Here is a 54,847-nt window from a genome sequence, read left to right as displayed (position 1 = left end):
GCCGCTGCTGCGGAGCGCGCTCGCGGAGCAGCAGCCGTCGGAGCCGGTCGCCCGGCTCGACGAGTTCCTCGGCCACCTCGCCGGCACCGACCGCCGCACCCTGGTCGGCGACTACGTCGAGCTCTTCGACCTCTCCCGGAAGCAGACGCTCTACCTCTCCTACTGGACCGACGGCGACACCCGGCGCCGTGGCGAGACGCTGACCGCCTTCAAGCAGGCCTACCGCCGCAGTGGTTGGCTCGTCGACACCGGCGGCGAGCTACCCGATCACCTTCCGCTGGTGCTGGAGTTCGCCGCCCTGGCCGACCCGAAGGCCGGCGCGCGGCTGCTCCTCGACCACCGCGCGGCGCTCGAGCTGATCCGGCTCGCGCTGGAGGCGCGCGGCACGCCGTACGCCCTCGTCCTGCAGGCGGTCTGCGGGACCCTGCCCGGCCCCTCGCCACAGGACAGGTATGCCGCGATGGCGCTCAGCCGGTCCGGCCCGCCGAGCGAGAGCGTCGGGCTCGAGCCGCTCCCCTACCCGACCGTCCGGCCCGGAGGCAGGTGAGCGATGGACGTCGTGCTCTGGGGCGTGCTGCCGTACCTCGCCCTCGCGGTCCTGGTCCTCGGCACCGTCTGGCGCTACCGCTACGACAAGTTCGGCTGGACGACCCGCTCCTCCCAGCTCTACGAGTCCCGGCTGCTGCGGATCGGCTCGCCGCTGTTCCACTTCGGCATCCTCGTCGTCGTCATCGGCCACGTCGGCGGGCTGGTGGTCCCGAAGAGCTGGACCGAGGCGCTCGGCATCTCCGAGGGGCTCTACCACTTCAACGCGCTGTTCTTCGGCACGATCGCGGGGGTCTGCACCCTCGCGGGCATCGCCATCCTGATCTACCGCCGGCGTACGACGGGCCCGGTGTTCATGGCCACGACGCGCAACGACAAGGTGATGTACGTCGTCCTCGTCGCCGCGCTGGTCCTGGGCCTGTGGACCACGCTCGTCAGCGTCGGGGCCGGCCACGACGCGCACGACTACCGCGAGACGGTCTCGATCTGGTTCCGCTCGCTGTTCCGGCTCCAGCCCGACGTCGACGCGATGGCGGCGGCGCCGGTCTGGTTCCACATTCACGCGCTCGTCGGGCTGCTGCTCTTCGCGGTCTGGCCGTTCACGAGGCTGGTGCACGCGTTCACAGCGCCGGTGCACTACCTCTTCCGTCCCTACATCGTCTACCGGAGCCGTGACACGACGACCGGGACCCGCGCTGCCCGCCCCGGCTGGCAGCCCGTCGGGACCGCCGACCGAGAGCGAGGGGCTCGATGACTCCCCAGATCAAGAACCTGGTCCTCGCGACCTGGGCGTTCGCGATCAGCTTCTGGGCCTGGAACATGATCGGCCCGCTGGCGGTGAGGTACGCCGACGACATCGGCCTCACTCCCGGCCAGAAGTCGATGCTCGTGGCCACGCCGGTCCTCGTCGGCTCGGTGGGCCGGATCCTGTCCGGCGCCCTGACCGACCGTCTCGGCGGTCGGGTGATGTTCCCGGTCCTGCTCCTGCTGTCGGCGCCGTTCGTGCTCCTCGTCGCCCTCGCCGGCAGCCAGGGCTCCTACGCCCTCCTTCTGGTCTTCGGCTTCTTCCTTGGGATCGCGGGCACGACCTTCGCCGTCGGGATACCGTTCGCGAACGCGTGGTTCGAGAAGTCCCGCCGCGGCTTCGCGACCGGCGTCTTCGGGGCCGGCATGGGGGGCACGGCGCTCTCGGCGTTCTTCACGCCGAGGTTCGTGACCTGGTTCGGCTACACCGTCACCCACGTCATCATCGCGGCAGCCCTGGTGGCGACCGCCCTGATCGTGTGGCTCTGGATGCGCGACTCGCCGCAGTGGGCGCCCAACCACGACCCCGTCGTCCCCAAGCTGGTCGCCGCCTGCAAGCTGCCGGTGACCTGGCAGATGGCGTTCCTCTACGCCGTGTGCTTCGGCGGGTTCGTCGCCTTCTCGACCTACCTGCCGACCTATCTCAAGGACGTCTACGAGTTCGGCCTCACCGACGCGGGGACCCGCACGGCCGGGTTCGCCATCGCCGCTGTCGTGTGCCGCCCGCTCGGCGGGACGGTCGCCGACCGGCTGGGCCCGCGGACCGTCGCGGCGGTCTCGTTCGGCGGGGCCGCCGTGCTGGCGGTCGTGATGTCGTTCAAGCCGCCGGTCGAGGTTCCCGCCGGGATCGTCTTCGTGCTCATGGCCGCCTTCCTGGGCCTCGGCACCGGCGCCGTCTTCGCCTGGGTGGCGCTGCGCGCCCCGGCCGCCCGGGTCGGCAGCGTCACCGGCGTGGTGGGTGCCGCCGGCGGCCTCGGCGGCTACTTCCCTCCGTTGGTGATGGGCGCGACGTACGACGAGGCGGCCCACAGCTACACGGTCGGCCTGATGCTGCTCTGCGCCGTCGCGGTGGTCGCGCTGCTCTACACGCTGCTGGGGATGCGGTCGAGGCGCACGCCCGAGCCGGCCGGGATGCAGGCGCCGTCGTCCTGACGGATCAGGCCGTCGCCAGCGCCAGGCCGAGGACGATCAGCGCGGCGACCTTCAGCAGCTCCAGCGCGACGTACGCCACGTGCGCCCGCGAGCGCGGCCCGTCCTCACCGGCGAGGACGGCGTCCGAGCGCCGGGCCAGCCGCGGGCGTACGCCCACGAGCTGTGCCACCAGCGTGAGGACCGCGACGGCGCCGGCCGCGCCGGTCGTGGGGCCGGGTGCCACCGCCAGCAGCAGTGCGACCAGCGCGGTCGCGAGGAGGGCCTCCACGGTGTTGAGCGCCTTGAAGACCAGCCGCCCGATCGCGAGCCCCACCCGCAGGTCGACCCCGGGCGCCTGGAACTTCAGCGGCGCCTCGAGGAACGAGATCGCCAGCACCATGCCGAGCCAGATCCAAGCGATGGCAGCGGCCACGACGGCCGGGAGATCGTTCACGACGCGAGCTCCCGGTCGGGACCGAAGACCTCGTAGTGGATGCGGTCGGCCGCCACACCGCGCTCGACCAGTGCCGCGCGGACGCCGGCCATGAACGGCAGCGGGCCGCACAGGTAGGCGTCGGCGCCGTCGGGCAGCTCGACGTCGGCGAGGTCGATCAGCCCGGAGCGCAGTGTCGGGTCCGCGGCGCGCACTCCGAGGTCCTCGTACCACCGCCGCAGGCTCGCCCCCGGCAGCGCCTCGACGAGGTCGTTGAGCTCGGCCCGGTGGGCGTGCCGCGCCGGCGAGCGGTCTGCGTGCAGGACGAGCACGCGGCGCTCCGAGCCGGTCCGGGAGAGGTGGTGCAGGAAGCCGATCATCGGCGTGATCCCGATGCCTGCGGAGACGAGCACGAGCGGGCTCTCGCCGTCGGTGAGGGTGAGCTCGCCGAAGGGCGCCGAGACGGCCAGCTCGTCGCCCTCGAAGACGTTCGCGTGGAGGAAGGTCGAGACCTCGCCGGCCGGCACGATCCCCTCGTCGGTGCGCCCGGCGGGGACCGCCTTCACCGAGATCCCGACGGCGCCCGGCTCGGGCACGCGGGTGAGGCTGTACTGCCGGATCTGGTGGGCGCCGTCGGGCAGCTCGACCTGCACCGAGACGTACTGTCCCGGCCGCGCGGGCGGGAGGGCGCTGCCGTCCGGGGTCGCGAGGACGAAGGAGACCGTGTCGGGCGACTCCTGCACACGCCGGGTCACCACGAGGGCGCGCCACACGTCGCCGGGGGCGACGCCCGCCTCGGCGTACAGGCCCCTCTCGATCTCGATCAGGTCGTGCGCCATGTGCCAGTAGACCTCGTCCCAGGCCGCGGCGACCTCCGGCGTCACCGCCTCGCCGAGGACCTCGACGATCGCGGCGAAGAGGTGCTCGTGGACGATCGCGTACTGGTCCTCGGTGATGCCCAGCGACGCGTGCTTGTGGGCGATCCGGGCCAGCACGCCTCGGGCGTTCGGGCCGCCCTCGGCGACGAGCAGGGAGGCGTACGCCGCGATGGCACCCGCGAGTGCGCGCTGCTGGTCGCCCTGGGCCTGGTTGCCCCGGTTGAACAGGTCCCGCTCGAGCTCGGGGTGGGCGGCGAACATGCGGCGGTAGAAGACCGGCGTGATGTCTCCGATCGCCGCACCGATCACCGGCAGGGTGGCGCGGACGACCTCGGTCGAGGGGGCTGAGAGCATGAGTGACTCCTTCGTCACGACTGGTTGGTGCGGTGGTTTGCTCAGCCCCGGGTCGGGCCGAGCGAGAGCAGGAGCGAGCGGGTCGGCGGCGCGCTGACGTCGTCGACGGTGAGCGGGTCGAGGGCGGCGAAGAAGGCCTCCTGGGCGTCGCGGAGCGCCGTACGCAGCCGACACCCGCCGCGCAACGGGCACGGGTCGGCGCCCTCGCAGTCGACGACCTCCCGCGAGCCCTCGAGCTCGCGGACCAGCCAGCCGACCGACAGCTCCCCGGCGCCCTCGGCGAGCCGGAGGCCCCCCGTCCGGCCACGCCTCGCCTCCACCACGCCGAGCTTGTGGAGGGCCGTCACCACCTTGGCCGCGTGCGTGGCGCGCACGTGGAGCTGGTCGGCGAGCGAGGCGGTCGTCGCGGTCTCCTCCTCGAGGACCGCGAGCCGCATCACGATGCGGAGCGCGAGGTCGGTGAACCCGGTGAGCTGCACGACCTCAGCCTAGATAATTCGTATCTGAAATGCGCATTTGATCCGTGAGAGGTGCCTCACGGGACGTTGGTCCCGGGCCGGCCGTCACGGCGCCGCCGGTACACCCTCTGGGGGATGGCGCTTCCGGTCGGCGAGTCCTAGATTGACGGAACGCCGCAAAGCAAAGCCCACCACCCAGTAGCGACTGCCTGTCGGCCCGGCGGACCCGAACCACCCTGTCGCCGATTCCCGCCCACCGGACCCCCGGACAGCCACGCGTCAGCGAAGATGCGAGGTTCCCGTGACCGGAGTCCCGGCTCCCTCCCTCGGGCAGCCGGGTGCGCGCACGAGGCGCCGGGTCGCCGTCCACGGCGTCGTCCAGGGGGTCGGCTTCCGCCCGCACGTCCACGCGCTGGCGACCGGGCTCGGTCTGGCCGGCGCGGTGTGGAACGACGCGGACGGCGTCGTCGCCGAGGTCGAGGGCGCGGCCGGGGCGGTCGAGGCGTTCACCGAGCGGGTGGCGGCCGAGGCCCCTCCGCTGGCGCTGGTCGTCGCAGTGGTCGCCACCGAGCTCCCCGTGACGGAGGACGAGGGCTTCGAGATCCGCCCCTCGGAGCGTACGCCGGGCCGGACCTTCGTCTCCCCCGACGTCACGGTCTGCGACGACTGCCTCGCCGACCTCGCGGACCCGGGGAACCGGCGCTTCCGGCACCCGTTCGTGACCTGTACGAACTGCGGCCCCCGCTTCACGATCACCACCGGCCTGCCGTACGACCGGCCGACCACGACGATGGCCGGCTTCCCGATGTGCGAGACCTGCGCGCAGGAGTACGCCGACCCCACCGACCGGCGCTTCCACGCGCAGACGATCTGCTGCCCCGACTGCGGGCCGCGGCTCGCGCTCCTCCGCGAGGGGCGGCCGGCGCTCACCGGCGAGGGGGCGCTCGCCGAGGCCCGCGCCCTCCTCGGGTCGGGCGGGGTCGTCGCGGTCAAGGGGATCGGCGGCTACCACCTCGCCTGCGACGCGGCCGACGGCACCGCGGTGGCCCTGCTGCGGAAGCGGAAACAGCGCGGGGACAAGCCGTTCGCGCTCATGGTGCGCGATGCCGCGGCGGCGGAGACGCTGGTGCGGCTCGACGACGCCTCCCGGATGCTGCTCACCTCGCCCGCGCGCCCGGTCGTGCTCGCACGCCGCCGGCCGGACGCCCCGGTGTCGGCGGCGGTCGCGCCCGGCAGCGACGACGTCGGCGTGATGCTCGCCTACACGCCGCTCCACCACCTGCTGCTCGGGCTGCCGGACGACCCGCCCGGCCCCGACGTACTCGTGATGACGAGCGGCAACCTCGCCGGCGAGCCGATCGTCACCCGCGACGACGAGGCCCGCGAGCGGCTGGCCGGGCTCGCCGATGCCTGGCTCACCCACGACCGCCCCATCCACGTGCCCTGCGACGACTCCGTCACCCGTGCGGTCGCCGGTCGGGAGGCGCCCGTACGCCGCTCGCGCGGGCACGCTCCGCTCCCCCTCCCGCTGCCGTTCGAGGCACCGCCAGCGCTGGCGGCGGGCGGCGACCTGAAGAACGCGTTCTGCCTCGGCGAGGGGCGGCTCGCCTGGATGTCGGGCCACATCGGCGACATGGACGACCTCGCCACCCTCGCCGCCTTCGACGCCGCGGTGGACCAGCTGTCCGCGCTGACCGGCGTCACGCCCGGTGCGGTGGCCGCGGACCGCCACCCGGCGTACCGCTCCCGCGCCCGCGCGCACGCCCTCGCCGACGGCCGCGGGCTGTCCGTCGTCGAGGTGCAGCACCACCACGCCCACGTCGCCTCGACCATGGCCGACAACGGCGTCGAGCCCGGCCGCCGGGTGCTGGGCGTCGCGTTCGACGGCACCGGCTACGGCGAGGACGGCGCGGTCTGGGGAGGCGAGCTGCTGCTCGCCGACTACGCCGGCTTCGAGCGGATCGGCCACCTGGGCTACGTGCCGCTGCCGGGCGGCGACGCCGGCGTACGCAACCCGTGCCGGATGGCGCTCTCGCACCTGCGCGCCGCCGGCATCGCGTGGGACCCGGCCCTGCCCTGCGTCTCGGCCTGTACCGAGGACGAGCTCCGCATCCTCGACCGTCAGCTCGAGACCGGGGTCGCCTGCGCGCCGACCTCCAGCATGGGACGGCTCTTCGACGCCATCGCCTCGATAGCGGGGATCTGCCACCGGGCCGGCTACGACGCCCAGGCCGCGATGGAGCTCGAGGCGCTCGCCCGCCGCGCCGCGGACGCCGGCGGCGGCTACCGCTTCGCGGGCTGGGACGCCCGGCCGGTCGTCGCCGCGGCCGCCCACGACGTGCGCCGTGGCGTGCCGGCCGCGCTGGTCGCGGCGCGCTTCCAGCGCGCGGTCGTCGACCTCGTCGTCACGGCGCTCCTCGCGGCCCGTGAGGCGTACGGCGTCGCCACCGCCACGCTCTCGGGCGGGGTCTTCCTCAACGCCTACCTGACCGAGCACTGCGCCGCCGCGCTCGCCGAGCGCGGCTTCGAGGTGCTCACCCACCACCACGTGCCCGCCAGCGACGCCGGCCTGGCGCTCGGCCAGCTCGCCGTACTGGCCCACCACCCGACAGGTGTCGAGACGGTCGCTGCGCGACCTCCTCGACCACCGGAGGAGAAGGAGGAGACAGCATGTGCCTAGCGGTGCCAGGCAAGGTCCTGGAGATCACCGAGCGCGATGGCACCCGGATCGCGCAGGTGGACTTCGGCGGGGTGACCAAGGAGGTGTGCCTCGAGTACGTCCCGGACCTCCAGGTCGGCGAGTACACCATCGTCCACGTCGGCTTCGCGCTCCAGCGGCTCGACGAGCAGTCGGCGCTGGAGACACTGGAGCTCTTCCGGCAGATGGGCGACCTCGACGCGGAGTTCGGGGACCAGTGGGGCCGGGCGGCCAAGGAGTCCGGCCTCCCCGTACCGGACGGGGTCTCGACAGGCCCGTCCGACGGAGGGGTGGGCGTCCCGGGAGGTGGCCTGTCGTGAAGTACCTCGACGAGTTCCAGGACCCAGAGCTGGCGAAGAGGCTGCTCGACGACATCCATGCGACCGCGACCAGGCCGTGGGCGATGATGGAGGTCTGCGGCGGGCAGACCCACTCGATCATCAGGCACGGGCTCGACCAGCTCCTCCCCGACGGCATCGAGCTGATCCACGGACCCGGCTGCCCGGTCTGCGTCACCCCGCTGGAGCTGATCGACAAGGCGCTCGAGATCGCCTCGCGGCCCGACGTCATCTTCTGCTCGTTCGGCGACATGCTGCGCGTCCCCGGAAGCGACAAGGACCTGTTCCGGGTGAAGAGCGCCGGCGGCGACGTACGCGTCGTCTACTCACCGCTCGACGCGCTGAGGATCGCCCGGGAGAACCCGGACAGGCAGGTCGTCTTCTTCGGCATCGGCTTCGAGACCACCGCACCGCCGAACGCGATGACGGTCTACCAGGCCAGGAAGCTCGGCATCACGAACTTCAGCCTGCTCGTCAGCCACGTCCGGGTGCCGCCCGCGATCGAGGCGATCATGACGTCGCCGACCTGCCGCGTGCAGGCGTTCCTGGCGGCGGGGCACGTGTGCACGGTGATGGGGATCGGCGAGTACCCCGACCTCGCCGAGCGCTTCGGCGTCCCGATCGTCGTCACCGGCTTCGAGCCGCTCGACATCCTCGAGGGCATCCGGCGCACGGTCCACCAGCTCGAGGAGGGACGCCACGAGGTCGAGAACGCCTACCGACGCGCCGTCGCAGACGACGGCAACCCCGTGGCGATCAAGATGCTCGAGGACGTCTTCGAGGTCACCGACCGCACCTGGCGCGGCATCGGGATGATCCCGAAGAGCGGGTGGAGGCTGTCGGAGCGCTATCGGGAGTACGACGCCGAGGACCGCTTCAGCGTCGGTGACATCCACACCGAGGAGTCGACGGTGTGCCGCTCCGGCGAGGTGCTGCAGGGGCTGATCAAGCCGCACGAGTGCGCGGCGTTCGGCAAGGAGTGCACCCCGCGGAACCCGCTCGGCGCGACGATGGTGTCGAGCGAGGGCGCATGTGCGGCGTACTTCCTCTACCGGCGGATGGCGCAGCCGGAGGCGGTGGGCAGCCGTGGCTGAGGTCTCGACAGGCTCGACCACCGGTGTCTTGGACTTCGAGGGCTGGACGTGCCCGCTGCCGCTGCGCGACAGCCCGACGATCGTGATGGGCCACGGCGGTGGCGGCGCGATGTCGGGCGAGCTCATCGAGCACCTGTTCCTGCCCGCCTTCGGGTCCACGGACGCCGCCGACTCGGCGGTCCTGCCGCCGGTCGAGGGTCGGCTGGCGTTCTCGACCGACTCCTTCGTCGTGCGGCCGCTGTTCTTCCCCGGCGGCAGCATCGGCGACCTCGCGGTCAACGGCACCGTCAACGACCTGGCGATGAGCGGGGCGCAGCCGCTCTACCTGTCGGTCGGGTTCGTCCTCGAGGAGGGGACAGACCTCGCCGTCGTCGGCGCCGTGGCGCAGCGGCTCGGCGAGGCGGCCAGGGCCGCCGGCGTACGCGTCGTCACGGGAGACACGAAGGTGGTCGAGTCCGGCCACGGCGACGGGGTGTACGTCAACACGGCCGGGATCGGCGTCGTCCCCGACCGGGTCGACGTCGGGCCGGCCCGCGCGCGGCCCGGGGACGTGGTGATCGTGTCGGGCGACATCGGCGTGCACGGGGTCGCGATCATGAGCGTGCGGGAGGGGCTGGAGTTCGGCACCGAGATCCGCAGCGACACCCAGCCGCTGCACGGACTGGTCGCGGCGATGCTCGCCGCGGCGCCCGGCGTACGCGTCCTGCGGGACCCGACCCGGGGCGGGGTCGCCACCTCGCTCAACGAGATCGCCCGATCCTCCGGGGTCGGGGTCGTGCTCGAGGAGCGCTCGCTGCCGGTGCCCGAGACGGTGGGCAACGCCTGCGCGTTCCTCGGCCTGGACCCGCTGCAGGTCGCCAACGAGGGCAAGCTGCTGGCCTTCGTCGCGCCCGAGGACGCCGACGCGGTCCTGGCCGCGATGCGGGACCACCCGGCCGGCACGGGCGCGGCGGTGATCGGCCGCTGCGTCGAGGAGCACCCGGGGATGGTCTCGGCGCGCACCGGCTTCGGCGCCACCCGGGTCGTCGACCTCCCGCTGGGCGAGCAGCTGCCCCGGATCTGCTGAGGCCGGCCGATGAAGTTTCTCGTTCTGTGGAGGCTCGAGCAGGGCCTGCTGTCGGAGGCCATGGTGCGCTCGATCGCGCGCATGCCGGAGTACGGCGCCGACCTGGAGGCGCGCGGCAAGGTGCTGATGCGCTATCACGTCGTCGGGATGCACGGCGGGGCCTGGGTCTACGACGTCGACTCGCACGAGGAGTTCGAGCGGCTGCTGGCGATGGCGCCCGTGTTCAACTTCGCGCACTACACCGTGCACGCGCTCGCCGACATGAGCCAGGACGGGCTCACGGGCAGGACGGGCTCGGCCACGCCGGGCTCCGTCAGCGAGGGCGGGTCGGCCCACGAGGTCGTCGACAGCATGGGGACGGAGGGCTGAGCGATGTCCGCTGACACCACCGCCCGGCCGGGGCTCGACCCCGGACCGCCTCCCCCGAGCGGCCGCCGGCTGACGTCGTACGACGAGCTCGGTACCCGCCGTCACCACCTGATCAGCGAGCGGCTCCGGCAGCGGCGTCGCGAGCTCGGTCTCACCCAGAAGGAGGTGGTGGCACGGCTGCGGCGGATGGGCGTGGCGACCACCAACAAGGCGCTCTCCGCCCTCGAGCACGGTGCCGGCCTCGACGTCTCGAAGCTGCCGGAGATCGCGCGGGCGCTCGAGTGCTCGCTGACGTACGTCGTCGGGCTCACCGACGACCCGCGCAGCTGGGAGCCGGACTTCGAGCACTGGCCGGGGCGGCGCACCCGGTCGACCCCGGCGCCGGCCCCGACGCCGGCGGTGTCGCCACCTGCCCCCCGGGCGGCTCCGGTCGTACGGCGGGAGCCGGTGGCACGGCCGGAGACCAACGGCCGCCCGGGGCCCGCCGCGGAGTGCCCGCCGATCCTCGGGCCGCTGCGCTGACGGGCCCGCGCCGCGTCGAGCTGTCCTAGATGCCGGCGAGCCCGAGCGCGGCAGCGAGGTCCGCGACCGTGGCGCATACGGCCAGCGGGGCGACCGCCTCCAGCTCGCCCGGCAGCGCGTAGCCCCAGCGGACGCCGAGGCAGTCGATGCCGTGCGCACGGGCGCCGAGCACGTCGTGCGACTTGTCCCCGACCATGACGACGCCGGCCGGGTCGGGCATGCCGAGCCGGTCGAGGACCATCTCGATCACGAGCGCCTTCGTGCGCCGCGTGCCGGCGAGGTCGTCGCCGCCGACGGTCTCGAAGTACGGCGCCAGCCCCTGCGCCTCGACGATCTGTCCGGCCTGTGCCTCGGGCTTGCTCGTGGCCACCGCGAGCCGGCGGCCGTCGGCGACGAGCGCCGCGAGGAGGTCGGCGACGCCGGGGAACGCCGGCGAGTCGAGCATCGCCGCCTTGTAGTGGGCGCGGTACGCCTCGATCATCGGCCACAGCAGCTCCTCGCCGACCAGCGGAGGCAGCGACTCGTAGAGCGGCGGCCCGACCAGGCCGCCCAGCACGTCCGCGGCGGGTGCCGGCAGTCCGTTGGCCTCGAACGCGTAGAGCAGCGAGGCCGTGATGCTCGGCCCGGAATCGGACAGGGTGCCGTCGAGGTCGAAGAGGACGACGGTATGGCTCATGCCGCCGCCTCCGTGGAAGAGCAGAAACGATACGGAGGCGGCGGCCTGAGAAGCTCGATGGTCGCTCGCTGGCGCTCGCTCATGCCGGGAAGCTCTCGGCGATGGCGGTCAGTCTCGCGACGTACGCCGGCCAGTCGACTCCCTCCGGCAGGCTGTCGTTGTCGCCGTGCCAGCCCACCGCGCCGTCGATCCCCTCGCGGAGGATATCGGCCTGGCCGGTGTGCTGGGCGAGGTCGGCGAGGACACGCACGAGCATGTGGTGGAGCGTCACCCGGTTGTCCTCGGGCGGCCCCCACCACGGCGGCGAGCCGACGGCGTCGAGGCCCAGCTCCTCGATCGTGCGGTCGGCGAACGCCCACACCCGCCGGTAGAAGTCGAGGAGCGCGGCGACGGGGACGTCGGCGGGGAGGTACCAGTCCACCTGCGGGTCGGCGTCGAAGTCGTCCACGCTCACGAAGCACGGGTCGTCGGGGTCGGGCCAGTCCCGGCCGAAGGTCTCCCCGAAGTAGCCGATCTCGACGTTCGCGCAGTGCTTGACGATGCCCGCCAGGTTGGTGCCGGTCGGTGTCCGCGGCAGGCGGGCGTCCCGCTCCGAGAGGCCGTCGACCTTCGAGAGCAGCGCCTCGCGGGTCTGGTGCAGGTAGCGCGTCAGGGTCGCCTTCGGCTCATCGCTCACGCCAGCAGCATGCCAGTCCCGTCGCCGACAGGTCAGTATCGGTGTCGCTGTCAGTGGCAGTGCCCGTCGGCGCCGACGTCGAGCCGGCAGAAGCACGACGACTCGACGGGTACGTCGGCCTGCGCGAGCGCGAACCCGAGCTGCTGGCCCACGACGGCAGCCGCCTCGGTCTTCCCGAGCCGGACGAGGCACTCGTGGTAGCCGTGCAGGCTCCAGACGTTGCCGGGATGCTGCTGGCAGCGCGGGATCGAGCCGTCGACGCCGAGGTCGGCCCGGTAGACGGCCTCGGCCTCCTCGACCCGGCCCTGCTCGAGCAGCAGCGCGCCGTACGCGTGCCGGGTGGGCTGCATCCAGCCCCACGGCTCGTCGTACGGCAGCGCGTCGTCGAGCCCGATGGCGCGGCGGAGCGCGGCGAGGCCCTCCTCGACCCGACCGGCCCGGTAGGCCACCTCGCCATCGAGCATCGCCGCGGCGACGCCGAGGATGTCGCGGCAGGTGTTGTTGAACAGCGTCCGCGACTCGGGCACACGCGCGACCGCCTCGGCGAAGAGCGCCCGCTCCCCCTCGGCGCCCGCGACGTCGCCGAGGACGGCGTGGGCGAGCCCGCGGGCGTAGTGCAGCATCGCGGTCGAGGTGGCGTAGAGCTGCGGATCCGCCGGGAACGGCAGCGCGAGGATCTCCTCCCAGCGCCCGAAGCGCACCAGCACGTGGACCCGCATCGCGACGAAGCCCTCGAGCCAGTCGGCCATCGGCGGGGACTGGACCCGCAGCAGGTCCTCGGGGACGGCCTCCTCGAGCGCCTCGGCGATCTCGAGCGCGACCCGGCTCTGCCCGAGGAACATCGCGCCGTAGATCGCGAAGTGCAGGTCGTGACAGCGGTAGAGCGTGTAGAAGCCCGGCGCCCCGCCGCGCTCCGCCGATCTCTCCGCCGATCTCTCCGCCGATCTCTGGGCATACCTCCGGTCTGCGGCGATGGCGTCGAGGTTGGAGGCGACCACCCGTCGGTAGTCGCCGACCAGCACGTCGAGGTGAGTCGGCATGTGGCGTAGGTGGCCGGCGTCCGGGACCAGGTCGCGGAGCCGGTCCGCGACCGGCAGCGCCTCCTCCGGCGCGCCCGACATCTCCATGAGGTGGATGTAGAAGTGGAGTACGCCCGGGTGCGAGTCGCCACCCGGACGCTCGAGCGCGCCGTCGAGGACGGCCCGTGCCTCGACCGCGCGCGAGCCCGGCGCCGGCTCACCGGTCACCACGTCCCACAGCTGCCAGGGGGTGAGGTTCATCAGCGCGTCGGCGTAGAGCGCGGCTACGTCGAGGTCGTCCGGGTGGGCGGCGTAGACCTCGGCCATCGCCGCGGCGTACCCCTCGTTCCACTCCGACAGCGTCTCGGGCGCACCCGGCTCCGCGGCGGGATAGCGGTGGCGCAGCGCCGCCGCGAGCGCCTTCTCGACCGGCGTGGTCGCGTGCTCCTCGGCGGCACGGGCGGCGGCGTACACCTGATCGACGACGGTCCCGAGCTCGAGGTCGTCGAAGAACTCCCACGGCTTGTTGTAGTTGGGCCCGAGCGCGTAGGCGACGCCCCACCAGGCCATCGCGCAGGCCGGGTCGGCGTCGAGGGCGCGGCGGAAGCAGCGCACCGCCTCCTCGTGGTTGAACCCGTAGGTCCACACCAGACCGCGGTCGAACCAGGTCTGTGCGTCGGCCGACCCGGTCGTCACCGGGCGGCTGTAGGTCCCGAGGTCGTAGTAGTCGGTCGCGACCCCGGCCGCCGCAGGGGCCGGCACTGCTGAGACGTCAGGCACGCGGACCATCAGACCAGCCCGGCCGCGGGCGCGCCAGGGTCGTCCGGGTTCACATCTGCCGCATCTTGAGGTAGCGCTGCACGTCCGGGAAGACGGCGTAGCCGACGGCACCGAGGGCACCGAGGACCACCAGCAGGGCCAGGGCCTTCATCCGCTCACCCCCTCCCCTGCACCGCACCGAATCCGTCGGCCAGCTCGCGCCGGAGGACGTCGAGGACGAGGTCGGCCGCCGGTACGACGGCCGCGGCGACCGGGTCGCTCAGCCCGATCCCCTCCTCGAGCGACTCCGGCTGTACGCCGACCACGAGGATCCGGCTCACGTGCCCGCCGAGCACGGGCACCAGCTCGAGCGCCCCACCGGGCGGGAGGTCGTGCGGGTCCAGACTCGGTCCATCAGGGGGAGCGTCGGCCACGTCGGACACGGCCGGCTCGATGACGTAGAGCGACCCCGGCGGGCCCTCCTGGCGTCCGACGGTGTCGACGAGGAGGAGCAGGTCGTAGCCGTCGAGCAGCTCGTAGACCAGGTGCACCGAGCGGATGCCGTAGTCCTCGAGGCGCACCCCGTCCGGCAGCTCGCGCCGTGCGAGCTCCGCCGCGACCGACGACCCGAAGCCGTCGTCGCCGAGGAAGATGTTGCCGACGCAGGCGACCAGGACCCTCATGTCGCCTCCTGCGCGGGCGGTCCCTGAGGAGCCGAGGGACGAGGCGTCTTGAAGGGCTCGACCTCGTCGGGCGCGAAGTAGAGGTAGCGCCCGTGCTCGAGCTTCAGCTCCGAGCCGGGGTCGTCGTCGACGGTGACGGCGAGGTGGTCGCGCCCGTCGTAGTCGTGGTGGACGGCGGCTACGGTGGCGGTCCTGCCGGCGAGGAAGAGGTCGTGCGCGTCGGCGCGGCGTACGCCCGGCCGGAGCAGGACGCGCGACCCGCGCCGGAGCGTCACACCGCCGACCTCGAGCGTGTCCTCCTCGGGATCGGCTGTGCCAGATTCCGGGCCGGATTCCGGGGATGTCATGGAGTCGAGGTAGCGCAGCGTGCCGTGCAGCCGCTCCCAGAGCTCGTCGGACATGGCGTCGACCTCGCCGAGGAGCGCTGCCGCGCGCGGGTCGGTCCCCCGCACCTCGCGGCGCTCGTCCTCGGTCAGCGTCGCCGTGCGCAGCGAGAGCAGCTCGTCGATCTCCAAGGAGTCGAAGAACCCGGTCTCGCTCTCGGGGGCGACCTCGGCGTGGTCGTACAGGATGATCGGCGAGCTCAGCACGACGCTGTCGTCCGGCGCCGCCAGCACGGGGAAGACGCCGTCCTGCTCGCACTCGGCGACGAAGCCGGCCGCCCACTGCGGCGGGTCGAGCAGCGACACGAACCGCGCGCCGGGCGCCTCGAGGAGCAGGTGGCAGGCGACCAGCGCGTGCCGGAGCCACTCCGGGCGTCGAGCCTGCGGGGAGGCCGCGACCGGTGTCTCGTTGCGCACGCGGAGCGTGACCTGCGTGACGGCGTACGGCGAGGACGGATGGCATACGTCGGCGGCGACCGCCACCCGGAGCGGCTCGCGCACCCGGACCAGTTCGCCGCCCTCCACCTCCTCGCGCTCGGTGCCGCCGTCCACCTCGAACACCCGCGTCACGCGTCCGTCCGCCGCGGGGTCGAGGGGCACCTCGAGGGTGAGCTCCTGCTCGCGCGCCTCGTCCCACGGCACGTAGGCGGCCTCACGGGTCTCCAGCCGCTCGACGGGCGCGCCGAACGCGTCCTCGACGGTGCGCCGCTGGACCTGCAGGAACCGGACCGTCACCCGCAGCGACCGGGCAGGTCCGTCGACGAGCAGGTCGGTGCGGTTGCCGGACCGCTCGCTCGGGTCGGCCTCCGCCACCGCGGGCGGCATGAGCACGCCCCACTGCCACCGAACCCGGTTCTTCGCCGCACTGGCGCGGTAGGGGTAGAGCACGTAGCCCTCGTAGAGCACGGTGTCGGCCAGCCGCCGGGCGGCGTCAAGGCTCATCGCTCCTCCAGGAGCCCGCCGAGCAGCGCGTCCCAGCCGACGAGCCCGAGCTCGCTGCGCCGGGCGGCGAGCCGGTCGTAGGTATCTCGCGAGACCCGCAGCCACGCCTGGCCGGGGTAGTGCGCGTCCATCGCCTCCCGCCACACCGCGATCGGCAGCCGGGCGGTGGTCTCGGTGTGCCACGGCAGCGGCTGGACGGCGACGCCGCCAGGCCCCTGCGTGAACGCCTGCCCGCTGAAGAGCAGCAGGAGCGGGGCGGCGCCCTCGCCGAGCGCGGTGAGGTACTTGTGGGCGGCCACCTCGACGTCGTACGACAGCGGGAGGTCGAGGTCGAACGTCGTCCCGCCGGCGAAGCCGGGCAGCACCTGCGACCAGAACGCCAGCTGGAGCGCGTGCATGCTGCTCCCCCACCGCGACCGCTCGCCGAACAGGTCGACGACCCGGCCCGCCTCCTCGTCGGAGTAGCTCCGCTTGAGCGGCTCGACCCGGATCTGGCAGCGCAGCGCCAGTGCGTGGATGCGAACGCCGGCGTGCTCGGTGAGCCGCATCCGCAGGCGTACGACGGGGCCGGCGGCGTACGGCTCGGCGGCGACGCCCTCGCAGGCCACCTCGAGGTCCGGCGCGGCGGACGCGGGCGCCGGGCCGCCCCGTGTCATGCCAGCACCGCCGTACTCATGCGGGCACCGCCCGGGCGTCGAGCCGGTCGAAGAACTCCTCGATCGCCGCCCAGACCGCGGGACCGCCGGCGAGGCCGGTCCAGTGCCGGCGTACGACGCCGACGAGCTCGTAGCAGAGGTCGATCGGCACCAGGTGGCAGCCGAACCCGCTGTCCCGCCGGCGCAGCAGCGCGGCCTCGACGTCCGGCTCGAGGGTGGCGAGGGCGGGGTTGTCGGCGGTGATCGTGGACCAGGCGGCGAGGTCGAGCTCGGACTCGGTGGCGCCAGCGGGACTCGGGTAAAAGGCGTGGGTCGCGCCGTCTTGGGTGAAGAAGAAGGCCAGGTCGACGGGGATCTTCAGCAGGTCCCAGGTGGCCTCGTCGAGCCGCAGGTCGCCGACCCGGCGCACGGCCTCGCCGACGCCGCGGTACCGCCCGCCGCCCGCCCCGCGCGGCGCGAACAGCAGATAACACGGCCGGCAGACGCAGAGCAGCCGGTGGTCGACGACGTCGGCGACGTGGCCGTGCCGCTCGTCGACCGGAGCGCTGCAGAACTCGCAGCGCTCCTCCGTCTCCGCTCCCGCCGCAGGTGAGCGCTGCGGTGGCGACTGGAGCCGCCGCAGCGCGGAGAGGCCGGCCGGGCTGGTCATGACGCCGGGACCGTGTCGACAGGAACAGGGCAGTCCTCGGGCCGGTAGCGCCCGATCTGGAGCAGCTGCGGCTCGCCGGGCGGGGCCGGCTCGACGACACCCTCGGTCTCCACGCGTACGACGTCGGGTGCGGCGGCGAGGATCGCCTCCTCGATCGCGTTCCGTACGGTGACCGCCGAGGAGGGGCACCCGTCGCAGCTGCCCTCGAGCCGCAGGTGGGCCACCCCCGCGGCGTCGACGCCGTCGTACGTCACCCCGCCGGCGTGCGAGCCGAGATAGGGGCGTACGCCGTCGAGCGCCCGCTGGACGCGGGTGTCGACGTCGTCGGGGTGGAGGTCGTGCAGCACCAGCAGCCCGCCGACCACCTCGTCGGCGGCGAGGCTCCGAGCGAGCTCGGGCTCCAGCTCGAGCACACGGCCGAGCCCTTCGCCGTACAGCGCCATCACCGAGCGCAGCAGCTCGCCCACCCGCTCCGTGACCGGCTGCGGCGCAGACTGCTCCAGCTCCTCGAGGAGCGTCCCGATCCGCTCGCTCGCCTCACGCACGGACTGTGTCGACCCTGGCATCGCGCACCTCCCCTCCGTACGCCGAACCCGTCGCGGCGATCCACTCGTACCAGCGGTCCATCCCCTCGCCCGTCCGCACCGACAGCGGCAGGACCTCGACACCCGGGCGCACCGCGCGGGCCTGCGCGCTGAGGCGGTCGAGGTCGAGGTCGACGTAGGGCAGCAGGTCGGTCTTGTTGACGACGACGAGGTCGGCCGCGGCGAACATGTGCGGGTACTTCAGCGGCTTGTCGTCGCCCTCGGTCACCGAGATGACCACCACCTTGGCGTGCTCGCCGACGTCGAAGAGCGCCGGGCAGACCAGGTTGCCGACGTTCTCGACGACGAGGAGCGACCCCGGCAGCGGGTCGAGCTCGTGCAGCGCGTCGTGGACCATCCGGGCGTCGAGGTGGCAGCCGGCGCCGGTGTTGACCTGCACGGCGCGGGCGCCGGCGGCGCGGATCCGGTCGGCGTCGTACGACGTCTCCTGGTCGCCCTCGATCACGCAGACCGACGCGTCCAGCTCGGCGATCGTGCGTTCCAGCAGCGAGGTCTTGCCCGCGCCGGGCGAGCTCATCAGGTTCAGCGCCACGATCCCGCGCTCGTCGAGCGAGGCGCGCACGTGAGCGGCGAGGTCGTCGTTCTTCGCCAGCAGGCGCTCCTCGACGGCGACCGTCTCGACCGTGCCCCCGGTCAGGGTCCCGATCGTGGCGGTGTCGCCGCATCCGCAGGTGTCACACACCGGACTCCTCCTTCAGCAGCTCGACCGAGGCCAGCGCGAGCTCGTCCCCCGCCGTCTCCTCGATCTCGAGCCGCGATCCCGCGAGCGGGGTGGCCGCGGTGACGACGTCCCAGCAGAACGCCATCGCGTCGGCCATCACGCCCGCCTCCCGGCCGACCCGGAGGTGGACGGTGACCACGGTGCGGCCGGCGAGGTCGCCGGCCAGCCGCTCCTCCACCACGTCGACCAGGCTCTCGGTCAGGGACAGCTCGTGCATCAGCGCTCCGGTCCACCTCTCCTGGTCCAATTTCCGGGCCGGCTCAGTACGGCTTCACCGGCACGGACGGCGTGTGCAGGTGCTCGACGATCTTCTTCGCGGTCCTGCCGCCGCCGGTGAACATGTGCACGCCGCACGGCAGGCAGGGATCGAAGCTCCGCACCGCGCGCATGATGTCGATGCCCTTGAACGAGTCGGGCGGGTTCTCCTCGAAGATCGGCGTGTTCTGCACCGCGTCCTCGTACGGCCCGGGCGTGCCGTAGGTGTCGCGGACGCTGCCGTTCCACGGGGTCGGCGGGTAGGGGTGGTAGTTCGCGATCTTCCCGTCCTTGATGACCATGTGGTGCGACAGCACGCCGCGGACGGCCTCGGTGAAGCCGCACGAGACGGCCTCGTCCGGCACCTCGAACTTGGTCCAGGTGTCGCTGTGGCCGGCCCTGACCTCCGCCATCGCCTTCTCGGCGAAGTGGAGCGCCAGCGCGGCGGCGTACGCCTGGAAGTAGGTGCGCGCCCGGTTGCGCTCCAGCGCGTTCGACCAGCTCGGGATCTTCCACTCGAAGGTGACCTCGGGCTTGAGCGCGGTCCGCGGAAGGTTGATCAGCACGCTCTGGCCGGTCGCCTTGACGTAGCCGACGTCGACCAGTCCGGAGAGCGCGGTCGACCAGAGCCGGGCGATCGGCCCGCCCCCGGTGTCGAGCGCGAGGTGGTCCTTGCCGTCGAACCAGCGCGGCGACATCGTCCACGAGTAGGCGTTGTCCCAGTCCCGCTTCGCCGGCTTGGGGATCGTGTGCTGGTTCCACGGATGCCGCTCGTCGACGTCGTTGCCGAGCGGGTCCTTGGTCACGAAGACCTCGCGGCCGGACTTCACCCAGTCCTCGTAGTAGGAGTGGCCGAGCAGGATCCGGATGCCGAGGTTGATGTCGACGAGGTCGTTGGTGACCAGCTTCCCGTCGACCACGACGCCCGGCGTCACGAACATCTTCCGGCCCCAGTCGGACATGGTCTCGTACTTGAAGTCGCAGTACGCCGGGTCGTTCAGGCTCCCCCAGCAGCCGAGCAGGATCCGCCGCTCGCCGACGTGCTCGTAGCCGGGCAGCGCCTCGTAGAAGAAGTCGAACAGGTCGTCGTGGAGCGGCACGACCTTCTTCATGAACTCGACGTACCGCATCAGCCGGGTCAGGTAGTCGGTGAAGAGCTGGATCGTCGCCGTCGTACCGACGCCGCCGGGGTAGAGCGTGGACGGGTGCACGTGCCGCCCCTCCATGAGGCAGAACATCTCGCGGGTGTAGCGGCTGACCGCGAGCGCCTCGCGGTAGAACTCCCCCTCGATCGGGTTGAGCGCCCGCATGATGTCGCCGATCGTCCGGTAGCCGTGGTCGGCGGCGTGGGGCGCCTCGGTCTGGTTCGCCCGGTCGAGTACTCCGGGGTTGGTCTCCTTGACCATCCGCTCGCAGTAGTCCACCCCGACCAGGTTCTCCTGGAAGATGTTGTGATCGAACATGTACTCCGCGGCCTCGCCGAGGTTGATGATCCACTCGCCGAGGTGCGGCGGCGCGACGCCGTACGCCATGTTCTGGTTGTAGACCGAGCAGGTCGCGTGGTTGTCACCGCAGATGCCGCAGATGCGGCTGGTGATGAAGTGCGCGTCGCGCGGGTCCTTGCCCTTCATGAACAGGCTGTAGCCGCGGAAGATCGACGACGTGCTGTGGCACTCACGCACCTCCTTCTGCTTGAAGTCGATGCTCGCGTAGATCCCCAGGCTCCCGACGATCCGGGTGATGGGGTCCCAGGCCATCTCGACAACGTCGGTGTCGAGGTGGGAGGTCGTGCGGGACTCTGTCATCGTCATGGCGTCATCGCTCCGATCACCAGGTCTTCTGGAACCCGGTCTTGAGCGGGCCCTTGCTCCGCCACCTGGGCTCCTTGTCGAGGGTGTCCTCCGTGATGGCACGCAGCCGGCGGATGGCGGTGCCGTAGATCGTGCTGGCCGTGCTGGAGAGCTTGCCGCCGGGCGGCTCGTCCATGAACGGCATGAACTTGTCGGGGAAGCCGGGCATCGTGCAGCCGATGCAGATGCCGCCCACGTTCGGGCAGCCGCCGATCCCGTTGATCCAGCCGCGCTTGGGGACGTTGCACTTCACCACAGGGCCCCAGCAGCCGAGCTTGACGATGCACTTCCTGGAGCCGTACTCCGTCGCGAAGTCGCCCTGCTCGTAGTAGCCGGCCCGGTCGCAGCCCTCGTGGACGGTGTTCTCGAAGAGCCACCGCGGCCGCAGCGCCTCGTCGAGCGGGATCATCGGCGCCTGGCCGGCGACCTGGTAGAGCAGGTAGGTGATCGTCTCCGACAGGTTGTCGGGGTGGATCGGGCAGCCGGGCACGCAGACGATCGGCAGCCCTGCCTTGCTCTTCCAGTCCCAGCCGAGGTAGTCGGGCACGCCCATCGCGCCGGTCGGGTTGCCGGACATGGCGTGGATCCCGCCGTACGTCGCGCAGGTGCCGACCGCGATCACGGCGGTCGCCTTCGGCGCGAGCCGGTCCAGCCACTCCGCGGTCGTCATCGGCTGGCCGGTCATCGGGTCGTTGCCGAACGCCGCCCAGTAGCCCTCGTCCTTGATGGCCTCGTTGGGGATCGACCCTTCGACGACGAGCACGAACGGCTCGAGCTCGCCACGGTCGGCCTTGTGCCACCACTCGATGAAGTTGTCGGCGCCCTGCTCGGGCCCGCACTCGAAGTCGATCAGCGGCCAGTGCACCGCGATCTTCGGCAGCCCCGGGAGCGCCCCGAGGACGATCTCCTCGATGCTGGGCTGCGTCGCCGCCGTGAGGGCGACCGAGTCACCGTCGCACGACAACCCCCCGTTCATCCAGAGGATGTGGACCGGGGCCTCCTCGGCCTCCGCCTGCGTGTCCTCAGCAACCGCACTGCTCATGCGTCCACCGCCTTCGCTCGCTGTCCCCTCATCCTGCGACGCGCGGGCGTGCAGGTCAGCGGCGTAGGGCGGGCCCTTTTCGAAGCGGTCAGGGAGTCGCGGACTCCGCGATCCGGGGATCCGACACCCTCACTCCGGTCGCCAGTCCTCGGCCGGCCAGCTGACCGCGATCCGGGCGCCGCCTCCGGGAGCCTCGTCGATGGTGACGGTGCCTCCGTGCGCCTTGGTGAGGCCGCCCACGATGTAGAGCCCGAGGCCCGAGCCGCCGCGCGCGCCGCCCTTCCAGAACTTCGTGAAGACCCGCTTGCGCAGGTCCGTGGGGATCCCCGCGCCCTGGTCGTCGACGGTGAGCCTCACGTGCGGGACCTCGCCGCCCTCGGGCGACAGCGTGACGGTGACGTCGCCGTCGCCGTGGCGTACGGCGTTCTCGACCAGGTTCGTGACGACCTGGGTGAACTTGTCGGGGTCGGCCCAGACCTCGAGGTGCTCGGCGGGGGCTACGAGCGTGATCGTGCGGGCGGTGGCCGAGCCCACCGAGTCGACGACCCGCGCGACGAGAGTGGTCGCGTCGCTCGGGCGCGGGTAGAGCTGCAACCGACCGGTGTCGATCCGGGCGACGTCGAGGAGCTCGGCGATCAGCCGGCTGAGCCTGTCGGAGTCGGAGCTCACCGTGGTCAGCATCAGCTTCTTCTGCTCGTCGTTGAGCTTGTCCCAGCGGTTGAGCATCGCCTGGACGAAGCCCTTCACCCCGGTCAGCGGGCTGCGCAGCTCGTGGGCGACCGTCGCGACGAGGTCCGAGCGCTCCCGGTCCAGCCGTGCCCGGCCGCGGCCGGAGCGGATCGTGACAGCGACCTGCTCGACCGGCGCCTCGAGCGCGGGGCGGTGGATCCTGGCCGCCACCAGGACCTCCGTGCCGTCGGGCAGCAGCCAGGACTGCTCCGGCACGCCGGTGACGGTCGCCAGGACGTCGTACGGACGGTTGGCGTCGGTCCAGCTGCGCCCCTCGGTGTCCTGGAGGGCGAGTACGCCGGCCAGCGGCTGCCCCACGGACTCGTCGGCGTCCACGTCGAGCATCCGCGCCGCGACCGCGGAGACGAGCCTGACCCGCCCGTCGCCGTCGGCCACGACCACCCCGTCTGGCAGGGCGTCGGCGAGATCACGGGCGTCCACGTCGCTCACCTTAGAGGCCGCACCCCCACGCCACGTCGAGTCGGGGGTTCTGACCCGTCGAGTCGGGGCTTGTGACCCGTTGAGTCGGGGCTTGTGACCCGTCGAGTCGGGGGTCGTGACCTCAGTGTCGGACGCGAGCGCTCGCGTAGAGGCAGACGGCCGCCGCCGTGGACAGGTTGAGCGACTCGGCGCGGCCGAAGATCGGGATGCTGACCACGTGGTCGGCGAGCGCGGTGAGCTCGGCGGGCAGGCCCCAGGCCTCGTTGCCGAACAGCCAGGCGGTGGGCCGGGCGAGCACCTCGTCGGCGTCGAAGAGGTCCACATCGCCGTGCATGTCGGCGGCGAGGACGGTGAGGCCGGCCGACCGGGCGGCGCGTACGGCGAGGGTCGCGTCCCGCTCGACAGCCACCGGCAGGTGGAAGGCCGAGCCGACGCTCGCCCGGACGGTCTTCGGGTTGTAGAGGTCGACCGAGTCACCGGCGAGGACGACGCCGTCGGCGCCGGCCGCGTCCGCGCAGCGGATCACGGTGCCGGCGTTGCCGGGGTCGCGTACGTCGGCGCAGATGGCGAGCAGCCGACCAGAACCCCCGACTCGACCGGTCGCGACCCCCGACTCGACGGGTCCGGACCCCCGACTCAACAGGCTCTGGAGGGGCACGTCGAGAAAGCGGCAGACGGCCACGATGCCGGCCGGGGTGACGGAGTCGGAGAGCGAGGCGAGGGCTCGGTCGTCGACCAGGGTGACCGGGGCCGTGGAGAGCAGGCCGGCGTACTCCGCGGCGGCGGGCGTGGCGAAGACCTCGACCACGCAGTCGGGCACTCCGAGAGCGCCCTCGACGGCCTTCGGGCCGTCGGCAAGGAAGAGCCGCCGCTCGGTGCGGACCGAGCGGCGGCTCAACTTCCGGGCGTCCTTCACGCGAGCGTTGCCCGCGGTCAGGGGTGCGCGCATGCGGTCAGGCGCTGACCGGGGCGTTGACGTCCTCGGGGAGGGCGGCCTTGGCCTGCTCGACGAGCGCGTTGAACGCGGCCACGTCGTTGACGGCCAGGTCGGCGAGGATCTTGCGGTCGACCTCGACGCCGGCCAGGTTGAGACCCTGGATGAAGCGGTTGTAGGTCATGCCCTGCGCACGCGCGGCGGCGTTGATGCGCTGGATCCACAGGCGACGGAAGTTGCCCTTGTTCTTGCGCCGGTCGTTGTAGGCGTAGACGAGCGAGTGGGTGACCTGCTCCTTCGCCTTGCGGTAGAGGCGCGAGCGCTGGCCACGGTAGCCGCTGGCCCGCTCGAGGGTGGTGCGGCGCTTCTTCGCCGCGTTCACTGCGCGCTTGACGCGTGCCATGTCAGAACTCCTTCAGGTCCGGGGTGGGTCTCAGTTGCCGAGCAGCTTCTTGGCGCGCTTCACGTCGGCCTTCTCGAGCTCGACCATGCCCGCGTTGCGGCGGTGCTTCTTGCGGCTGCCGGTGGTCGGCGCGGAGGCGAACGCGGCGCCGGACTTGCGACCCGCCTGCAGGCGCATGATCTTCCCGGACTTCGTCACCTTGAATCGCTTGCTCGCACCGGAGTGCGGCTTGTTCTTCGGCATGTGTCTCTCTCTTTCGTGCTGAAACGCGGGTGTGCTCGGGGCCGGCTCAGAGGTCGATGTCGGCGTCGAGGTTCTCGGAGCGTCGGCGCTCCTTCGGCTGCTGGGTGCTCCGCGCGGCGTTGGCGGCGGTGCGCTCGGCCTTCTCCTCGGCCTCCTCGGCCGCCCTCTCGGCGGCCTTGGTCTCCTTGGCGACCTTGGCCTGCGCCTTGGCGTCCGCCTTCTTCTTGTGCGGGCCGAGGACCATGATCATGTTGCGGCCGTCCTGCTTGGGGGCGGACTCCACGAAGCCGAGGTCGGACACGTCCTCGGCCAGCCTCTGCAGGAGGCGGAAGCCCAGCTCAGGACGGTGCTGCTCACGACCGCGGAACATGATCGTGATCTTCACCTTGTCGCCGGCGTTGAGGAACCGCACGACGTGACCCTTCTTGGTCTCGTAGTCGTGCTGGTCGATCTTGGGACGAAGCTTCATCTCCTTGATGATGACGTTCGTCTGGTTCCGGCGGGCCTCGCGAGCCTTCTGGGCGTTCTCGTACTTGAACTTCCCGTAGTCCATGAGCTTGCAGACCGGGGGCTTGCCCTGAGGGGCGATCTCGACCAGGTCGAGGTCGGCCTCCTGCGCGAGGCGTAGCGCATCGGCCGTCGGCACGATGCCGACGGTCTCTCCATTGGGACCAACGAGGCGGACCTCGGGTACCCGGATCCGGTCGTTGATACGAAGCTCGGTGCTGATGTGTCCTCCAGTGGTTGTGGTCCGGACTCCTCGTCGCCCCGGGGCCCCAGAGGCTCTCGCCCTGGCCCCCGAAACGAAGAAGGCTTCCGCTGTTGCAAGCGGAAGCCAGTCGGGACGCTCGCCCGCAGGGGGCTCGCACCACCGGGACGCGCCGCCCAGCTCACTGGTTGGAACGTCTCGGGACCGGACCCGACGACCTGTGGTGTTGCGCTCTATCTCTGGGCGGTCGATGCGGGTGGGAGAGCGTGTTGCCTGATCTCCGCTTGTCGGATCTGCCGACGCATCCCTCGGAGGAGGGCGTACGCCGACGGATCGGTCAACACCGAAGACTACCCGAACATTCCGGACCGGTCCCAATCCTCATCCAGCATCCGCGGACACCCACGCAGACCGGTCACCCACGAGGGCGAGCCGGTAGCCGGCGGCGGCCGCACGAAGGTCGGCACCCTCGACGACGAACGTCGCCGGCCCGGCGACGTCGAGCACCAGCGCGTCCGCGCCGTCGTGCGTCGCTGCCCTGGCAGCGTCCCGGAACGTCACTGGTACCGGCCTGGCATCAGCCCGCCACGCATGCAGGCCGGTCGTCGAGGTGAAGGCGAGCAGCGCCTGGCGGCCGTCCGCGCCGGTGAGCAGGACGGTCGCCATGTCGGAGGTCTTGTCGTGGGCGAGCCCGTCGGCGTCGTACTCGACCTCGCCGAGCGTCGCCACCACGGGCACGAGCACGCGGGAGTCGAGGAGCGTCGAGAGGGCGTCCACGTAGCCGCGCGTGCCGTCGCGGTGGGCCGTCAGCGCCGCAGCGACTGCCGGGTCGACCGAGCCGTCGTCGCCGGGGAAGCCGGGGCCGAGCAGGCGCCTGTCGTTCGTCGGGTTCTCGTTCACGCCGCCCATTGAACCCGCCCGCTCCCAGCTGACGAGAAATCACGCACAGAGATGCTTTGGTCACTATGTTGAGCGTGTTAGTTGCTTTAATCGATCCGCTCCCGTACACATGGATGCCATGTCCACTGCCACACCGACTCTGACAGCGTTGGAGGAGGCGACCCGACCGCGGCCCCCACGCTTCCGGCGTGCTGACCACGCCCGCGGACTGGGCCGCCACCTCGCCCGCTGGGTGTCCCCTGTCGTCCTCGTCGCCCTCTGGCAGCTCGCCAGCACCACGGGCGTCCTCCCCGAGAAGAAGCTGGCTGCTCCGAGCAAGGTGCTCTCCACGGCCATCGACCTGGCGCGCGACGGCACACTGGGCCACGCGACCCTGGTGTCGACGCAGCGCGCGCTCACCGGTTTCGCAGTCGGCGCCGCCATCGCCGTCGTCCTCGCGGTCCTCGCCGGCCTGAGCAAGCTCGGCGAGCTCGCCGTCGACCCGCCCCTGCAGATGCTGCGCATGCTGCCGCACTTCGGCCTCGTGCCGCTCTTCATCATCTGGATGGGCATCGGGGAGGCGCCCAAGATCACCCTGGTCGCCTTCGGGGCGATCTTCCCGCTGTACCTCAACACCTTCTCCGGGATCCGCAACATCGACCGGAAGATGCTCGAGGCCGCGAAGGCGATGCACCTCACCTGGCCACAGCGGATCCGCCACGTCGTCCTTCCCGGCGCTCTCCCCCACGCGCTCACCGGTCTGCGGCAGAGCATCGGCGTCGCCTGGCTGACGCTGATCGTCGCCGAGCAGATGGCCGCCGACGACGGCATCGGGAAGATGATCAACGACGCCAGGGAGTTCCTGCTGACCGACCGGATCGTCGTCGGACTCGTCGTCTACATGATCCTCGGGCTGGCTACCGACGCCGTCGTCCGCCTGATCGAGAGGAAGGCCCTGGCATGGCGCTCCTGACCACCAGCCCTGCGGACCGGCGCGAGGGGAGCGACGAGTACGTCGCCCGCGTGCGTGGCCACCACCGCGCCTTCGGCGACAACGTCGTCCTGCGCGGCATCGACCTCGACATCCGCGCCGGTGAGTTCATCGCGCTCCTGGGGCGCAGCGGCTGCGGCAAGTCGACGCTGCTGCGCGGGCTCGCCCGACTCGACCCGGTCCCGGCCGGCGAGATCGAGATCGACGGGCGTACCTCCGTCGCGTTCCAGGAGCCGAGGCTCCTCCCCTGGCACCGGGTGCGTGAGAACGTGGCACTCAACCTCCTCAACAGCCCCGAGCGCAAGCAGCGGCACGACCTCGCCGAGCGGGCGCTCGCCGAGGTCGGCCTCACGGAGAAGGCCGACGCCTGGCCGCTACAGCTCTCCGGCGGCCAGGCCCAGCGGGTCTCGCTCGCCCGCGCACTGGTCCGCAACCCGGACCTGCTGCTCCTCGACGAGCCGTTCAGCGCGCTCGACGCGCTGACCCGGATCGAGATGCACCGGCTCGTGATCGACCTATGGCGGCGCCACTCGATGGCGGTGCTGATCGTGACCCACGACGTCGACGAGGCGCTCGCGCTCGCGGACCGGCTCGTCGTCCTCGACGCGGGGAAGGTCGCGGGCTCGTGGCAGGTCGATCTGCCCCGCAGCGACCGGTCGCCCGAGCGGCACGAGATCGCCTCGGTGCGCGAGGAGGTCCTGGCGACCCTCGGCGTACGCCCGCTGGAGCCCAATCCCAACCGCGACCCCGTGACCGGTGAGCTCCACCGCCCGTCCGGGACCGCCTGAGCGCCCGCACGGGCCCTCAATCCCGAGAAACAGGAGATCCATGAAACACCTCTGGGAGCGCGGCCGACGCCGCGCCGGCATCCTCGCGTCCGTCCTCGCCGTGGCCGGCCTGCTCAGCGCCTGCGGCGGCGGCTCGTCCTCGCCGAACGCCGACGCGGTCGTCGACGGCAAGGTCGACCTGAGCAAGGTCACCCTCCGGGTCGGCGACCAGAAGGGCACGAGCGCCCAGGCGCTGCTGAAGGCCGCGGGGCTCGACGACACGCCGTACACGATCAAGTGGTCGGAGTTCACCTCCGGACCGCCGATGCTCGAGGCCCTCGAGGCGGGCTCGATCGACGTCGGCATGGTCGGCAACACCCCGCCGATCTTCGCGGCCGCGTCCGGCAGCAGCTTCAAGGTCGTCGCCGCCGCGAACTACACCGGCTCGGGCGACACGATCATCGTCCCGAAGGGCTCCCCGATCACGTCGGTCTCGCAGCTCAAGGGCAAGACGGTCGGGGTGGCGAACGGCAGCTCGGCGAACTACAACCTGCTCGGCCAGCTCCAGAAGGCAGGCCTGTCACTGTCCGACATCAAGGTCGCGAACCTCCAGCCCGCCGATGCCCTCGCGGCGTTCACCAACGGCCGGCTCGACGCCTGGGCGATCTGGGAGCCCTACACCTCCCAGGCGGAGGTCGAGGACGGCGCAAGGCTTCTCGTCGACGGCAACAACGGCGTCATGAACGGCCTCACCTTCCAGGCGGCCTCGGACGACGCGATCGACGACAAGGCGACCAAGGCTGCGCTCTCCGACTACCTCACCCGGATCCAGAAGGCACAGGTCTGGTCGGGGAAGCCGGCGAACCGCACGGCGTGGTCGAAGGTCTGGTCGGAGGGCACCGGCCTGCCGGTGAAGATCTCGGAGCACGCCACTCGCATCCGGCCGGTCAAGACGGTACCGATCGACTCCTCGGTCATCGCCTCGGAGCAGAAGATGGCCGACGCCTTCGCCGAGGCCAAGGCGATCCCGGAGAAGGTGAAGCTGGACGACTACTTCACCGACGAGTTCAACGACGTGGCCACCGGCTCGGCCGTGGGCAAGTAGCCCGCACCGCCCTCCGGCGTACGGCGCCGGCGTCCTTCCGCTCGGGGGACGCCGGCGCTTTCGTCGTGTGGGACATTGGACACATGGACAACGCGTCGTGGGGTGCTCTCGCCCTTGCTCTGACGGTCGTGGCGGGCCTGTGGACCTGGTTCGCCTTCCGTCGCCGCGGCGTGGCCTCGGGCGTGCGTGGTGTCGGGATCACGCTCCTCCCCATCGCCGCCTATCTCACCCATACCCTCCGCCTGCTCGGCCGGATCGCGGACTCCGTCGGCGACTGGGCGGTCGGCCTCGTCTTCAGCCCGACCGTCTGGGTCGGCATCGTCGTCGCCGGGGTGGCCTTCCTGCTGCTCTTCGTCTCCGCCAAGCTGCCCAACGAGCGGAAGTCCGCCGACGGCGCCGTCGCGCGGAAGGCGGGTCCCGGCGAGCTCCCCAAGGCGCGGACGGGACGTGGCGACGGGGGCCTGTCGGACACGCTCGGCGACGACCTCGACGACATCAACGCGATCCTCAAGAAGCACGGCATCTCCTGACCGGATGGGCGCTGCGGAGGATCTGCTCGCACTGGCCCTCGCGCGCCCGGCGACGCTCGGCGGCGGCCGGCTCGTCTGCATCGACGGCCCTGCGGGCTCCGGCAAGACGACGCTGGCCGGCGAGGTCGCCGCGCTGTCGGGGGCGACGGTGGTGCACATGGACGACCTGTACGACGGCTGGGACGGCCTGCCGCGCGTGGACGAGCAGCTGGCGACGCTGCTGCTCCCCCTCGCCGAGGCGCGGCCCGGCCGGTACTGCCGCTACGACTGGCACGCCCACGCGTACGCCGGGACCGTCACCGTCCCGCCGGCCCCGCTGCTCGTCGTCGAGGGCGTGGGCAGCGGCGCGTCGGCGTACGACCGGCTGCGGACCGTGCTCGCCTGGGTCGACGCGCCGTACGCCCTGCGGCGTACGCGTGGCATCGCCCGCGACGGCGAGGCCTTCGCGCCGCACTGGGACGCCTGGGCGCGGGCCGAGACCGAGCTGTTCGTGCGGGAGCGCACGCGCGAGCGGGCGGACCTCCTCATCGACACCGGCGGGGTCGACACCGACGGGGCGGCCGGGGCGTCGGACGCCCGACGTCCGTGACCTGGTCCGATCCTCAGCCGTGACCTGGCTAGGGTGACGGCGTGGTTGCACCGAGCGGGGACCAGTACGACATCACCGGCGGCGGGTACGTCGCGACGATCACCGAGGGCGGCGGGTCCCTGCGCGCGCTGTCCCACGACGGGCGGCCGCTGCTCGCCGGCTTCGCGGAGGACGCGATGCCGAGCGGCGGCGCCGGGCAGCTGCTCGTCCCGTGGCCGAACCGCATCCGCGACGGCCGCTACACCTTCGCCGGCGCCACGCAGCAGCTGCCGCTGAGCGAACCGGGGCGGCGGAACGCCTCCCACGGCCTGGTCCGCTGGACGGCCTGGTCACCCGTCTCGGTCGCCGCCGACACGGTGACGCTCGGCTACCGGCTGATGGCGCAGACCGGCTACCCGTGGACACTCGACCTCCGGGTGACGTACGCCGTCGGGCCGGACGGGCTGACCGTGACGCAGAGCGCGACCAACCTGGCGGCGTCGGCGGCGCCGTACGCCTCGGGTGCCCACCCCTACCTCACCGCCGGCGCCGCGCCGGTCGACGACTGGACGCTCGAGCTCCCGGCGGCCACCCGCCTGCTGAGCGACCCGGAGCGCAAGCTGCCGACGGAGCACGAGGACGTCGGCGGCACCGGCTACGACTTCCGCGAGGCTCGGCCCATCGGACCCGTCGTGCTCGACCACGCGTTCGGTGACCTCGAGCGCGACGCAGACGGGATCGCGACCGTGACGCTGCGTGGGCCGTCGGGCGGGGTCGCCCTGTGGGTGGACTGGCGGCACCGCTGGCTCATGGTCTACACCGCCGATGACCGCCCCAACGCCCGCCAGGTCGTCGCCGTCGAGCCCATGACCGCTCCCCCGGACGCCTTCAACTCCGGTGCGGACCTGCTCGCCCTCGGGCCCGGCGAGACGATCGAGGTCGGGTGGGGCATCCGCGCCCTCTAGCGTCGAGTCGCCAGCTTTGGTCGGTCGAGTCGCCATCTTTGGCGCCGGGACCGGCGGCTCAACGGGCGAGGTCGGCGGCGAGCTGGCGCAGCTGCCGGGCCGCCGTACGGGCGCGAGCGCCGTCGGAGGCCTGGATTCCCATGGCGGGCACGTTGGTGCCGTCCGCGAGGTCGAGGTTGACCCAGGGGGCGCCGGGCGGGAGGTTCACGGACACGACCTGCGCCCAGGCGAGGTCGCGGCGGCGGTAGCCGTTGACGATGATGAGGTGGTCAGGGCGGGCCTCGACACGCGAGCGGGTGAGCGCGTGGACGCAGACCAGGATGAGGACGCCGAAGAAGCCGAGAGTGCCGAGCTCGAGGCTCGTGAACCTCGACCGCGTCTCGTCGTCGAAGCCGATCCAGCTCACCGCGCACACGGCGGCGAGCCCGAGGATGAGCACGATGGCCATCACCCGGGGCCCGAGGGGTCGCCAGGTGTGCGGCAGGTCCGGCAGCGCCGGCCCCACCGCGGGCTCAGAGGCGGCAGGCATGGATGTCGGTGAGGAGGATGGCCCGCGCGCCCAGGGCGTACAGATCGTCCATCAGCTTCTGCGAGCCCTCGCGCGGAACCATGACGCGTACGGCGACCCAGCCCTCGCGGTGGAGCGGGCTCACCGTCGGCCCCTCGAGCCCGGGGGCGAGCTCGGTGGCGGCCGGGACGTCCTGCGCACGGATGTCGTAGTCCATCATCACGTAGGCCCGCGCGACCATGACGCCCTCGAGGCGGCGCCGGAAGGTCTCGAACTCCGCAGGCATCGCCTGGCCGGTGCGCGTGATCACGACCGCCTCGGAGTCCAGGATCGTGTCGCCGAACGTCTCCAGCCCGGCCGCCCGCAGCGTCGAGCCGGTCTCGACGACGTCCGCGATCACGTCGGCCACCCCCAGCTGGATGCTGGTCTCGACGGCGCCGTCGAGCCGGGTGACCGTCGCGTCGATGCCGTGGGCCTCGAGGAACGACTGCACGATGCCGACGTACGACGTCGCGACGCGTCTGCCCCGCAGCTGCTCGAGGTCGGTGAACGCGCCCGCCGGGCCGGCGAAGCGGAACCGGCTGCGGCCGAAGCCGAGCCGGAGCACCTCGTCGGCCTTCGCGCCGGAGTCGTGGAGCAGGTCGCGGCCGGTGATGCCGACGTCGAGGGTGCCCTCGCCGACGTACAGCGCGATGTCGCGCGGCCGCAGGTAGAAGAACTCGACGCCGTTCTCCTCGTCGACGAGGGTGAGGCGCTTGGCGTCGTCGCGCTGCCGGTAGCCGGCCTCGCGGAGCATCTCGGAGGCAGCCTGGGAGAGCGATCCCTTGTTGGGGACGGCGATGCGGAGCAGCCCGGTGCTGCCGTCGGTGAGCGTGGTTGCTGGTGTGGACATCGGGGGTTCCTCAGAGGTGGGCGTAGACGTCGTCGAGCTCGAGTCCGCTGGCGAGCATGAGCACCTGGGCGTGGTAGAGCAGCTGGGAGATCTCCTCAGCCGTCGCCTCCTTGCCTTCGTACTCGGCCGCCATCCAGGACTCGGCGGCCTCCTCGACCAGCTTCTTCCCGATCGCATGGATGCCGGCGTCGAGGGCTGCGACGGTGCCGGATCCTGCGGGTCGGGTCCGGGCCTTCTCGCTCAGCTCGGCCCAGAGCTCGTCGAACGTCTTCACAGCCCACAAGCCTAGGGCGTAGGCCGGGCTCGGCTCGCATCGGTCTCAGCGCGCGTTCGGGAGCTCGCCGTCGAGCGCTGGGGCGTCCAGCGTGCGCGCCCAGCGCCGCCCGTCCGGGGTGAAGCCGGCCGCGGCGAACACCGACGAGTGGCCGCGGTGGGTGGCCGAGATGCCGGCGGTGTCGAACGGGTACCCCTCGATCACCTTCGCACCCTCGTGCCGCGCGTAGTCGACGGCCGCGTCGAGCAGCACACGGGTGAGGCCGCGTCCGCGGGCCGCCCGCGGGACGAAGAAGCACAGCACGGTCCAGGTCGGTGACTCCGGAGGCGTCGCACGCGGCATCGTCCGCGACCGCGCCAACCGGGCGTATGACTCGCGGGGCGCCACCGAGCACCAGCCGACGAGCTCCGCACCGTCGTAGGCGAGCACGCCGACCGGCGTACCCCTCCCGACCAGGTCGCGCAGGACTGCCTCGCGCTCGCCGGCGTCGACGTGCCGTCGACCGGTGACCCGGTAGGGCGTGCAGAAGCAGTAGTGCGGGCCACCGCGGGCTGTGAACAGCTGGACGAGGTCCGGCCAGGTCTCGGTGGTGACCGGGCGGACGGTCGTGGTCCCGGAGACATGTGAGCGCAGCTCATCCCCCACCCGGCGAGCGTAGCGCTGCTCACGTCCGCAGGATGATGCGGTAGCGGCCGTCGGGTCGCCGCTCGGCCTGGTAGCGAGGGTCGTGGATGCGCTGATGGTGGTAGCGGCAGAACAAGATCCCGTTCTCGATCGAGGTCGCGCCGCCCTCGGACCAGGTTTCGAGGTGGTGTACGTCGGCCCAGGTGCCGAGCACGTCGCACCCCTCCGCGCGGCAGGTGCGGTCACGGAGCCGGATCGCCTTTCGCATCACCGGCGTGTGGAGCCGCGCCTTGCGGCCGACGTCGAGGATCTCGCTCTCACCGCCGAGGACGACCGGGATGATCCCGGCCTCGCAGGCCAGCCGGCGGGCCTCGGCCGCGGTCAGGGCGTCGCCCCCCGAGCCCGAGGGAGGCGGTGGCGAGCTCGGCACGCAGCTGGTCGAGCGTCATCATCACGAAGAGGGTGGTCGCATCGCCGCCGTGGTGTGGCAGGAGGTCGACGTCGAGCCGCTCGAGCAGGTCACGGAGCGCCTGGCCGAGCAGCCGGTCGTACGGCGCACGCCGGCCGTCGGCCTCGAGCGCCTGCTTGCGGGGCTGGGCGAAGGCCTCCAGGCAGGTGCGCAGGCGGACACCGACCGCGTCGGGCACCGTCGCGCTGATCCGCGTCGTGCCGTCGCCCTGCGGCCTGATCGTGAGCGACGTACGCCGCGCGGCGTCCTGCTCCTCCTGGGCCAGCAGGAGCGCCTCCGCAGCCTCGCCGTCATCCTGACCGACCACGGCCTGGAGGCGTCGGCCGAGCACGGCCAGCCGCCGCGGGTCGAGACTCTTCGCCTCGGCCACCATCAGCTCCTCCGCCTCGACCCGCTGGGCGGTCGTGAGCGTGTCGGCCACCCGGTCGAGTGCGGAGGCGATGACCCGCGCCTGCTCGAGGCTGACCCTCCCCTCGGCGAGCGCCTCGGACAGCAGCAGCCAGCGCTCGAGGGCCTCCGCGAGGCGACCGTCGCTGCGGGCCGCTCGCCCGTCCACGGGCAGCGACGCCGCCAGCCAGCCGGCGACGTCGCGAGCTCCGTCGCGCTCCGCGAGATCACCCGCCGAGGCCATCACCCGCAGCCGCAGCGCCGCCAGCTCCGCCTCCGCGGCCACCAGCTCGCGCAGCACCTCTGCCTTCTCCCCGGTACGCAGATAGACCGGCTGCGCGTCGCGGACCCCGGCCAGCGCCGCACGCACCGCGTGCACAGCCTCGATAAGCGCAGCGGCCACGACACACCTCCTGACGCATGGAGAAGCAGACTCGACATGCGACGTACGGAGGCCCGCGCCCGCGCGGACTATTGCAAAACCGATCCGTCTCGGTCGGGGCTTCGACGGCTGCTCGCCTGCTCAGCGCATCAGGCCGACACCTCACCCGACAACCTTAGACTAATCGTACTCGTGTTCGATTCGATACGCAATCGGTTCTCCACCAGAACTCAGGAGCGCGTGCGACCTTCGCGGATCATCTCGAGCGCCTGGGCGACGCGGCGATCCCTGGTCTCGTCCTTCTTCGCCTCCGCCACCCAGCGGGCGAACTCCTTGCGGTGGGTGAACGCCAGCCCGTCGTACGCCGCCTTGGCCGGCGGGTCCGCCGCCAGGGCCGCGGCGAGCGCGGGCGGGACCTCGACCTCACGAGGCGCCTGGTCGAGGGCGAGGGACACCTCGACGGTCTCGCCGGCCTCGACGCCGACCTCAGCGCGAACCGCCTTGTTCAGCCCCATCAGGAACTCCCCGCCCATCCGGGCGACCCGCAGCCGCACGGCGTGGCCGTTGATGGCGGCCACGACGGGGAACGTCTTCGCGCCTTCGCCGACCGTCGCCACCTGGTCGTCGTCGAGCACCACCGCGGCCGCGGGGCCGCGCTTCTGCAGCGTCGTCGTGAACGTGGTCGTCCCCATGGGCCGCAACGTAGCGGCGCGGGCATGCGCCCGCCACCGCATTCACGGCGTCAGTAAGGCCGGGAGGCCCGTCTCAGTGCGACGGCGGTGGCGAGCGCGGCCGCGGCGGCCTCGTAGCCCTTGTCCTCGTGCGATCCCTCGAGCCCGGCCCGGTCGAGCGCCTGCTGCTCGTCGTCACAGGTGAGTACGCCGAAGCCGACGGGGGTGAGGTGGTCGAGCGCGACCCGGTTGAGGCCGTCGGTGGCCGCGCGGCAGACGTAGTCGAAGTGCGGCGTGCCGCCGCGGATGACGACACCGAGGGCCACGATCGCGTCGTACCCGCCCTTCGCCAGCGTCGCCGCAGCGACCGGGAGCTCGAACGTGCCCGGTACGCGGACCACGACGGGCTCCTCGACCTTGTGGTCGTCGAACGCCCGCCGGGCGCCGGCGAGCAGGCCGTCCATGACCTGCTCGTGCCAGCTCGCGGCCACCACCGCGACGCGGAGGTCGTGGCAGTCGGCGGGCTCGGGCTTCGGGGCTCCGGATCCGCTCACTGGTCAGCTCCTTCGGTGAGGTCGGCAATCGCCAGGTCGGGCAGGACGTGGCCCATCCGATCACGCTTGGTGAGCAGGTAGGCGAGGTTGTGGTCGTTCGGCCGCGGGGTGAGCGGGACCCGCTCGGCGACGGGTACGCCGTAGTCCTCGAGGTGCTCGACCTTCTCCGGGTTGTTGGTGAGGAGCCGGACCGAGGCGACCCTGAGGTCGCGCAGGATCTGGCTCGCCGCGCCGTAGTGGCGGGCGTCGGCGGGCAGCCCGAGGTCGAGGTTGGCGTCGACCGTGTCGCGGCCGCCGTCCTGCAGCTGGTAGGCCTGCAGCTTCGCGACCAGCCCGATCCCGCGGCCCTCGTGGCCGCGCAGGTAGACGACGATCCCGCGGCCCTCCTTCACGATCCGCTCCATCGCCTCGTCCAGCTGCGGGCCGCAGTCGCAGCGCCGGCTGCCGAAGACGTCGCCCGTGAGGCACTCGCTGTGCACCCGGGTGAGCACGCCCTCGCCGCCGGAGACGTCCCCGTGGACCAGGGCGACGTGCTCCGAGGCGTCGTCGGCGAGCGTGTAGCCGTACGCCGTGAAGTCGCCGTACGCCGTGGGGAGGCGGGTCTCGGCGCGCCGCTCGACGAGCACCTCGGTGCGACGCCGGTAGCGGACGAGGTCCTCGATGGAGATCATCGCCAGTCCGTGCTCGTCGGCGAACTCCCGCAGCTCGGGCGCGCGCTTCATGGTGCCGTCGTCGTTGACGATCTCGACGAGGACGCCGGCCGGGGTGAGCCCGGCCAGCCGGGCCAGGTCGACGGCGGCCTCGGTGTGGCCGCGGCGTACGAGCACCCCGCCCTCGCGGTAGCGCAGCGGGAAGACGTGGCCCGGTCGGGTCAGCTCCCACGGCTCGGTGGCGCTGTCGGCGAGGGTCCGGGCGGTGTGGGCGCGGTCGGCGGCGGAGATGCCGGTGGTCACGCCGTCGCGCGCGTCCACGCTCACGGTGTAGGCGGTGCGGAGCTTGTCCCGGTTGTGGGGAGTCATCAGCGGGATCTCGAGCCGGTCGAGCATGTCGCCCGGCATCGGCACGCAGATGACGCCGCTGGAGTGGCGGATGGTGAAGGCCATCAGCTCCGGCGTGGCCCTCGCGGCGGCGAAGATGAGGTCGCCCTCGTTCTCACGGCCCTCGTCGTCGACCACCACGACCGCCTTCCCGGCCGCGACGTCGGCGATCGCCCGCTCGACGCTGTCGAGCTTCACTCCCCCATAAGAGGTCGGCCCGTGCTGGGTCGGCGAGGTCATGACCGGTCCCCCCGATCCTGTCCAGCCCGATCCTGTCCAGCCCGATCCTGTCCAGCCCGATCCTGTCCAGCCCGATCCTGTCCGGCCCGATCCTGTCCGACCAGCAGCTTCTCGACGTGCTTGGCGATGATGTCGACCTCCAGGTTGACCTGGTCCCCGACCTCGCGATGGCCGAGCGTCGTGCGGGACAGGGTCTCGGGGATCAGGCTCACCGAGAACCGGTCGGCATCGACGTCGACAACCGTGAGCGAGACGCCGTCGACGGCGATCGAGCCCTTCTCCACCACGTACCTCGTCAACTCGGCCGGAAGCGAGACCTCCACCACCTCCCAGTGCTCACTGGGCGTGCGCGCGAGGACGGTGCCGACGCCGTCGACGTGCCCCTGCACGATGTGACCGCCGAGCCGGGTCTGCGGCGTCACCGCACGCTCGAGGTTGACCCGGTCGCCAGGTCGTACGCCGCCGAGCGACGTGCGCTTGAGCGACTCCCGCATGACGTCGGCGGTCCAGGCGCCGTCCTCGAGCGAGGAGACCGTGAGACAGCAGCCGTTGACGGCGATCGAGTCTCCGAGCGCGACGTCGGTGAGCACGGTCGCGGCGCCGATGGTGAGACGGCACGCGTCGCCCTGGTCCTCGAGCGCGGCCACGCTGCCGAGCTCCTCGATGATTCCGGTGAACATCAGGTCTCCTTCTACGACGCCACAGTCGGTCGCGGTCGGTGCTGCTGCGGCTCGAGGGTGAACCGCACATTGGGCTCCTCGCCGTCCACCGCGGGGAGCACCGTCACGTCGGTGACCCGCGGCCGGAAGGCGTCAGAGATGGTCGTGATGCCGAGGTCGGCGACGGCGCTGCGGCCGGCCCCGAGCAGGAGCGGGGCGACGTAGACGACGATCTCGTCGACCACCCCTTCGCTGAGGAAGGCCGCCGCCAGGGTCGGCCCGCCCTCCAGGAAGACGTGCCGCTTCTCGCGCCGCCAGAGCTCGGCGAGCGCCTCCTGCGGGTCGCGGGTGCGCAGGTGGACGGACTCGGCGCGGTCATCGAAGATCCGGCTCGTCGCCGGCAGGTCGCGCTCCCCCATCACGGCGCGCAGCGGCTGCGTGCCGACCGGCCGCTCGTCCGCGTCGCGGACGGTGAGCGCGGGGTCGTCGACGGCGATGGTGTTGGTGCCGACGAGCACCACGTCGCAGAGCCCCCTCAGGCGGTGGGAGTCGAGGCGGGCGGCCCGCGAGGAGACCCAGCGGCTGGTGCCGTCGGCGGCGGCGCTGCGCCCGTCGAGCGTGGCGGCGAGCTTCCAGGTCACGAACGGCCGCTGCCGCTCCGTCGCTACGGTCCAGACCCGGTTGAGCGCCCGTGCCTCGTCGCCCAGCAGCCCCTGCTCCACCTCGACGCCCGCCGCCTTGAGCGCCTCCGCCCCGCCGGCGGCGAGGGGGTTGGGGTCCGCCTGGGCGAACACCACCCGGCGTACGCCCGCGGCCACGAGCGCCTGGGCGCACGGTCCCGTCCGGCCGGTGTGGTTGCAGGGCTCCAGGGTCACCACCGCCGTGGCACCCCGTGCGCGGTCACCGGCGCGGGCTAACGCGTCGGCCTCGGCGTGCGGTGTGCCGGCGCCACGGTGGTGGCCCTCGGCGATCGTGGCGCCGTCCTCGTCGAGGAGGACGCAGCCGACGCGCGGGTTGGGCCACAGGGGTACGCCGGGGCTCGCGGCCAGCTCGAGCGCGCGCCGCATGGCGGCCCGCTCACCCGTCTCGCTCGTCATCTCCTTGCCCCTCATGTCCGGACGCGGACTCCGGGGCTGCTCCCGGCGGGGCCGGTCCGAGGGGCCGGCGACGTCGGGCCGCGTGCTTCTTCCCATCCGGACTTTGACCGTCGGTCCAGGACTTGCACCTGGTCAACCGGTCACTGGCTGTGACCGGGTCGCGGACTTCTGAGCGAAGGCATTCGCCCAGTCACCGCCGGCTCGGAATTTCACCGACCCCAGAGCACGCGAGTACGAAACTCGTCCCCTGCATCATGGCACATCGCCGAAGAGGCGGGCGCCCGGTCTCACGACGAGACGGCCGACTCCGCCCTGGCGCGGAGCGCGGCGACCATCGCGTCCGGGTCGTCGGCGGAGTAGACCGCGCTGCCGGCGACGAACACGTCGGCACCCGCCTCCGCGCAGCGCTCGATCGTGTCGAGCGAGATGCCTCCGTCGACCTGGAGCCAGGTCTCGACGCCGTGCTTGTCCATCAGCGCGCGGGCGCGGCGGATCTTGGGCAGCACCAGGTCCAGGAACCTCTGCCCGCCGAACCCGGGCTCGACGGTCATCAGCAGCACCATGTCGAGCTCGGGCAGCAGGTCCTCGTACGGCTCGATCGGCGTCGCCGGCTTCAGTGCCATGCTCGCCCGGGCGCCCTTGGCACGCAGCTCACGGGCCAGCCGCACGGGCGCCTTCGCCGCCTCGACGTGGAACGTCACCGAGGCGCAGCCGGCCTCGACGTACGCCGGCGCGTGTTGGTCGGGCGCCTCGATCATCAGGTGGGCGTCGAGGGGGACGTCGGTCGCCTTGCTCAGCGCCTCGACCATCGTCGGACCGAACGTCAGGTTGGGGACGAAGTGGTTGTCCATCACGTCCACGTGCACCCAGTCGGCGCTCCCGATCCGGCCCACCTCGGCACCGAGCGCGGCGAAGTCGGCGTTCAGGATCGACGGGGTGATCTGGATCGAGCCCATGGCCGGAAGCCTAGTGGGAGGAAAAGTAGAGTAATCCAGTGGACTTCTCACGGGGCGGGGCCGCGATGGGGCCCCGTGCGGTTGCTACCGTGACCGGGCCTTGATCCCAGACACGACGATCCCTCCGTCCGCGCCCCGGCTCCGGGGCGCCGGATCGGCGTCCCCGCACGCGCGGGGAGCACAGACGGGCTCGACCGCCTTCCGGCCCGACATCCAGGGCCTGCGGGCAGTCGCGGTGCTGTCGGTGATCGCTGCGCACGCCGCCGTCAGCGGCCTGGCGGGCGGGTTCGTCGGCGTCGACGTGTTCTTCGTGATCTCGGGCTACCTGATCACCCAGCAGCTGCTGCGCGAGGCCGCCCGGGACGGCCGCGTCTCGCTGCTCGGCTTCTACGCCCGCCGAGCCCGGCGGATCCTCCCGGCGGCGACGCTGGTGCTCGTCGCGACCGTCGCCATGACCGCGTGGCGGCTCGGCTCGGCGCAGACGGCGACGGTGGTGACCGACGCGATCTGGTCCTCGTGCTTCCTCGCCAACGTCCACTTCGCGCAGCAGGGCACCGACTACTTCGCGCAGAGCCTGCCGCCGTCGCCGCTGCAGCACTTCTGGTCGCTCTCGGTCGAGGAGCAGTTCTACCTCGCCTGGCCCCTGCTGATCCTCGGCTGCCTGCTCCTCGCCCGGCTCCGCCGCCTACGCGGTCGTACGCCGGCGGCCGACTGGCCCACGACCGTCACCGTCGTCCTCGGCGCACTCGTCGCCGCGAGCCTCGCCTGGTCGTGGTGGGCCACCTCGCACAGCCCGCAGACGGCGTACTTCTCCACACTCGCCCGCGCCTGGGAGCTCGGCCTCGGCGCGGTCGGCGCCGGCGTCGTCGCCCGCGTCCGCAAGGACGCGCTGCCACCTTGGGCCGCGCAGGCGGCGACCCTGCTCGGTGCCGTGATGATCGGCTGGACGCTCGCGTCGTACGACGGCGGCACGCCGTTCCCCGGCACGGCGGCGCTCCTCCCGGTCCTGGGCAGCGCACTCGTGATCGTCGGGGGCGCGCTCGCCCAGGGCCCGACGGCGGTCGGGCGCGTGCTCGCGGTCGCGCCACTGCGGCGGGTCGGCGACTGGTCCTACTCGCTCTATCTGTGGCACTTCCCGCTCCTCGTCATCCCGGAGGTCCGGGCCGGGCACGAGCTCGACGGCACCACGCGGCTCGGCCTGGTCGCGCTCGCGATCGTGCTGTCGGCGCTGTCGTACGAGTTCGTCGAGACGCCGTTCCGGACCGGCCGGCTGTGGCGGATCCGGTGGCGCGCGGTCGTGCTCTACCCGCTCTCGGTGGTCCTGGTGGTGGCTCTCGGAGCCGCCGGCAACGCCTACACCCGGCACGTCGACGCGACCCGGGGGCACCACCCCGCGATCACGCTGCCCGCGGACTGGAGGAAGCACGCGACCGGGGAGGGCAAGCACCGGTCGGTGGCGCTGCTGCGGGAGTCGGTCCGCGCGGCGAAGGAGGACCGGCCGATCCCGACCGACCTCTCCCCCGACCCGGCCGACCTCGCGGACAGCTATGCCTACCTCGGCGAGTGCGACTACGCGACGACCGGCTCCACCGAGCTCTGTGTCCGCGGCGACCCGCACGGCTCGAGGACGATGGTCGTGCTCGGCAACTCACACGCCCGGCACTGGGTCCCGGCCCTGGACAAGATCGCGGAGCGGGCCCATCTCAAGACCTACTACCTGGCCCGCTCGCAGTGCCCGGCGGCCATGATCACGCCCGACGTCGCCCACGAGACCCAGCCCGACACGGACTGCGCGGACTTCCACACCTGGGCGGTCGAGCAGATCAAGAGGCTCCACCCCGATCTGCTGGTCATCTCGTCCTCCCAGAACTTCGGCGCCATCCACACCGACGACGGCGTACGCCACTCCTCGACCGACGAGGTGCGGAAGCTGGAGTACCAGGGCTACCTCGACATGCTCGACCTCGTCGTCCCGGCGGCGAAGCGGACGGTCTGGATCCGGGACATCCCGTCCGTCCCCGGCGCCTCGGACCCCGGCACCTGCCTGGCGGTCCATCGCACCCTCGGCGCGTGCGCCTTCCGCACGAACGACAAGCAGCAGGCCGAGGCCGACCTCCAGATGAGGGCGGCCCGGGCCCGAGGGGTCAAGACGGTCGACATGGACGACTGGTTCTGCTGGCGCGGGCTCTGCCCATCGGTCGTGGGGGACACGATCGTCCGCCGCGACTTCGCCCACATCACCAACGAGTACTCCGCGAGGCTGGCCGCCCCGCTCGGACGCAAGCTCGGCCTGTGGTGACGGCGCAGGTCACCAAGCGCCGCCGGTCCGAACTCCCGGTGAGGCACGCCGTCCGGGCTCCCCGGCCGGGGCCGCCGGCGCTGATAACTTGCCAGCGTTGTGAGTTCCGAGACGGCCCCGGCGACACCGATGCGGCGCCCCGGTCCCGCCACCGCGACCCTGCCTGAGACCGGTCCCGGGGTGACCTCCGGGGGCTCGGTCGACCGTGCCCGGCAGCGCTCCGACATCCAGGGCCTGCGCGCGATCGCGGTGCTCGCCGTCGTGGCCGTCCACGTGGGCATCTCGAACGTCACCGGCGGCTTCGTCGGGGTCGACGTCTTCTTCGCCATATCCGGCTTCCTCATCACCCAGCAGCTGCTCCGCGAGGTCGAGCGCGACGGCCGGCTCTCGCTGCTCGGCTTCTACGCCCGCAGGGCTCGGCGGATCCTGCCGGCGGCGACGCTGGTGCTGCTCGTCACCTGCCTGTACTCCGCCTGGCAGCTCGGCTTCGTGCGCACCCGGACCGTCGTGACCGACGCGATCTGGTCGGCGGGGTTCGCGGCCAACATCAGGTTCTCCCGGCTGCAGACCGACTACTTCGCCGCCGACCTGCCGCCCTCGCCGCTCCAGCACTTCTGGTCGCTCTCGGTCGAGGAGCAGTTCTACCTGGTCTGGCCGGTCGTGGTGCTGCTGTGCGCCCTTCTCGTACGCCGGGCGCGGGCTCGCGCGCGGCGCCGCAACGGGGCCGAGGTCCAGCGCCGCCCTGCGGAGGCACGCCGGTGGCTGACGGTGAGTGTCGCGGTCCTCACCGTGGCCAGCCTGCTGTGGTCGGCCCAGATGACCTCGGGGAACCCGGAGGCGGCGTACTTCTCGCCCTTCACCCGGGCCTGGGAGCTCGGCCTCGGTGCCCTCGCCGCGCTCGCGATCCGCGACGACGCGGTCCAGGACGCGACCGCCCGCTGGCGGGCCCAGGCGCTCTCCCTGGCGGGCGTCTTCCTCATCGTGTGCGCGTGCCTGCAGTTCAACGACGCCACGCCGTTCCCCGGTACGCCGGCGCTGGTGCCGGTCCTCGGCAGCGTCTTCATCCTGGTCGCGGGGTCGCTGTGGCACGGGCCGACGATCGTGAACCGGCTGCTGTCCGTGCGGCCGCTGCGCGTGCTCGGCGACTGGTCGTACTCGCTCTACCTGTGGCACTTCCCGCTGCTCGTGCTGCCGCAGATCCAGGCGGGCCACGACCTTGCGTGGTGGCAGAAGGCGCTGCTCCTCGTCGCCGCCGTGGGGCTGTCGGCGGCGTCATACCGCTATCTCGAGCAGCCCTTCCGCCGGATCGGGCGGCGCCGCCTCCGGCGGCTTCCGGTGCTGCTCTACCCGGCGACGCTCGGGCTCGTGCTCGGCGGCGGCTGGACCGCCAACCACTGGTCGACCTGGCTGGCCGACGACGGCTACCACCCGGCGATCACGCTCACCGACCAGAGTGCGACGGACCCCTCGCCGAGCGCCTCACCCAGCAGCTCCCCCGGTGCCTCCTCGACGCCGACGACACCGCCGGCGGAGCCGGACCACACCCTCGACCTGCTCCGTGCCTCGGTGGTGGCCGCCGAGAAGGACCGGCCGATCCCGTCCACGCTCCATCCCCGCTTGGAGGACCTCGCGTCCGACAAGGAGGACGTCGGCTCCTGCGACTACCTCGCCGGTAGCCGCAAGCTGTGTCTGCGCGGCGACCCCGACGGCACCAGGACGATGGTGCTCATCGGCGACTCCCATGCCCGGCACTGGATCCCGGCGTTCGACCGGATCGCCGAGCGGGCCCACTACAAGGCCTACTACCTCGTGATGCCGCAGTGCGTCGCGTCGCTGGTCACCCCGGACGTCGTGCACAGCACCGAGCCGTTCACCGCCTGCCCGGCCTTCCACAGCTGGGCGATCGCGCAGATCAAGAGGCTCCACCCCGACCTGCTCGTCGTCTCGTCCCGGCCCGTGACCGGCGGCATCCACACCTCGACCGGTCGTCACACCGACAGCAGCACCGTGGCCAAGGCGGCGTACGCCGGCTACGTCGGGCTGCTCGACGACGTGAAGTCCTCCGCAGGGCGGACGGTGTGGATCCGCGACATCCCCGCGATCACCGAGGACCCCGGCACCTGCCTGAGCACCCACCACGACCTCGGCTCCTGCCTGTTCCAGCCCGACGCGACCCAGCAGGCGGGCGCCGACCTGCAGATGAAGGCCGCGCACGCGCGTGGGGTCCGCACGGTCGACATGGACGACTGGTTCTGCTGGAAGGGCGAGTGCCCGAGCGTCGTCGGCTCGGACGTCACCCACCGCGACACCCAGCACATGACGACGGCGTACTCCGCCACCCTGGCGCAGCCGCTCGGGACGAAGCTAGGCCTCTGGTGACCCCGCCGTCTCGGGTTCCGGCGGCGTCTCCCTGCCGGCCCGCTCGTCCCGCTCGGCCCACTCCAGCAGCGGCGCGAGGTCGAACACGTGGTCGTCGATGTCGTGGTGGAGGTCGCCGAGGGCGGCGAAGCGTGCCGGCACCGTCGCGATCGTGAAGTCCCGCGGGTCGACGTCGGCTACCTCGTCCCAGCGGACCGGCGTCGACACCCGCGCGTCGGGGACGCCCCGGACGGAGTAGGCCGCCGCGATCGTGTGGTCGCGGGTGTTCTGGTTGTAGTCCACGAACAGCTGCGTCGGGTCCCGGTCCTTGCGCCACCAGGTCGTCGTGACGTCCTGCGGTGCGCGCCGCTCCACCTCGCGCGCGAAGGCCAGCGCCGCCCGGCGTACGTCGTGGAAGCCGTGGTCGGGCGGGATCCGCACGTAGACGTGCAGCCCCTTGCCACCACTGGTCTTCGGGTAGCCCGTGGCGCCGAGCTCGTCGAGGATCTCGCGTACGACGCCGGCGACCCGCTGGACGGTGGAGAACCGGCACTCGGGACCGGGGTCGAGGTCGATGCGCCACTCGTCGGGCTTCTCGGTGTCGGGGCGGCGGCTGTTCCACGGGTGGAACTCGACGGTCGACATCTGCACCGCCCAGACCACCGCGCCCAGCTCGGTGACGCACAGCTCGTCGGCGGTCCGGCCCCAGCGTGGGAAGTAGAGCCGCACCGTCTCCACCCACGGCGGCGCGCCGGCCGGGAGCCGCTTCTGGTGCACCTTGTCCCCCGCCAGGCCCTTCGGGAAGCGGTGCAGCATGCACGGCCGGTCGTAGAGCGCGTTCACGATGCCCGGCCCCACGGCGAGGTAGTAGTGGACCAGGTCCAGCTTCGTCGCCCCCGTCTCCGGAAAGTAGACCCGGTCCGGGTTGGAGACCCTGATGACACGGTCGTCGACCTCGATCTCCACCGAGGGGCTCGCCGACGCCATGGGGCCGACGATAACCGGTCGGAGGATCCGCCCCGCCTGTGTCAGGGTTCGCGCATGGGCGAGGTGCGCGAATTCTGGCGGCAGTGGCACCGCGGGTACGACGACCCCGGCTCCACCCTCTCGTGGCGGCTCTCGCAGGTCCGCTGCCTGGTCTCCGGGTCGCTCGACGAGCTCGAAGGCCCGGTGCGGCTGCTGAGCGTGTGCGCCGGAGACGGACGGGACGTGCTCGGCGTGCTCGAGGAGCGTCCCGATGCCGACCGCGTCTCCGCCACGTTGCTCGAGCTCGACCCGGTGCTCGCCGAGCGCGCACGAGCGCGGGCCGCGGCGGGCGGCTTCGGGGTCGACGTCCGGACGGTCGACGCGGGCGTCACCGACGCGTACGCCGGCGCGGTGCCCGCCGACCTGGTGCTGCTGGTCGGCATCTTCGGCAACATCAGCGCCGAGGACATCCGGCGTACGGTCGCCGCGGTGCCCGCCCTCGCCGCTCCCGGAGCGAGGGTGCTGTGGTCGCGCGGCCGCTCGCTCGCGGACGACGACCCGACGGACCGGATCCGCGGCTGGTTCGCGGACGAGGGGTGCACGGAGCTCGACTTCGTCACCCTGGAGCGCGGCCACCGGCCGTCGCTCGGCCTCGCCCGCTTCGACGGCGAGCCCCGCTCCCTGGTGCCCGGCGGGCGGCTCTTCACCTTCGTGCGCTGACTGCTCCTACAGTCACCTCGTGGACTTCGACCAGCCGCCCGTCGTACGCGTCGAGACGGATCCGGACCGCGAGCCGCTGCCGCCCGGGGAGTGGCCGCTGACGATCCCGGCGGTCGCGCAGCTGGTCGACGAGGGGCTCGACCTGCCGAAGGGGGTCACCTTCCTGGTCGGCGAGAACGGGTCGGGCAAGTCGACGATCGTGGAGGCCGTGGCGACGGCGTACGGGCTCAACCCGGAGGGCGGGTCGGTGCAGGGCCACTACTCCACCCGCGAGTCGGAGTCGCCCCTGCGCCAGGTGCTCCGGCTGCGGCGCGGCCTGGGGGCTGGACGCTGGGGGTTCTTCCTCCGGTCCGAGACGATGCACGGCTGGTACACCTTCCTCGAGCAGAACCCGTCCCACACCGCTCGGACGGAGCCGCCGTTCCACGAGATGAGCCACGGCGAGTCGTTCCTCGAGGTGCTCCGGCGCCGGTTCGACTCGACCGGCTTCTACTGCCTCGACGAGCCGGAGGCGGCGCTGTCGTTCATGTCGACGATGGGGCTGATCGCGACCCTCGACGCGGTCGTGCGGGACGGTGGGCAGGTGCTGTGCGCGACCCACTCGCCGGTGCTCGCCGCGATGCCGGGCGCCACGATCCTCGAGGTCGGTGAGTGGGGCCTGCGGCGTACGGCGTGGGAGGAGCTGGAGCTGGTCAGGCACTGGCGCAGCTACCTCGACGACCCGCGGCGCTACCTGCGCCACGTGCTGGACTGATCGGCCTATCGGTCAACGGCGCCGGAGCAGGGCGAGGAACATCGCGTCGGTGGCGTGCCGGTGCGGCCACAGCTGGACGGTGCCGGGCAGCGGGCCCGCGGCGTCGGCCACCCCGCCGACGGCGCCGGAGACCGGCCCGAGGGAGGCGTCCGGACGCTCGGCGAGCACGGTCTCGACCACGCCGCGGGTCTCCTCCAGGACCGGTGAGCAGGTGGAGTAGAGCACGATGCCGCCCGGACGAACCAGGTCGAGCGCCGCGCCGAGGAGCGCCCGCTGGAGAGGCACGAGCGCCTCCAGGTCGGCCTCCTCGCGCCGCCACCGCGCCTCGGGACGGCGACGGAGCGCGCCGAGGCCCGTGCACGGGGCGTCGACGAGGACCCGGTCGAAGGAACCGACCGGGAAGGGCGGCGCCGTGCCGTCGCCGGCGACGACGCCGGCGGTGCCGGGCACGAGCCGTCCGGTCGCCCGGTCGGTCAGGTTGCCGAGGACCAGGCCCGCCCGGTGGGGCTGGCGCTCGTTGGCGGTCAGCTGCGCGCCCCGCTCCCCGGCCAGCGCGGCGAGGAGGGCGCTCTTGCCGCCGGGGCCCGCGCACAGGTCGAGCCAGCGCTCGCCGCCGGCGCCGTCCACGGGAGCCTCCGCCAACGCGAGCGCCACCAGCTGCGAACCCTCGTCCTGCACACCGGCTCGCCCCTCGGCCACGGCGGGCACGGCGCTCGGCGAGCCGGAGCCGACGACGACGCCGTGGGGCGAGTACGCCGTCGGGGTGCCGCCGGCCGCCTGCTGGAGCAGCTCCTCGCGGGTGGACCGCCCGGGCCGGGCGACGAGCGTGACCCGGGGAGGCACGTTGTCGGCCGCGAGCAGGGCGTCGAGCTCGTCACGGCTCGCACCGGCGGCCGCGAGCGCCTCCGCGAGGTGCCTGACGACCCAGCGCGGGTGGCTGTGGGCGACCGCCGCCCAGCCGTCGTGGTCGGCGGCCGGGTCGGGCGCGACCCGCGCGATCCACTCGACGAGAGAGCTGCCGGCCACCTTCCTCAGCACCGCGTTGGCGAACCCTCCCGCGCCCGGCCCGACCTTCGACCGGACGAGGTCCACGGTCGTACTGATCGCAGCGTGGTCGGGCACGCGCATCGCGAGCAGCTGGTGACAGCCCAGCCGCAGGGCATCGAGGACCTTGGCCTCGACCTTGCTGAGCGGTCGGTCGACGCACGCGGCCAGCACGGCATCGTACGTCCCCTGTTGCCGCAGCGTGCCCGACGCCAGTTCTGTCGCGAACGCCGCGTCCCGGCCCTCCAGTCCGAGACGGGCCAGGACGTGGGGCAGGACCAGGTTGGCGTACGCGCCCTCGACGCGGACCGCCTTCACGACCTCGTACGCCGCGAGCCGCGCGGGGTCGACCGGCCCGCCGCCGCGGCGGCGAGGGCCGGGCGGGCGGCGCCGGTCAGGCCTCGAAGGCGGCACCGGACTCCAGACGTACGCCGCGGGCCCAGTCGGCTGCCGGCATCTCCTTCTTGCCGAAGGCCTTCACGAGGCCGAGCCGCACCGCGGTGGTCGCCGTGCCGACCAGCACCTCGTTCTTGCGGACGACGAGCTCTCCCGGCGCCGGCCGCTGGTCGGGACCGTCGGCACCGTCGGTGAGGGTCACCGGCCCGACCTTGAACCGCTCGCCGCCGAAGAGGGTCCACGCGCCCGGCGCGGGCGTGCATGCCCGGATCCGCCGGTCGACGGCCACCGCCGGCTCGGTCCAGTCGACGCGGGCGTCCTCGACGGTGATCTTCCCGGCGTAGGAGACGCCGTCGGCGGGCTGGGGGCGTGCCTCGAGCGACCCGTCCTCGATGCCGTCGAGGGTGGCGACGAGCAGGCCGGCGCCGCCCTCGGCGAGGGTGGTCAGCAGGCTTCCCGCCGTGTCGTCGGGGCGGATGACCTGCGTCATCACGCCGTAGGTCGGGCCGGCGTCGAGCTCCTTGACGATCCGGAAGGTGGTCGCGCCGGTGACCTCCTCCCCCGCCCAGATCGCGTGCTGGACCGGCGCGGCACCACGGTAGGCGGGCAGCAGCGAGAAGTGCAGGTTGACCCAGCCGTGGGGCGGGATGTCGAGGGCCGACTGCGGGACGAGCGCGCCGTAGGCCACCACCGGGCAGCAGTCCGGCGCGAGCTCCTTCAGCGCCGCCTGGAACTCCGGGTCGCGGGGGTGCTCCGGCTTCAGGACGGGTACGCCGAGCTCCTCGGCGCGCCGTGCCACCGGGCTGGCGACCAGCCTGCGGCCGCGACCGGCGGGCGCGTCGGGCCGGGTGACCACGCCGACGAGGGCATGGCTGCTCGCCGCGATCGCGTCGAGGGCGGGCAGCGCCACCTCGGGCGTGCCCGCGAAGACGACCCTCACGTCAGAATCCCAGCCCGTTGGTGCGGTGCGGGCTGACTTTGACTGTCGGCCTCTCGAGGCCGAACCAGTCGGACTCGCGGATCTCCTTCATCGCCGCCTTCCGGGCAGCCTCGTCGAGCCGGTCGATGAACAGCACGCCGTCGAGGTGGTCGGTCTCGTGCTGGAGGGCCCGGGCGAGGAGGTCGGAGCCCTCGACGACGACGGGCTCGCCGTGCATGTCGAACCCCCTGGCGACGACCAGCCTGGCCCGTCGGCAGTCGTAGGTCAGCCCCGGCAGTGACAGACAGCCCTCGTCGCCGTCCTGCGTCTCCTCGGACAGCGAGAGGTCGGGGTTGACCAGATGGCCGACCTCGCCGTCGACGTACCACGTGAAGACCCGCAGCCCCACCCCGATCTGGGGCGCCGCGAGTCCGGCCCCCGGGGCGTCGAGCATGGTGTCGGTGAGGTCGGCGACGAGCTTGCGCAGCTCCTTGTCGAAGTCGACGACCTCGGCCGCCGGCTTGCGCAGGACCGGGTCGCCGAAGAGGCGGATGGGCTGGATCGCCACGCGGGCTCCTTCTGTGTTGACGCTCAGCGCCAAGTCTAGAGAGACGGCGGATCGACCTGGATCCTGACGGGGTCCAGCTTGCGGGCCGACCGCAGCCGCTGGAGCTCGCCGAGTGCGGCCGAGAGCGCCGGTCCGTGGGCGCGCGGGACACGGACGACCGCGCGCCACTCCCCGCCGTCGCGCTCCGGACCGTCGATGAGCACCGGGCCGAGCACCTCGCCGCCCTCGGGCAGCCGGAGCAGGGTGAGCGCGTCGTCGACCGCACCGGCGCCGCCGGTCAGGGTCGCGAGCCGCGAGGCGGGCGGCAGATGGGTCTCGGCGCGCAGGTCGGCCTCGCGGCGGGCGAAGCCCGGCTGGTCCCAGCGCAACAGCGCCTGGAGCACCGGCAGAGCCGGGTCGCCCACGACCAGCGCGCGACCTCCTGGCCGGGCGAGGGCGACGGCGTTGCTCCAGCGCCGCAGCGCCTCCTCCTCGGTGCGCAGGTCGGGACGGCCGAGGAGCAGCCAGGTGTCGAGCAGCACCACGGCGGCATAGCCCGCGCCGTTGCACGTCCCCTCGCCGACCACCGGCTCGGCACCCGGGGTCGCGACGACCACGGCCGGCCGGTCGGGCACCGTGGCCAGCACCCGCTCGCCCGAGGACGTGACCACCCGGACGCCGGGGAACATCCGGCCGATCTCCTCGGCGGTGCGCGCGTCGCCGATCACGGGTGCCCGCAGCCCGCGCCCTCCGCACTCCCGGCACGCCCAGGCCTCCTCGACACGCCCGCACCAGCCGCACTCCGGCGGCGCGGTCGGGCCGGTCAGCCGCAGCGGACCCTGGCAGGCCGGGCAGCGCGCCGGCGTACGACACGTCTCGCAGGCCAGACCGGCGGCGTAGCCGCGCCGGGGGGTCTGAAGCAGGACCGGACCTGCGGTCAGGGCGTCGCGGAGCGTCTCGTGGGCCTCTCGGGGGACCCGCGAGGCACGGGTGAGCGGGTCACGCTCGAGGTCGAAGTCGCTGGCGCCGGCGATCTGGACGATGAGCCGCTCCCGGGCGAGCGCCCGCGCCGGCCGGATCTCGTGGGCCCACCCGGAGCGCAGCAGGTGGTCACCCTCGACGGTGCGCGCGAACCCGCCCACCAGCGCCGCTGCGCCCTCCCGCTCGGCGCGCAGCAGGAGCACCTCGCGAGCGTGGGGGTAGGGCGCGCGGGGCTCGGAGAGCAGGTCGTCGCCGTCGTCCCAGACCGCGACGAGCCCGAGCCGCCGGACCGGGGCGAACGCCGCCGCCCGGGTGCCGACGGCGACCCGGACGGTGCCGCGACTGACCCGCAGGAAGTCGCGGTAGCGCCGCGCCGGGCCCGCCTCGGCGGTGAGCGCCACGTGGCGCCCGATGCCGAGCACCCGCGTGAGCGCCGCGTCGAGCCGGGCGACGTCCTTGCCGTCGGGGACGACGACGAGCGCACCGCGCCCCGACGCGAGCGTCGCGGCCACGGCGTGGGCGAGCAGCTCGGCGGCGTCGGTGCCGGGCGCGGCGTGCCAGACCGCCCGCGGAGAGCCGCCCGACGCGAGGTGGCGGAGATAGGCGTCGGCCGGCTCGTGGCCCGCCCACGCCTGCACGGCCGCCGCTGGGTCCCAGGCGGGGCCGGGCGGCGGCTCGGGCGAGGACTCCTTCTCGGCCGTCGCGTGGCGCGGCGGCACCGCCAGCCGGAGCACGTCGGAACGGGTGCCGGCGTAGCGGGCGGCGACCTCCGCCGTCAGCGCCGCCACCTCCGGAGAGAGGACCGGCTCGGCGCTGACGACCCTTCGCAGAGGCTGCAGCCGACCCTGGTGGCTCGTCTCAGACGTCCGCTCCAGCACGAACCCGTCGACGTCCTGCCCGGCGAACCGCACCTTCACCCGCACCCCCGGCCGGACCTCCGCCGCCATCGCCGCGGGCACGGCGTAGTCGAAGGGGCGGTCCAGGTGGGCCAGCGGCAGGTCGAGCAGGACCCGGGCGACCGGGTCGGCGTCGGCGATCTCCGCGGCCGCGGCCTTGCGCGCCCGCGTCGCCGCCGCCTTCGCCCGACCCTCCCTCACCTTGTCGCGCACGAGACCGGGCAGCTCGAGCTCGGCTGCCTGGTCGGACGCGGCGGATCGGGTCATGGCCGCAGTTCTACCAGCGCCGCCTGACACTTCCGCCGGCTGGCGAGGCGGCCCTGTGGAAACAGGGCGCCCGCTCTACGACGCCCGCTGGCTACCGGTGCGTAACCTCCGGTGCGCTCGCAGGTTAGGCGAGGGGAAGGCAGACGCCGCACTCCGCCCCGGGAGGCCCCCGTGTCGCTCACCGCCCGTACCGTCCGCACCGGCGCCAGGATGCTCGCCGCCCCGGTCGCGCTCGTCGTCGCCCTGGGCCTGCTGCTCGGCCTGCCGGAGCCGGCGCCCGGCGTACGCCTCGCCTCCTCGGCGGCAGCTAGCGGCGCGCGGTCCGGCTGGCTGGTGGGGCGCGGGATCGCCGACGTGACCGGCGAGGCGCAGGGCGTCGGGATGATGGGGTACGCCGACTTCACCCAGGTCACCGACGGCATCCACATGCGCCAGCGGTCCCGGGCGTTCGTCCTGGTCGACCGCACGACCGGCCGCCGCTTCGTCCACGTCGTCGCCGACATCGGGATGATCTTCGGCAACATCCGCGACGCGGTGCTGGCGAAGCTGCGGCAGCGCTACGGGTCTCTCTACGGCGAGCAGAACGTCATGCTCACCGCGACGCACACGCACTCCGGCGTCGCCGGCTTCTCCCACGACGACATGTACAACCTGATGGCCCTCGGCGCCCACGACCAGACCACCCAGGCGATCGTCGACGGCATCTACACCTCGATCGTGCGCGCCACCGACGACCTCGCGCCCGCGACCCTCAGCCTGTCGCAGACGCACCTGACAGACGCCAACAGGAACCGGTCCAAGACGGCGTTCGACCGGGACCCGAAGCGCGACCGCTCCTACTTCCCCGGCGCCCACGACACGCTGAGCACCACGCTCAGCGTCCGCCGCGGCGGGAGGCTCGTGGGCGTCATCAACTGGTTCCCGGTGCACGGCACGAGCATGCCGACGACCAACAGGCTGATCAGCCCCGACAACAAGGGGTACGCCGAGTACCACTGGGAGCGCCAGGTCCGCGGCGTCGACTACCTCGGCCAGACGGACCCGGCGTTCGTGGCCTCCTTCGCCCAGACCAACGCCGGCGACATGTCGCCCAACCTCGACCTCGAGCCCGGCAAGGGTCCCACCGACGACCCGTTCACGAACACCCGCATCCTCGGCACCCGCCAGTACGCCGCCGCGATGCGCAGCGCCAACTCCTCCTCCCAGGAGACGCTGACCGGCGGGCTGGACTACCGGCTGGTCTACGTCGACATGGCCGCCCAGACCGTCTCGGGCCGCTACACGCCCGACGGGAAGGTCCACCACACCTGCGCGGCCAAGCTCGGCGCGGCTTTCGCGGCAGGCAGCACCGAGGACGGCGGAGGCGGGCTGCCGGTCGTGCACGAGGGCAAGGACGGCGGCAACCCCGAGTTCGACGCCACCAGCGCCGCGCTCTACGCCGCCTCCCCCGGCCTGAAGGACTGCCAGTCGCCCAAGGAGATCGCCATCCCGGCCGGCGCGCTCGACCAGGTCCAGCACACCCTCCCGGTGCAGCTGGTCAGGATCGGCGACCTCTACCTGATCGGCCTCGGCCAGGAGGTCACCATCGTCTCGGGGCTCCGGCTGCGCCGCGCGGTCGCGGGCGTCCTCGGCGTACCTCTCTCGCACGTGCTGGTGCAGGGCTACGCCAACGCGTACGCCCACTACCTCACGACCCCTCAGGAGTACGACTCGCAGGAGTACGAGGGTGCCTCCACGGTCTTCGGCCGCTACGAGCTGCCGGCGTACCAGCAGGTCGTCACCAAGGTGGCCACCGCGATGAAGAGGGGCACGCCGCTGCCGCTCGGCGACAAGCACATCGACAGCGCCGTCCCGACCATCTCGGGCGTCCCGGAGAAGCTCCCCGTCGACCTGCCCGTCCCCGGCACGTCGTACGGCGACGTGGTGACCGCCCCCGACGCGAGCTACGCCCCCGGAGGGACCGTCACGGTCGCCTTCTCCGCGGCCTCACCGGACAACGATCTGCACGACGGTGGAACGTTCCTCGCGGTCGAGCGGAAGACCGCGAGCGGCTGGACGCGCGTCGCCGACGACGGCGACTGGTCAACCAAGATCACCTGGGACCAGGACACCGTCGGCACCCGCGCCACGATCACCTGGGACATCCCGAAGGGGACCGCCGCGGGCACCTACCGGATCAGGTACTTCGGCGACGCCAAGGGGGTCGCGGGCGGGCTCACGCCGATCACCGGCACGAGCCCGGGGTTCGCGGTGGTGTGACGAAGCACCGGGGGGCGGAGTCCCCGCCGGCGTCACACCCCGCAGGCGGCCTTGAGGGCCTCGGCGCGGTCCGTCTTCTCCCAGGTGAACTCCGGGAGCTCGCGGCCGAAGTGGCCGTAGGCGGCGGTCTTGGCGTAGATCGGCCGGAGCAGGTCGAGGTCGCGGATGATCGCGGCGGGGCGGAGGTCGAACACCTCGAGCACCGCGGCCTGGATCCGGTCGACCGGCACGGTCTCGGTGCCGAAGGTCTCGACGAAGACGCCGACCGGCTGGGCCTTGCCGATGGCGTAGGCGACCTGGACCTCGGCGCGGCGGGCGAGCCCGGCCGCGACGACGTTCTTGGCGACCCAGCGCATGGCGTACGCCGCGGAGCGGTCGACCTTGGACGGGTCCTTGCCCGAGAAGGCACCGCCGCCGTGGCGGGCCATGCCGCCGTACGTGTCGACGATGATCTTGCGTCCGGTGAGGCCGGCGTCGCCCATCGGCCCGCCGACCACGAAGCGACCGGTCGGGTTGACGAGCAGGCGGTAGCCGTCGGAGGGGATGTCGAACATCGCGAGCACGGGCTCGATGACGTGCTTCTTGATGTCGGGCTGGAGCACCGTCTCGAGGTCGATGTCGTCGGCGTGCTGGGTGGAGAGCACGACGGTGTCGATCCGCACCGGCCGGTTGTCGGCGTCGTACTCGATCGTGACCTGGGTCTTCCCGTCGGGTCGGAGGTACGGCAGCGTGCCGTCCTTGCGCACCTGGGAGAGCCGCTCGGAGAGCGTCTGGGCGATCTTGATCGGCAGCGGGAAGAGCTCGGGGGTGTCGTCGCAGG

General features: G+C 72.6%; 60 protein-coding genes and 1 riboswitch (2 of these 61 cut by a window edge). Of the genes, 20 read left to right on the top strand and 40 right to left on the bottom strand.

Annotated elements, in window-relative coordinates:
* The 3 genes in view from narJ to ABLE53_RS24120 are tightly spaced (at most 3 nt apart) and all read left to right on the top strand, a layout consistent with a single transcriptional unit that may run on beyond the window.
* A protein-coding gene (gene narJ / locus ABLE53_RS24130; RefSeq protein WP_348861733.1) for a nitrate reductase molybdenum cofactor assembly chaperone crosses the window boundary here: on the top strand, nt 1-547 show its 3' portion. It extends 80 nt beyond the left edge of the window; the window shows 547 of its 627 coding nt (coding positions 81-627); the start codon falls outside the window, past its left edge; its stop codon occupies nt 545-547.
* A gap of 3 nt (nt 548-550) precedes the next feature.
* A complete protein-coding gene (gene narI / locus ABLE53_RS24125) occupies nt 551-1,300 on the top strand; it encodes a respiratory nitrate reductase subunit gamma (protein ID WP_348861731.1) in 750 nt (249 codons plus the stop codon).
* The gene (locus ABLE53_RS24120; protein WP_348861730.1) at nt 1,297-2,502 is read left to right on the top strand and encodes a nitrate/nitrite transporter; all 1,206 of its coding nucleotides are present in this window, start codon (nt 1,297-1,299) and stop codon (nt 2,500-2,502) included. The genes narI and ABLE53_RS24120 overlap by 4 nt, the downstream gene beginning before the upstream one ends.
* A 4-nt stretch (nt 2,503-2,506) precedes the next feature.
* On the opposite strand, the gene ABLE53_RS24115 is transcribed toward ABLE53_RS24120, so the two are convergent.
* The 3 genes from ABLE53_RS24115 to ABLE53_RS24105 are packed head-to-tail and all read right to left on the bottom strand — an operon-like array spanning nt 2,507 to nt 4,625.
* Nucleotides 2,507-2,935, bottom strand: coding sequence for a hypothetical protein (locus ABLE53_RS24115; protein WP_348861729.1), 429 nt, complete (start codon nt 2,933-2,935; stop codon nt 2,507-2,509).
* Nucleotides 2,932-4,146 (bottom strand): globin domain-containing protein, encoded by a 1,215-nt coding sequence (locus ABLE53_RS24110; RefSeq protein WP_348861728.1) that lies wholly within the window; start codon nt 4,144-4,146, stop codon nt 2,932-2,934. Before ABLE53_RS24110 ends, ABLE53_RS24115 begins: the two co-directional genes overlap by 4 nt.
* Before the next feature lie 41 nt (nt 4,147-4,187).
* A complete protein-coding gene (locus ABLE53_RS24105; RefSeq protein ID WP_348861727.1) occupies nt 4,188-4,625 on the bottom strand; it encodes an RrF2 family transcriptional regulator in 438 nt (145 codons plus the stop codon).
* A 280-nt stretch (nt 4,626-4,905) separates the two neighbouring features.
* Here ABLE53_RS24105 and hypF point away from each other — a divergent pair, with 280 nt between their 5' ends.
* Genes hypF through ABLE53_RS24075 form a run of 6 tightly spaced genes read left to right on the top strand, consistent with a single transcriptional unit; the run spans nt 4,906 to nt 10,691 of the window.
* The gene (gene hypF / locus ABLE53_RS24100; RefSeq protein ID WP_348861726.1) at nt 4,906-7,284 is read left to right on the top strand and encodes a carbamoyltransferase HypF; all 2,379 of its coding nucleotides are present in this window, start codon (nt 4,906-4,908) and stop codon (nt 7,282-7,284) included.
* Nucleotides 7,275-7,622 (top strand): HypC/HybG/HupF family hydrogenase formation chaperone, encoded by a 348-nt coding sequence (locus tag ABLE53_RS24095; protein WP_348861725.1) that lies wholly within the window; start codon nt 7,275-7,277, stop codon nt 7,620-7,622. The genes hypF and ABLE53_RS24095 overlap by 10 nt, the downstream gene beginning before the upstream one ends.
* A complete protein-coding gene (gene hypD, locus ABLE53_RS24090) occupies nt 7,619-8,734 on the top strand; it encodes a hydrogenase formation protein HypD (protein ID WP_348861724.1) in 1,116 nt (371 codons plus the stop codon). Before ABLE53_RS24095 ends, hypD begins: the two co-directional genes overlap by 4 nt.
* Nucleotides 8,727-9,800 (top strand): hydrogenase expression/formation protein HypE, encoded by a 1,074-nt coding sequence (hypE, locus tag ABLE53_RS24085; RefSeq protein WP_348861723.1) that lies wholly within the window; start codon nt 8,727-8,729, stop codon nt 9,798-9,800. The genes hypD and hypE overlap by 8 nt, the downstream gene beginning before the upstream one ends.
* 9 nt (nt 9,801-9,809) lie before the next feature.
* Entirely contained in the window at nt 9,810-10,169 is a 360-nt protein-coding gene (locus ABLE53_RS24080; protein ID WP_348861722.1) for a muconolactone Delta-isomerase family protein, read from the top strand.
* Nucleotides 10,170-10,172: 3 nt separating this feature from the next.
* Nucleotides 10,173-10,691, top strand: coding sequence for a helix-turn-helix domain-containing protein (locus tag ABLE53_RS24075; RefSeq protein WP_348861721.1), 519 nt, complete (start codon nt 10,173-10,175; stop codon nt 10,689-10,691).
* A 25-nt stretch (nt 10,692-10,716) separates the two neighbouring features.
* Here the strand turns inward: ABLE53_RS24075 and ABLE53_RS24070 are convergent, their stop codons facing one another.
* From ABLE53_RS24070 to ABLE53_RS23985, 19 genes are all read right to left on the bottom strand, one after another.
* Nucleotides 10,717-11,367: an HAD-IA family hydrolase gene (locus ABLE53_RS24070; protein WP_348861719.1), complete on the bottom strand. Its 651-nt coding sequence runs from the start codon at nt 11,365-11,367 to the stop codon at nt 10,717-10,719.
* A gap of 79 nt (nt 11,368-11,446) precedes the next feature.
* Nucleotides 11,447-12,043 carry a DinB family protein gene (locus tag ABLE53_RS24065; RefSeq protein WP_348861718.1) on the bottom strand — a complete coding sequence of 199 codons (597 nt, stop codon included), beginning with the start codon at nt 12,041-12,043 and terminating at the stop codon, nt 11,447-11,449.
* A gap of 50 nt (nt 12,044-12,093) precedes the next feature.
* A complete protein-coding gene (locus tag ABLE53_RS24060) occupies nt 12,094-13,842 on the bottom strand; it encodes a tetratricopeptide repeat protein (protein WP_348861717.1) in 1,749 nt (582 codons plus the stop codon).
* 49 nt (nt 13,843-13,891) lie between these two features.
* Complete coding sequence (locus ABLE53_RS24885) at nt 13,892-13,993, bottom strand: DUF6893 family small protein (RefSeq protein ID WP_425474912.1); 102 nt, start codon at nt 13,991-13,993, stop codon at nt 13,892-13,894.
* A gap of 4 nt (nt 13,994-13,997) precedes the next feature.
* Entirely contained in the window at nt 13,998-14,504 is a 507-nt protein-coding gene (locus ABLE53_RS24055) for a hydrogenase maturation protease (RefSeq protein ID WP_348861716.1), read from the bottom strand.
* Entirely contained in the window at nt 14,501-15,829 is a 1,329-nt protein-coding gene (locus ABLE53_RS24050) for a hypothetical protein (RefSeq protein WP_348861715.1), read from the bottom strand. The genes ABLE53_RS24055 and ABLE53_RS24050 overlap by 4 nt, the downstream gene beginning before the upstream one ends.
* Nucleotides 15,826-16,485 carry a DUF6084 family protein gene (locus tag ABLE53_RS24045; protein WP_348861714.1) on the bottom strand — a complete coding sequence of 220 codons (660 nt, stop codon included), beginning with the start codon at nt 16,483-16,485 and terminating at the stop codon, nt 15,826-15,828. The genes ABLE53_RS24050 and ABLE53_RS24045 overlap by 4 nt, the downstream gene beginning before the upstream one ends.
* A 16-nt stretch (nt 16,486-16,501) precedes the next feature.
* Complete coding sequence (locus ABLE53_RS24040) at nt 16,502-17,134, bottom strand: DUF5947 family protein (RefSeq protein ID WP_348861713.1); 633 nt, start codon at nt 17,132-17,134, stop codon at nt 16,502-16,504.
* Nucleotides 17,131-17,679, bottom strand: a complete 549-nt coding sequence (locus ABLE53_RS24035; protein ID WP_348861712.1) for a NifU family protein — start codon at nt 17,677-17,679, stop codon at nt 17,131-17,133. Before ABLE53_RS24035 ends, ABLE53_RS24040 begins: the two co-directional genes overlap by 4 nt.
* On the bottom strand, nt 17,672-18,421 hold the full coding sequence (hypB, locus tag ABLE53_RS24030) for a hydrogenase nickel incorporation protein HypB (RefSeq protein ID WP_348861711.1): 750 nt from the start codon (nt 18,419-18,421) through the stop codon (nt 17,672-17,674). Before hypB ends, ABLE53_RS24035 begins: the two co-directional genes overlap by 8 nt.
* Nucleotides 18,414-18,677: a hydrogenase maturation nickel metallochaperone HypA/HybF gene (locus ABLE53_RS24025; RefSeq protein WP_348861710.1), complete on the bottom strand. Its 264-nt coding sequence runs from the start codon at nt 18,675-18,677 to the stop codon at nt 18,414-18,416. The genes hypB and ABLE53_RS24025 overlap by 8 nt, the downstream gene beginning before the upstream one ends.
* A 43-nt stretch (nt 18,678-18,720) precedes the next feature.
* Nucleotides 18,721-20,526 carry a nickel-dependent hydrogenase large subunit gene (locus ABLE53_RS24020; protein ID WP_348861709.1) on the bottom strand — a complete coding sequence of 602 codons (1,806 nt, stop codon included), beginning with the start codon at nt 20,524-20,526 and terminating at the stop codon, nt 18,721-18,723.
* A 16-nt stretch (nt 20,527-20,542) separates the two neighbouring features.
* Entirely contained in the window at nt 20,543-21,607 is a 1,065-nt protein-coding gene (locus ABLE53_RS24015; RefSeq protein ID WP_348861708.1) for an NADH-quinone oxidoreductase subunit B family protein, read from the bottom strand.
* A gap of 129 nt (nt 21,608-21,736) precedes the next feature.
* Nucleotides 21,737-22,777, bottom strand: coding sequence for a sensor histidine kinase (locus ABLE53_RS24010; protein WP_348861707.1), 1,041 nt, complete (start codon nt 22,775-22,777; stop codon nt 21,737-21,739).
* A gap of 121 nt (nt 22,778-22,898) precedes the next feature.
* Complete coding sequence (locus tag ABLE53_RS24005) at nt 22,899-23,726, bottom strand: TrmH family RNA methyltransferase (protein ID WP_348861706.1); 828 nt, start codon at nt 23,724-23,726, stop codon at nt 22,899-22,901.
* A 4-nt stretch (nt 23,727-23,730) separates the two neighbouring features.
* The gene (rplT, locus tag ABLE53_RS24000) at nt 23,731-24,114 is read right to left on the bottom strand and encodes a 50S ribosomal protein L20 (protein WP_348861705.1); all 384 of its coding nucleotides are present in this window, start codon (nt 24,112-24,114) and stop codon (nt 23,731-23,733) included.
* 30 nt (nt 24,115-24,144) lie between these two features.
* Nucleotides 24,145-24,357 (bottom strand): large ribosomal subunit protein bL35, encoded by a 213-nt coding sequence (locus tag ABLE53_RS23995; RefSeq protein ID WP_348861704.1) that lies wholly within the window; start codon nt 24,355-24,357, stop codon nt 24,145-24,147.
* A gap of 46 nt (nt 24,358-24,403) precedes the next feature.
* Entirely contained in the window at nt 24,404-25,057 is a 654-nt protein-coding gene (infC, locus tag ABLE53_RS23990) for a translation initiation factor IF-3 (RefSeq protein WP_425474916.1), read from the bottom strand.
* 390 nt (nt 25,058-25,447) lie between these two features.
* The gene (locus tag ABLE53_RS23985; RefSeq protein ID WP_348861703.1) at nt 25,448-25,966 is read right to left on the bottom strand and encodes an SseB family protein; all 519 of its coding nucleotides are present in this window, start codon (nt 25,964-25,966) and stop codon (nt 25,448-25,450) included.
* A 118-nt stretch (nt 25,967-26,084) separates the two neighbouring features.
* On the opposite strand from ABLE53_RS23985, the gene ABLE53_RS23980 reads away from it, so the two are divergent.
* From ABLE53_RS23980 to ABLE53_RS23955, 6 genes are all read left to right on the top strand, one after another.
* Nucleotides 26,085-26,918, top strand: coding sequence for an ABC transporter permease (locus ABLE53_RS23980; protein ID WP_348861702.1), 834 nt, complete (start codon nt 26,085-26,087; stop codon nt 26,916-26,918).
* A complete protein-coding gene (locus tag ABLE53_RS23975) occupies nt 26,906-27,724 on the top strand; it encodes an ABC transporter ATP-binding protein (protein WP_348861701.1) in 819 nt (272 codons plus the stop codon). The genes ABLE53_RS23980 and ABLE53_RS23975 overlap by 13 nt, the downstream gene beginning before the upstream one ends.
* 40 nt (nt 27,725-27,764) lie before the next feature.
* Nucleotides 27,765-28,808 (top strand): ABC transporter substrate-binding protein, encoded by a 1,044-nt coding sequence (locus ABLE53_RS23970; RefSeq protein ID WP_348861700.1) that lies wholly within the window; start codon nt 27,765-27,767, stop codon nt 28,806-28,808.
* Between the two features lie 83 nt (nt 28,809-28,891).
* Nucleotides 28,892-29,338: a hypothetical protein gene (locus tag ABLE53_RS23965; RefSeq protein ID WP_348861699.1), complete on the top strand. Its 447-nt coding sequence runs from the start codon at nt 28,892-28,894 to the stop codon at nt 29,336-29,338.
* Between the two features lie 4 nt (nt 29,339-29,342).
* Complete coding sequence (locus tag ABLE53_RS23960) at nt 29,343-29,927, top strand: nucleoside/nucleotide kinase family protein (RefSeq protein ID WP_348861698.1); 585 nt, start codon at nt 29,343-29,345, stop codon at nt 29,925-29,927.
* Nucleotides 29,928-29,968: 41 nt separating this feature from the next.
* The gene (locus tag ABLE53_RS23955) at nt 29,969-30,871 is read left to right on the top strand and encodes an aldose 1-epimerase family protein (protein WP_348861697.1); all 903 of its coding nucleotides are present in this window, start codon (nt 29,969-29,971) and stop codon (nt 30,869-30,871) included.
* Nucleotides 30,872-30,929: 58 nt separating this feature from the next.
* Here ABLE53_RS23955 and ABLE53_RS23950 read toward each other — a convergent pair whose 3' ends face one another.
* The 12 genes from ABLE53_RS23950 to rpe form a co-directional block, all read right to left on the bottom strand.
* Nucleotides 30,930-31,400 (bottom strand): PH domain-containing protein, encoded by a 471-nt coding sequence (locus ABLE53_RS23950; protein ID WP_348861696.1) that lies wholly within the window; start codon nt 31,398-31,400, stop codon nt 30,930-30,932.
* Nucleotides 31,384-32,271, bottom strand: coding sequence for an ATP phosphoribosyltransferase (hisG, locus tag ABLE53_RS23945; protein ID WP_348861695.1), 888 nt, complete (start codon nt 32,269-32,271; stop codon nt 31,384-31,386). The genes ABLE53_RS23950 and hisG overlap by 17 nt, the downstream gene beginning before the upstream one ends.
* 10 nt (nt 32,272-32,281) lie before the next feature.
* Nucleotides 32,282-32,545 (bottom strand): phosphoribosyl-ATP diphosphatase, encoded by a 264-nt coding sequence (locus ABLE53_RS23940; protein WP_348861694.1) that lies wholly within the window; start codon nt 32,543-32,545, stop codon nt 32,282-32,284.
* 45 nt (nt 32,546-32,590) lie between these two features.
* Complete coding sequence (locus ABLE53_RS23935; protein ID WP_348861692.1) at nt 32,591-33,190, bottom strand: GNAT family N-acetyltransferase; 600 nt, start codon at nt 33,188-33,190, stop codon at nt 32,591-32,593.
* Nucleotides 33,191-33,209: 19 nt separating this feature from the next.
* On the bottom strand, nt 33,210-33,437 hold the full coding sequence (locus tag ABLE53_RS23930; protein ID WP_348861691.1) for an HNH endonuclease signature motif containing protein: 228 nt from the start codon (nt 33,435-33,437) through the stop codon (nt 33,210-33,212).
* 49 nt (nt 33,438-33,486) lie between these two features.
* Nucleotides 33,487-34,428: a DUF222 domain-containing protein gene (locus ABLE53_RS23925; protein ID WP_348861690.1), complete on the bottom strand. Its 942-nt coding sequence runs from the start codon at nt 34,426-34,428 to the stop codon at nt 33,487-33,489.
* 209 nt (nt 34,429-34,637) lie between these two features.
* Nucleotides 34,638-35,099, bottom strand: a complete 462-nt coding sequence (locus ABLE53_RS23920; RefSeq protein WP_348861689.1) for a YdeI/OmpD-associated family protein — start codon at nt 35,097-35,099, stop codon at nt 34,638-34,640.
* Between the two features lie 50 nt (nt 35,100-35,149).
* Entirely contained in the window at nt 35,150-35,632 is a 483-nt protein-coding gene (gene ribH, locus ABLE53_RS23915) for a 6,7-dimethyl-8-ribityllumazine synthase (RefSeq protein WP_348861688.1), read from the bottom strand.
* Nucleotides 35,629-36,909, bottom strand: a complete 1,281-nt coding sequence (locus ABLE53_RS23910; protein WP_348861687.1) for a bifunctional 3,4-dihydroxy-2-butanone-4-phosphate synthase/GTP cyclohydrolase II — start codon at nt 36,907-36,909, stop codon at nt 35,629-35,631. The genes ribH and ABLE53_RS23910 overlap by 4 nt, the downstream gene beginning before the upstream one ends.
* The gene (locus ABLE53_RS23905; protein WP_348861686.1) at nt 36,906-37,589 is read right to left on the bottom strand and encodes a riboflavin synthase; all 684 of its coding nucleotides are present in this window, start codon (nt 37,587-37,589) and stop codon (nt 36,906-36,908) included. Before ABLE53_RS23905 ends, ABLE53_RS23910 begins: the two co-directional genes overlap by 4 nt.
* Nucleotides 37,590-37,600: 11 nt before the next feature.
* The gene (gene ribD, locus ABLE53_RS23900; RefSeq protein WP_348861685.1) at nt 37,601-38,665 is read right to left on the bottom strand and encodes a bifunctional diaminohydroxyphosphoribosylaminopyrimidine deaminase/5-amino-6-(5-phosphoribosylamino)uracil reductase RibD; all 1,065 of its coding nucleotides are present in this window, start codon (nt 38,663-38,665) and stop codon (nt 37,601-37,603) included.
* Between the two features lie 78 nt (nt 38,666-38,743).
* Nucleotides 38,744-38,896: riboswitch (FMN riboswitch) on the bottom strand.
* 56 nt (nt 38,897-38,952) lie between these two features.
* Nucleotides 38,953-39,621: a ribulose-phosphate 3-epimerase gene (gene rpe, locus ABLE53_RS23895; RefSeq protein WP_348861684.1), complete on the bottom strand. Its 669-nt coding sequence runs from the start codon at nt 39,619-39,621 to the stop codon at nt 38,953-38,955.
* Between the two features lie 100 nt (nt 39,622-39,721).
* Here rpe and ABLE53_RS23890 point away from each other — a divergent pair, with 100 nt between their 5' ends.
* On the top strand, nt 39,722-41,920 hold the full coding sequence (locus ABLE53_RS23890) for an acyltransferase family protein (protein WP_348861683.1): 2,199 nt from the start codon (nt 39,722-39,724) through the stop codon (nt 41,918-41,920).
* A 99-nt stretch (nt 41,921-42,019) separates the two neighbouring features.
* Complete coding sequence (locus ABLE53_RS23885) at nt 42,020-44,299, top strand: acyltransferase family protein (protein WP_348861682.1); 2,280 nt, start codon at nt 42,020-42,022, stop codon at nt 44,297-44,299.
* Here ABLE53_RS23885 and ligD read toward each other — a convergent pair.
* Entirely contained in the window at nt 44,285-45,265 is a 981-nt protein-coding gene (ligD, locus tag ABLE53_RS23880; protein WP_348861681.1) for a non-homologous end-joining DNA ligase, read from the bottom strand. The two genes, ABLE53_RS23885 and ligD, sit on opposite strands and share 15 nt — an antisense overlap.
* Nucleotides 45,266-45,319: 54 nt before the next feature.
* Here ligD and ABLE53_RS23875 point away from each other — a divergent pair, with 54 nt between their 5' ends.
* Both ABLE53_RS23875 and ABLE53_RS23870 read left to right on the top strand, forming a co-directional pair.
* Entirely contained in the window at nt 45,320-45,964 is a 645-nt protein-coding gene (locus ABLE53_RS23875; RefSeq protein WP_348861680.1) for an SAM-dependent methyltransferase, read from the top strand.
* Between the two features lie 19 nt (nt 45,965-45,983).
* Nucleotides 45,984-46,718, top strand: coding sequence for an AAA family ATPase (locus ABLE53_RS23870; protein ID WP_348861679.1), 735 nt, complete (start codon nt 45,984-45,986; stop codon nt 46,716-46,718).
* 12 nt (nt 46,719-46,730) lie between these two features.
* On the opposite strand, the gene ABLE53_RS23865 is transcribed toward ABLE53_RS23870, so the two are convergent.
* From ABLE53_RS23865 to ABLE53_RS23850, 4 genes are read right to left on the bottom strand one after another with little or no spacing between them, the layout of a single operon-like run.
* Nucleotides 46,731-48,176 (bottom strand): RsmB/NOP family class I SAM-dependent RNA methyltransferase, encoded by a 1,446-nt coding sequence (locus tag ABLE53_RS23865; protein ID WP_348861678.1) that lies wholly within the window; start codon nt 48,174-48,176, stop codon nt 46,731-46,733.
* Nucleotides 48,157-49,098, bottom strand: coding sequence for a methionyl-tRNA formyltransferase (fmt, locus tag ABLE53_RS23860; RefSeq protein ID WP_348861677.1), 942 nt, complete (start codon nt 49,096-49,098; stop codon nt 48,157-48,159). The genes ABLE53_RS23865 and fmt overlap by 20 nt, the downstream gene beginning before the upstream one ends.
* A gap of 1 nt (nt 49,099) precedes the next feature.
* Nucleotides 49,100-49,645 (bottom strand): peptide deformylase, encoded by a 546-nt coding sequence (def, locus tag ABLE53_RS23855; protein ID WP_348861676.1) that lies wholly within the window; start codon nt 49,643-49,645, stop codon nt 49,100-49,102.
* A 35-nt stretch (nt 49,646-49,680) separates the two neighbouring features.
* Nucleotides 49,681-51,768, bottom strand: coding sequence for a primosomal protein N' (locus ABLE53_RS23850; RefSeq protein WP_348861675.1), 2,088 nt, complete (start codon nt 51,766-51,768; stop codon nt 49,681-49,683).
* A 171-nt stretch (nt 51,769-51,939) separates the two neighbouring features.
* Between ABLE53_RS23850 and ABLE53_RS23845 the strand changes: the two genes are divergently transcribed.
* On the top strand, nt 51,940-54,027 hold the full coding sequence (locus ABLE53_RS23845; RefSeq protein ID WP_348861674.1) for a neutral/alkaline non-lysosomal ceramidase N-terminal domain-containing protein: 2,088 nt from the start codon (nt 51,940-51,942) through the stop codon (nt 54,025-54,027).
* 32 nt (nt 54,028-54,059) lie between these two features.
* Here the strand turns inward: ABLE53_RS23845 and metK are convergent, their stop codons facing one another.
* Nucleotides 54,060-54,847, bottom strand: partial view of a methionine adenosyltransferase gene (metK, locus tag ABLE53_RS23840; RefSeq protein ID WP_348861673.1) — the 3' portion only. It continues 409 nt past the right edge of the window; 788 of the gene's 1,197 nt are visible here — the last part of the coding sequence; its start codon lies off the right edge, out of view — the gene reads right to left on this strand; the stop codon is at nt 54,060-54,062.

The sequence above is a fragment of the Nocardioides asiaticus genome (assembly GCF_040049175.1).
GTDB classification, from domain to species: Bacteria; Actinomycetota; Actinomycetes; order Propionibacteriales; family Nocardioidaceae; genus Nocardioides; species Nocardioides cheoyonin.
This window is presented reverse-complemented; position numbering and strand designations above follow the sequence as displayed.

Excerpts from the sequence above, each read along its gene's own strand:
- narI (WP_348861731.1), top strand. The coding sequence starts at position 551 with ATGGACGTCGTGCTCTGGGGCGTGCTGCCGTACCTCGCCCTCGCGGTC.
- ABLE53_RS24120 (WP_348861730.1), top strand. The coding sequence starts at position 1,297 with ATGACTCCCCAGATCAAGAACCTGGTCCTCGCGACCTGGGCGTTCGCG.
- ABLE53_RS24110 (WP_348861728.1), bottom strand. The coding sequence starts at position 4,146 with ATGCTCTCAGCCCCCTCGACCGAGGTCGTCCGCGCCACCCTGCCGGTG.
- ABLE53_RS24095 (WP_348861725.1), top strand. The coding sequence starts at position 7,275 with ATGTGCCTAGCGGTGCCAGGCAAGGTCCTGGAGATCACCGAGCGCGAT.
- ABLE53_RS24080 (WP_348861722.1), top strand. The coding sequence starts at position 9,810 with ATGAAGTTTCTCGTTCTGTGGAGGCTCGAGCAGGGCCTGCTGTCGGAG.
- ABLE53_RS24075 (WP_348861721.1), top strand. The coding sequence starts at position 10,173 with ATGTCCGCTGACACCACCGCCCGGCCGGGGCTCGACCCCGGACCGCCT.
- ABLE53_RS24070 (WP_348861719.1), bottom strand. The coding sequence starts at position 11,367 with ATGAGCCATACCGTCGTCCTCTTCGACCTCGACGGCACCCTGTCCGAT.
- ABLE53_RS24885 (WP_425474912.1), bottom strand. The coding sequence starts at position 13,993 with ATGAAGGCCCTGGCCCTGCTGGTGGTCCTCGGTGCCCTCGGTGCCGTC.
- ABLE53_RS24055 (WP_348861716.1), bottom strand. The coding sequence starts at position 14,504 with ATGAGGGTCCTGGTCGCCTGCGTCGGCAACATCTTCCTCGGCGACGAC.
- ABLE53_RS24050 (WP_348861715.1), bottom strand. The coding sequence starts at position 15,829 with ATGAGCCTTGACGCCGCCCGGCGGCTGGCCGACACCGTGCTCTACGAG.
- ABLE53_RS24045 (WP_348861714.1), bottom strand. The coding sequence starts at position 16,485 with ATGACACGGGGCGGCCCGGCGCCCGCGTCCGCCGCGCCGGACCTCGAG.
- ABLE53_RS24040 (WP_348861713.1), bottom strand. The coding sequence starts at position 17,134 with ATGACCAGCCCGGCCGGCCTCTCCGCGCTGCGGCGGCTCCAGTCGCCA.
- ABLE53_RS24025 (WP_348861710.1), bottom strand. The coding sequence starts at position 18,677 with ATGCACGAGCTGTCCCTGACCGAGAGCCTGGTCGACGTGGTGGAGGAG.
- ABLE53_RS24020 (WP_348861709.1), bottom strand. The coding sequence starts at position 20,526 with ATGACGATGACAGAGTCCCGCACGACCTCCCACCTCGACACCGACGTT.
- ABLE53_RS24015 (WP_348861708.1), bottom strand. The coding sequence starts at position 21,607 with ATGAGCAGTGCGGTTGCTGAGGACACGCAGGCGGAGGCCGAGGAGGCC.
- ABLE53_RS24005 (WP_348861706.1), bottom strand. The coding sequence starts at position 23,726 with ATGCGCGCACCCCTGACCGCGGGCAACGCTCGCGTGAAGGACGCCCGG.
- rplT (WP_348861705.1), bottom strand. The coding sequence starts at position 24,114 with ATGGCACGCGTCAAGCGCGCAGTGAACGCGGCGAAGAAGCGCCGCACC.
- ABLE53_RS23995 (WP_348861704.1), bottom strand. The coding sequence starts at position 24,357 with ATGCCGAAGAACAAGCCGCACTCCGGTGCGAGCAAGCGATTCAAGGTG.
- ABLE53_RS23980 (WP_348861702.1), top strand. The coding sequence starts at position 26,085 with ATGTCCACTGCCACACCGACTCTGACAGCGTTGGAGGAGGCGACCCGA.
- ABLE53_RS23975 (WP_348861701.1), top strand. The coding sequence starts at position 26,906 with ATGGCGCTCCTGACCACCAGCCCTGCGGACCGGCGCGAGGGGAGCGAC.
- ABLE53_RS23970 (WP_348861700.1), top strand. The coding sequence starts at position 27,765 with ATGAAACACCTCTGGGAGCGCGGCCGACGCCGCGCCGGCATCCTCGCG.
- ABLE53_RS23965 (WP_348861699.1), top strand. The coding sequence starts at position 28,892 with ATGGACAACGCGTCGTGGGGTGCTCTCGCCCTTGCTCTGACGGTCGTG.
- ABLE53_RS23960 (WP_348861698.1), top strand. The coding sequence starts at position 29,343 with ATGGGCGCTGCGGAGGATCTGCTCGCACTGGCCCTCGCGCGCCCGGCG.
- ABLE53_RS23950 (WP_348861696.1), bottom strand. The coding sequence starts at position 31,400 with ATGCCTGCCGCCTCTGAGCCCGCGGTGGGGCCGGCGCTGCCGGACCTG.
- hisG (WP_348861695.1), bottom strand. The coding sequence starts at position 32,271 with ATGTCCACACCAGCAACCACGCTCACCGACGGCAGCACCGGGCTGCTC.
- ABLE53_RS23930 (WP_348861691.1), bottom strand. The coding sequence starts at position 33,437 with ATGCGAAAGGCGATCCGGCTCCGTGACCGCACCTGCCGCGCGGAGGGG.
- ABLE53_RS23920 (WP_348861689.1), bottom strand. The coding sequence starts at position 35,099 with ATGGGGACGACCACGTTCACGACGACGCTGCAGAAGCGCGGCCCCGCG.
- ABLE53_RS23910 (WP_348861687.1), bottom strand. The coding sequence starts at position 36,909 with ATGACCTCGCCGACCCAGCACGGGCCGACCTCTTATGGGGGAGTGAAG.
- ABLE53_RS23905 (WP_348861686.1), bottom strand. The coding sequence starts at position 37,589 with ATGTTCACCGGAATCATCGAGGAGCTCGGCAGCGTGGCCGCGCTCGAG.
- ribD (WP_348861685.1), bottom strand. The coding sequence starts at position 38,665 with ATGACGAGCGAGACGGGTGAGCGGGCCGCCATGCGGCGCGCGCTCGAG.
- rpe (WP_348861684.1), bottom strand. The coding sequence starts at position 39,621 with ATGGGCTCGATCCAGATCACCCCGTCGATCCTGAACGCCGACTTCGCC.
- ligD (WP_348861681.1), bottom strand. The coding sequence starts at position 45,265 with ATGGCGTCGGCGAGCCCCTCGGTGGAGATCGAGGTCGACGACCGTGTC.
- ABLE53_RS23875 (WP_348861680.1), top strand. The coding sequence starts at position 45,320 with ATGGGCGAGGTGCGCGAATTCTGGCGGCAGTGGCACCGCGGGTACGAC.
- ABLE53_RS23850 (WP_348861675.1), bottom strand. The coding sequence starts at position 51,768 with ATGACCCGATCCGCCGCGTCCGACCAGGCAGCCGAGCTCGAGCTGCCC.